The following is a 56,767-nucleotide window of genomic DNA, read 5'->3' as shown; positions in this document are numbered from 1 at the left end:
GCGGGTAGGTGGCGGTGACGATCTCGGCGGTGTCGACGGCGCCGGACGAGATCAGGGACATCGCGGTGCGGTAGTCGTCGCCGGTGTACATCAGCGTGCCCTCGATGCGGATCTCCCGGTCCTGGACCAGGTCGAGGCGGACCGGGGTGGTGCCGGCGGCGCCGACGCCGACGACGATGATCGTGCCGCCCTTGGTGACCAGGTCGGTGGCCTGGGCGATGGACTGTTCGCGCGCCACGCAGTCGAAGACCACGTCGGCCGGTCCGCCGAGCGCCGCATGGGCCTGGTCGGCGAGGTCGGCGGCGTCGGCGGGCAGGGCCGTGTCGGCTCCCAGACGCAGGGCGCGGTCCCTCTTGCCCGGCAGCAGGTCGGTGACGGCGATCCTCGCGGCACCGGCGTGCCGGGCGGCGGCGAGGACGAGCAGACCAATCGGCCCGGCTCCGAGCACGACGACCGTGCGTCCGGTGAGGTCACCTGCCTTCGCCACGGCGTGTACCGGGGTGGCCAGGGGTTCGACGAGGGCGGCCTCGATGTCGGTCATGCCGTCGGGAACGCGGTGGACGCGGTCGGCCGCGATGGTGAACAGGTCGGCCATGGCGCCGGGCGTCTGGCAGCCGAACACCTTCAACTCCTGGCAGATGTTGTAGCGGCCGGAGCGGCACTGGGGGCATCGGCCGCAGTACAGGTTGGGCTCGATGATCACCCGGTCTCCGGGCGTGAAGTCCTCGGCTCCTTTCCCTGCCGCGGCGACTACACCGACCGCCTCGTGGCCGGGGCGGTAGGGCAGGTCGATGAAGGGGTGGTGGCCGGCCGCCGCATGGGTGTCGGAGCCGCACACGCCGACGACGGTGGTACGCACCAGGAGTTCGTCGTCCCCGGGGACGGGGGCGGGCACCTCCTCGAGGGTGATGTCGTCGAGGGAGCGGACGAGAACGCGGCGGATCTGCTCGGTCATGTGGGGGTTCCGTTCGGTTCGGGCGTTCACGCGGTGGCGAGGCCGGGCTGGATCTGGATCTTGCGGCCGATGCCTGCCTGGAAGCGGGCGACTGCGTCCTGGAACGCCGCCAGCGGGAGGCGGTCACTGATGAAGACGCGCGGGTCGATGACACCGGTGGCGAAGAGGTCCGCGGCGCGTTCGAAGCTGTGCAGGACCGCCATAGAGCCGGTGATCGTGATCTCCTGGTTGTAGATCCTGTACGGCTCGATGGTGGCCCGGGCGGCGTAGTCGGCGACCCCGAACTGCAGGTACGTGCCGCCTTTTCCCACCCGGCCGAGGGCGTCCTGGATGGCTTTCGCGTTGCCGGTGGCGTCGACGACCAGATCCCATCCGTAGGGCGGCCGGTCGAGCTCGTCGGCGGACGCGGCACCGGCGGTGCAGCCCAGTTGCCATGCCGTGGCCAGGCGTTCGGCGTTGAGGTCGACGACGTCGACGCTCGCGGCACCGGTGGCTTTGGCGAGCTGGAGCATCATCAGGCCCATGGTTCCGGCGCCGTAGACGAGCACGCGGGAGGCGAGGCGGCTGCGCAGGACGTCGTAGCCGCGCACCGCGCAGGACAGCGGCTCGATCAGGGCCGCGTCCTGGGCGTCCACGTGGTCGGGCAGTCGTACGCAGTTGGCGGCGGGCGCCACGGCGTACTCGGCGGCGGCGCCCGGGTGGGTGACGCCGATGGCGGCCCAGCGTTCGCAGAGGTTGTTGTGGCCGAGGCGGCAGTAGTGGCACTCCAAGCAGTACAGCGACGGGTCCACGGCGACCTGGTCGCCGAGCGCGAGTTCGGTGACCTCGCTACCGAGGGCCACGACCTCCCCGGCGAACTCGTGGCCGGGGATGATGGGCAGTTTCGGGGCGAACTCCCCCTGGAGGATGTGCAGATCTGTGCCGCACAGCCCGGTGGCCGCGACCTCGACGACGACCTCGCGCGGGCCGGGAGCGGGGTCATCGACCGTGGCGATCTCGACGCTGCCGGGCTGGGTGATGACGGCTGCCTTCACTTGACGGCTCCCAGGGAGAGGCCGCGGACGAGCTTGTCCTGGGCGGCGAAACCGGCGATGAGGACGGGCAGCGAGACCAGGGTGGCCGCCGCGCACAGCCGGGCGAGGAACAGGCCCTCGTTGGTGATGAAGCCGACCAGGAACACCGGCGCGGTGGACGCCTGCGTTGCGGTGAGGTTCACGGCGAACATGAACTCGTTCCAGCTGAAGATGAAGCAGATCAGCGAGGTGGCGGCGAGTCCGGGCATGGCGACGGGTGCGACGACCCGCCACAGGACGGTGAGCAGGCCCGCGCCGTCGACCTCGGCCGCTTCCAGGATCTCCTTGGGGACCTCGGCGAGGAAGGAGCGCATCATCCACACCGCGATCGGCAGGTTCATGGCGGTGTAGAGGATGACCAGCGTCCACACGTTGTCCAGCATCCCGGCGTCCTTGACGATCAGGTACACCGGCAGCAGGGCGGCGATGGCCGGGAGGAACTTGGTGGACAGGAAGAAGAACATCACGTCGGTCCACTTCTCGACCGGCTTGATGGACAGGGCGTAGGCCGCCGGTACCGCCAGGGCGAGGACCAGGACCGTGGAAAGGATGCTGGCCATGGCCGAGTTGAGGAGGAAGGGGGTGATGTCCCGGCTGAAGAGGAGTTTGTACTGGTCGAAGGTGACGGCGGCGAAGGGGGTAGGCGGATTGGTGGCCGCGTCGGCCTCCTGGTGGAAGGAGGTGAGGACCATCCAGGCCACCGGCGCGAAGAACGCCAGGGTGGCGAGCCAGGCGACAAAGGTCCACAGGGGAGAGAGCCGGGGCTCACCGCCCCGGTCCTCCCTGCGGCGGAAGAGCTTTGTGAACTTCGCCCCGGGCGCGGCGACTGCTGCATGGGTCATCGGGATACCTCCTCGCGGAACAGCGACGCGATGGTGCGCAGCGCGAAGGTCGCGATCACGAACGCGCCGAGGACGACGACGACACCGGCGGCGGCTGCCTCGCCGTACTCGTACTTGCGGAACATGGTCAGGTAGATCTCGTAGGGCAGGTTGGTGGTCTGGGAACCGGGGCCGCCCTGGGTGATGGTGAAGACCGCGTCGAAGGTCTGCACGACGTAGATCGTGCCGAGCAGAACGCCCAGCTCGATGTACTGGCGCAGGTGCGGCAGCGTGATGTGGCGGAAGGTCTGCAGCGCGGAGGCGCCGTCCATGCGGGCCGCCTCCAGGACGTCACCGGGCTGCGCCTGCAGGCCGGCCAGGAGGATCAGCATCATGAACGGGGTCCACTGCCAGACCAGCGACACCACGACGGCGGGCATCGGGTAGGAGGAGATCCAGTCGACCGTGGGGCCGTTGTCCGCGCCGAACAACCGGTAGACGGCGTTGAGGGTGCCGTTGAGCAGTCCGTAGTCGGGGTTGTAGATGGCGTGCTTCCACAGCAGCGCCGCCGCGACCGGCATGACCAGGAACGGGGCGATGAGCAGCGTGCGCGCCAGCCCACGGCCGGCGAAGCGGCGGTCGAGGAGCATCGCCAGACCGAGTCCGAGGATCACACTGATGATCACCACCGACGCGGTGAGCACGACGGTGTTGAGCACGGCCGTGCGCAGCCGCTCGTCGGTGAAGACGAACGAGAAGTTGGACAGACCGACGAAGTGCCGGTCGCCCGGCTTGAGGATGTTCCACTGGAACGTGGAGATGATCAACGTGGCCACGAAAGGCAGCTGCGTGACGACAATGGTGAAAATCAGCGCGGGCAGCAGCGGGATGCGGCGCTTCCACTTGGCCGCCGCGCCCGAGGACTTCCGGGGACGGACGGGCGGGGGTGCTGTCTTGGGGGGTGCGGTGAGCGTGGTCATGAATGGTTCCTCTGCCGGTGAAGGCCGGGGGCGGGGAAGCTGCGCCCGGCCGACGCCGAGGCCGGCCGGGCACTGAAGGTCACTTCTGGTAGTTCTTGGCGACTTCCTCGGCCAGCTTCTGGCCGTCGTCGAGCGCCTTGTCCACGCTGGTCTTGCCGGCGATGGCGGCGGAGATCTCCTGGGTGACCTTGGTGCCCAGGTCCTGGAACTCGGGGATGGCCACGTACTGGATGCCCACGGTCGGCCTCGGCTGGACACCGGGGTTGGCCGGGTCGGCCTGCTCGATGGACTTCAGGGTGATGTCACCGAACGAACCGGCGGCCTTCTTGTACTGCGGGATGTCGTAGGTGCTGGCCCGCTTGCCGGCCGGGACGCGCGCCCAGCCGAGCTTCTCGCCGACGAGGTTCTCGTACTTCTTGCTGGAGGCCCACAGCATGAACTTCGAGGCGGCGTCGGCGTTCTTCGTGGTCTTGGGCATGGCCCACGACCAGGCCCACAGCCAGCCGCTGCTGTCCGTCTTGACGGTCGGTGCGTAGGCGTAGCCGACGTTGCCGGCAATCTTGCTGGAGGCGGGGTCCTCCAGCGACCCGGCCGCGCTGGTCGCGTCGTACCACATCGCGACCTTCTTCTGGCTCAGCGCGTTCAGGCACTCGGTGAACCCGGCCTGCGGGGCGCCGGCCTCACCGTGCTTGCGGACCAGGTCGACGTAGAACTTCGTGGCCTCCTTGAAGCCGCCGGTGTTGACCTGCGCCTTCCAGTCCTTGGTGAACCAGGTGCCGCCGAAGGTGTTGACCATGGACGTCAGCGGCGCACCCAGCTCGCCCCAGCCGGCCAGGCCGCGCAGGCAGATGCCCTTCATGCCGGGCTCGGCGCCGTCGACCTTGGCCGCGATGTCGGCGATCTGCTGCCAGGTCGGCCGTTCGGGCACCGTGATGCCCTTCGCCTTCATGACGTCCTTGTTGTACATGAGCATGGAGGACTCGCCGTAGAACGGCAGGGCGTAGAGCTTGCCGTCCGAGCCGGTGAGCGACTGGACCATCGGCTTGAGCAGGTCGGCCTTGTCGAAGCCCTTGTCCTTGTCGGCGTACGAGCCCAGGTCGTGCAGCCAGCCGTTCTTCTCCCAGATGGGCACCTCGTAGGCGCCGATGGTGGCGACGTCGTACTGGCCGGCCTGGGTGGCGATGTCCTGGGTGACCTTGTCGCGCAGTTCGTTCTCGGGGAGGACCGTGAAGTTGACCTTGATCCCGGTGTCCTTGGTGAAGTTGTCCTTGGTCAGCTTCGCGATGTCCTCCATCTGCGGGTTGCCGACCATCAGGACGTTGATGCTCTTCCCTCCACCCGAGGCCCCGCCGGCGCCGGCTCCGGAACAGGCTGTGGCGAGCAGGGCGGTGGCGGCGGCGCCGGCTATGAGGGCGTATCTGGTCGATGCCATGTGACGGGGGGAACCTCTCGTGCGGGTTCGCCGGGACCTCGACTGAGGCGCGGCGGGTCGAGCAGGGGGTGTGGATGCGTCCTTGGGGAGTCGGGCGCGTTTCGATGGCCGAATTATTAGCAGGAGACTGCGCCGTTGTTAACACATCTTGCGAGAAATTCTCTTCAGACTTATCGTCAAGCGGTCTCTGAGGGCTACGAGACTCCACCGAACAGCCCAGCCCCCAGCCCTCGACCTCGCCGCCGCCGTCCCCGAGGAACCCACACGAGCACCAGACCGGAACCCGCAGACCAGCCTGCCGTCGTCGTTGCCGGAGACGCGCTGGTGGACCTCACCACCGCCCGCACGGCCGACGGTGCCGCGGCGTTCCAGCCACGCCCGGGCGGCTCGTGCCTCAACGTCGCCGCCGGTCTCGGCCGACTCCGAGTCCCCACGGCACTGCTCGCGCGCATCTCCGACGACCACTTCGGCGATCTCCTGCGCGCGCACCTCGCGGCCTCCGGCACACGGCTCACCCATGCGCTGCCTGCCTCCGACCCCACCACTCTCGCCGCCGTGCATCTGCGCGAGGACGGGTCGGCCGCCTACTCCTTCCACGCGAACGGCAGCGCCGACCGCGGCCTGCGCCCTGAACACCTCGCCGCTCTCCCCGACGGCGGCACGCTGCCCGCGGGGACGGCCCTGCACCTCGGGTCGCTGGGTCTGCTGCTCGAACCCCTGGCCTCCACGCTCGACGGACTGATTCGCCGGGAGGCGGGCCGGCGGCTGGTGTCCCTCGACCCGAACGTGCGGCCGGGCCTGGTCACCGACCGCGCCGCCTATCTCCGGCGGTTCGCCGAGTGGGTGGCGCTCGCCGACATGGTGAAGGCGAGCGACGAGGACCTGGCCTGGCTCCACCTCGGTGAGTCGTACGAGGGGGTGGCCGAACGCTGGCTCGCGTCCGGGGCAGGACTCGTCCTGATCACGTTCGGCTCCCGGGGCGCCTGGGCCGCCGGCCGCTACGCCCGTGTCTATGCGCCGGCCCGGCGGTCCGGGCAGTCGACACTGTCGGAACGGGCGATGCCTTCACCGCCGGAGTGCTCGCCCATCCGCACCGCACCGGCCGACTCAGCCGCGAAGGCGTCGACCACCTTGGCGCCGGCGAGCTTGCCCGGCTGCTGTCGTACGCCGTGGAGATCGCTGCCGACACCTGCACCCGCGCCGGTGCCCAGCCGCCGTACCGCTACGACGGCGTGACGACCCCCGTGTAGCGGCAGTGGCCATGCCTGGATGCCCGTCGCTCCCTCATGTCGCCGGCTCGCCCGGCGCTCACTCCGGAGCCTCGCGCGCGTCCAGGCGAGCCCAGACCGGTCCGAGAGCCTCCAACGCCTCTCGGTACACCGCATACGCCTCGTCGAGTACGGCGACCCGGTCAGGGCGGGGTTCGTGGCGCCTGAGTACGTGGGGGGTGGCGCGCGGGTCCGTCACGTCGTCGAGCAGTCCGACGGCTGTGGCGGCGAGCAGCGCCGCTCCCCGGGCAGCACTCTCCTGGACGTCGGTCACCACGACCGGCCGCCGTAGGGCGTCGGCGAACATCTGGCTCCATACCGCACTGTGTGCGGCCCCGCCGGTCAGCCGGGCCGCAGCCCCGGTGATCGGCAGCTTCGAGCGGAGCGCGTCGACATGCCAGCGGTGGTTGAGGACCACGCCTTCCATCAGGGCCCGCAGCAGGTGGCCGCGGCCGTGCCAGCCGCGCAGTCCGAGGAACGTCCCGGACGCGGGATGCGGGTGCGGGGAGCCGTAGACGAACGGGTGGAACAGCACCTCCGACGGACCGTCCAGGCATGCCTCGACCTCGCGGCCGATCGCCTCATGGACGCCGTACCGCTGGTCGGTCGGTGCACCGGTGACCCGCAGGAACCATTCCAGGTTCGCCACCGACGCGGGTGAGGTGGACATGGTCATCCACTGGCCCGGGCGGACGAAGTGACGGACCTGCCAGCGCGGATCGACGACCGGGCGCTCGCTGACCACCTGGTTGATGCTGAACGACCCGGCGATCAGGCACAGTTCGCCCGGCGTCGTGCCGCCGATCCCGAGCGCGGCGGCATCGACGTCATGGGCACCCGTGACAACGGGCGTGCCGGCGGTGAGCCCGGTGAGCGCCGCGGCCTCACGGGTGACGGTTCCGCTCACCGCGTCGCAGGGCAGCACGGGCGGCAGCAGGCGGGCGAGCGCGCCGAGGCCGTACAGGTCGAGCAGCTCTGGCGAGTATCCGCCGCGGCGCATGTCGGTGAACGAGGCACTGGCGTCCGTGGGATCGGTGGCCACCGCGCCTGTCAGTCTCAGGCGCAGCCAGTCCTTGCAGGACAGAAGCCACCGGGCCTGCCGAAGCACTCCCGCCTCGTGGCGGGCGAGCCAGGCCAGCAGGGCGGCCGGGGAACCAGCGAACGGCACCGTGCCCGACATCTCCAGGGCGCGCGACCAGACCGGAGTGCCCCGCCACTCCACCAGCATTGGTTCGGCGCGCGTGTCCATCGCCACGATCCCGGCGCGCACCGGCCGGGCGAACTCGTCGACGGCGTACAGGCCGTCGCCGTGCCCGGCCAGTCCCACCGCGGCGACGGCTCGCCCCGCGTCCGGTCCCACCTCGGCGAGACAGGCGGCGATGGCCTGGAACGCGGTCCGCCACACCTCGCCCATATCCCTCTCCACCCAATGAGGTCTAGGGGTCTTCAGGGGCACTGTGCCGCTGCCGCGCGCCACCGCTCGGCCGGTGGCGTCGAACAACACGGCCTTGGTCACGGTATGGCCCGCGTCGACACCGAGCACCAGTTCACGTGCCACAGCTCACACCCGCCCCAGGCCGCAGGCAGTGTCCATCGCGGCGCACCGGCCGGTCGCCACGAGTCCGGCGACGAGCCGCGCCGAAGGCAGCATCCCGGTCGCGCCGGAGCCCTTTGGCTGCCACTCAGTCAACGCCGCGCCCCGGTCCGAAACGGGCCGCACACTCTGCCACGGCGTCGACGTACCCGGCGGGGACCATCGACCACCGATGACCGGAACGCACACCGGGGTCTCCTCCCGTGCCGAAGCCACCATCCACCGGGCCGATCGTCCCACGTAGCCGGTCGACGCGCCCTGACCGTCATCTGAGCGATCTCCGGCCGCTCTGCTTCGCCGTGGTCGACGGCGAGGGCCCACAGAAGGTAGATGATCGGTCGTCCTGAGGGGCAGTGTCAGTCACCAGTCGGTCCGGTCAGCGCCTCGCGGACGACAGCGACGCCTCCCGCGGGGAGACTGACCAAGCCCACGACCGGTTTGCCGGTGAGGAGTTCGACCCCGTCGGCGGGGATTTCAGCGCCTTGGCCGGCGTGGTCGATGAAGAAGAGGTAGTCGGCGTCGGTGCCCCGCCGCCGGACCACCTCGACGCCCGCCGGCACCTCACGCTCCGGACGCACGCCCGCCTCCTGGCGGATACGCTCCAGGACGGCGGCCAGGCTGGTGGGGTCCGGGTGGGTGGCGACGTACCAGGCGGTTCCGCTGCCGTACGCGTGGCGGGTGACGGCCGGGACGCCGGCCAACGGTCCGTCCGTGTACGCGGCGACGGCCTCGGCCCCGGTGAGCCGGATGCGTTCGGTCCAGAGGTCGGCGGTCGCGTCCTGCGGGACCTGCCCGGCCAGACCGACCGACTGTCCCGGCAGCAGGGGGAACGGCTCGTCGCCGTGCACCCCGAGGAGCTCCCGGAAGGCGCCCGGGTAACCGCCCAGGCGTACGTGACAGTTCTCGTCCACCGCGCCGCTGTGGAAGCCCACGGCCAGGGTGCCGCCGCCCTCGACGAACGCCGCCAGGCCGGCCGCGCCCGCGTCGTCGACCAGGTACAGACTGGGGGCGAGTACGAGCTGGTAGCGGTCGAGGTCCGGGGCGTCGGGGCGGACGAAGTCGACCGCCACTCCGGCCTTCCACAGCGGTGCGTACCAGTCCCTCACCAGGTCCTGGAAGCGGAGTTCGGCGCTGGGCTGGGAGGGTTGTTCCATGGCCCAGCGGGCGTTCCAGTCCCAGACCATGGCGACGCGGGCGGGGCTGGTGCTGCCGCAGACCTCCGCCAACGCTCCCAGGTCCGCGCCGAGTTGGACGACGTCCTGCCAGATCCGGCTGTCGGTGCCCGCGTGCGGGAGCATCGCCGAGTGCCATTGCTCGGCGCCCGCCTTAGCGGCCCGCCACTGGAAGTAGGCGATGCCGTCGGCGCCGTGCGCGACGTGGGCGAGTGCGTTGCGGCGCATCTCGCCGGGGCCCTTGGCCCGGTTGACGGGCTGCCAGTTGATGGCTCCGGTGGAGTGTTCCATCAGCAGCCAGGGCCGCCCGCCGGTCAGGGAGCGGACCAGGTCGCCGCAGAGCGCGATGTCGATCTCCGACTCCGGGTCGGTGGAGAGCAGGTAGTGGTCGTTGGAGACGATGTCCAGCTCGGGGGCCCAGCGCCAGTAGTCGAGCGCGTCGAAGTTGTGCATCACCATGAAGTTGGTGGTGGCGGGGAGGTCCGGGGCGGCGCGGCGGAGCACGTCACGTTCGGCGGTGAACAGCGACAGCAGTTCGTCCGAGCAGAAGCGGCGCCAGTCCAGCTGGTGGGTGGGGTTGGGGTCGGCACCGGTGGCGCGGGGCGGGATGATCTCCTCCCAGTCGTAGTACCACTGGCTCCAGAAGGTGGTGCCCCAGGCGTGGTTGAGCGCGTCCAGGTCGTTGCCGTACTTCTCCTTCAGCCAGGTACGGAAGGCGGCGGCGCTGGTGTCGCAATAACAGGCGGCGTTGTGGCAGCCGTACTCGTTGTGGACGTGCCACATCGCCACGGCAGGGTGGTCGGCGTACCGTTCGGCCAGTGCGCCCGCGATGCGCAGCGCCGCGGTGCGGTAGGCGGGGCTGGACGGGCAGAACGTCTGGCGGCTGCCGTACGACAGCGTGCGGCCGTCGCGGGCGACCGGCAGTGCCTCGGGGTGGGCCTTGAAGAACCAGGCGGGCGGGGCGGCGGTGGGGGTGGCGAGGTCGGCGGCGATGCCGTTCTCGTGGAGGAGGTCGAGGATCTTGTCCATGCGGGCGAAGTCGTAGACGCCCTCGGACGGCTCCAGCAGGGCCCAGGAGAAGATGCCGACGCTGACCATGGTCACCCCGGCCTCGCGCATCAGGGCCATGTCCTCGGCCCACACCTCCTCGGGCCACTGTTCGGGGTTGTAGTCGCCGCCGTAGGCGATGCCGGGCAGGCGGAGACGGCGTTCGGTGGTCACTGGTGGTGCTCCGGGGGCTGTGGGGAACGGGTGGGAGGCGTGCTTCAGCCCTTGTTGGCGCCCAGGGTCAGGCCGCTGACGAACTGGCGCTGGAGCACGAAGTAGACGATCAGGGTGGGGATCGCGGTGAGCAGGGCTCCGGCCGCGACCAGGTTGGGGTCGGTGAAGTACTGGCCGGAGAGGTTGTTCAGCGCCGAGGTGATCGGCATGTTCTCGCCGGTGGAGATCAGGACGATGGCCCAGAAGAAGTCGTTGTAGATCCAGATGGACAGCAGCGTCGCCAGGGCGGCCATCGCGGGCTTGCACAGCGGCAGCACGACCTGCCAGTACAGACGCCACACGGAGGCGCCGTCGACCAGGGCGGCCTCGGTCAGTTCGTGCGGCAGCGAGCGCATGTAGTTGCTCAGCACGAACGCGCAGAAGCCGGACTGGAACGCCACGTGGATGAGCACCAGGCCGAGCGCGGAGTCGTAGAGCTTGCCGGACATGGTGATGCCGGGCAGGTCGATCAGCAGATACAGGCGGTACAGGGGGGTGATGATGACCTGCTGGGGCAGCAGGTTGCCGGCCGTGAAGACCAGCAGCAGGAACAGGTTGAGGCGGAAGTCGAAGCGGCTGACGTAGAAGGCGACCATCGACGACAGCAGCAGTGTCAGCAGCACGGCCGGCACAGCGACGATCAGGGTGTTGCCGAAGTAGTGCAGCATGTCCGACTGCTGGAAGGCGTTCGTGAAGTTGTCGAAGCTCAGCTTGTCGGGCCAGGAGACATAGCCCTTGGTGCTGGTCTCCGAGTAGGGCCGCATCGCCGCGAGCAGCGCCCACAGCAGGGGCGCCAGCCAGGCCAGCGCCGTGACGGCGAGGAAGGTGTGCAGCAGGATCCGGGCGGGGCGGATGGGGGTGCGCTGCTTGTGAGCGCCGGCGACGGTGCTCATGCGCGCCGCTCCTTCCGGAAGGTGGCGATCAGGTACGGGATGATCACCGCGAGCGAGATCACCAGGAGGACGACGGCGATGGCGGAGCCGTATCCGATCCGGCTGGACTCGCCGATGATGTTGTTGGTCACCAGGATCGACAGCAGTTCGGTGCCCTGGGCGCCCTTGTTGAAGACGAAGACCAGGTCGAAGGCGCGCAGGGCCTCGATGATCGTGACGACCAGGACGACGGTGTTGGTGGGCCGCAGGGTCGGGAAGACGACGTTCTTGAACGTCTGCCACTCGTTGGCGCCGTCCAGCGAGGACGCTTCCCGCAGGGCGGGGTCGACGCCCTTCAGGCCGGCCAGGTAGAGGATCATCATGTAGCCGGCGTGCCGCCAGGACGCGGCGACCAGGACGGCCCAGAGGTTGAGGTCCGGGTCACCGATCCAGTCGATGTAGTGGCCGGGCTTGTTGGCTCCGATGAGACTGTTGATCAGGCCGGTGTCGGGGTTGTAGACGAGCTGCCAGACGAACCCGGTGACCGCCAGCGACACCACCACCGGCAGGAAGAACGCGGTCTGGTAGACGCGGCTGAAGCGGATCCTCTTGTCCAGCTGCACGGCCAGGAACAGGCCGAAGGGCGTGGGCAGCAGGATGAGCACGACGAACCAGATGACGTTGTGCTCGACGGCGGGCCAGAACTGCGGGTTGCTGGTGAACAGTTCACGGAAATTCTGAAGTCCGACCCACTTGATGGAGTCGAAGCCGATGCCGTCCCAGGTGGTGAAGGCCAGCGCGATCGAGGCCAGCGCCGTCAGCCAGACGAGCAGGACGTGCAGGATCGTCGGCACCCCGGCCATCACGCCGAGCGTGATGCGGTCCCGCCGGGTGAGCAGCCGCCGGTGGCCCAAGGGCGCCCGTAGCCGCTCGGCCTGATCCGTGGTCACATTCTTCGGGTTGCCCGGGGGCGGCACTGCGGCCGTCCCCGGGGTGCTGGTGGTGCCGGTCCCGGTACCGGTGTTCGTTGTGGCGGTCATGCGGACGCGAAGATCGTCTTCTTCTGGCGCTCGATCGACGCCAGCAGGCTGTCGACCCCCTTGGGGTCGCGGACGAACTTCTGCAGGGCCGGCTGCATCACCGTGGAGGTGAAGTCCGGCCGGCTGTCGCGGTCCATGAACTGGGTGAGGTGCTTGGCCCCGGAGATCGTCGCGTACGCCTTCTTCTGCAGCGCCGTGTACGAGGAGGTGTCGGCCTTGTCGGAGGCTGCGACCAGGCTCGGGTCGGACTTCAGGTAGATCTGCTCGGCCTCCGGCGTGCCCAGGAACTCCAGGAGCTTGCGCGCGCCGGCCTTGTTCTTCGGGGCCTTGGAGAGCATGAAGCCGTCGGTGGGGGCCTCGACGGTGTCCTGCCCGTATGCGGAGTTGATCTCCGGGAAGGGGAAGAAGTCGAGGTCGTCGAGGTCGGCCTGGTTGGTGAACTGCTGGGCCACGAAGCTGCCGAACAGGTACATGCCCGCCTTCTTCGATATCAGCGTCTGGGCCGCGTCCTGCCAGGTGCGGCCGACGGCGCCCTCCTGGTGGTAGGGGAGGATCTCCGCCCAGTGGTCGAAGGCGGTGCGGACCTTGGCATCCGTCCAGGACGCCTTGCCGGCCATCAGTTCGACGTGGAAGTCGTAGCCGTTGGTGCGGAAGTTGATCTGGTCGAAGGTGCCGAGCGCGGGCCAGGCGTCCTTGTCGCCGAAGGCGAAGGGGACCAGGCCGTTCTTCCTCATCTGCTTGCACAGGGCGACGAGTTGGTCCCACGTGGTGGGGACCTCGTAGCCGTGCTGCCGGAAGACGCTCTTGCGGTAGAAGACACCCCACAGGGACGTGGAGATCGGCACGAAGTAGTACTTGCCGTCCGCGCCCTTGCTGAGCGCCTTCATCGCCTCGGGGAAGTTGCCGCCGATCTTCTGCCACACGTCGTCGATCGGCGTGGCCAGCTTCTTCGAGGCGAAGAACTGCATGCGGTAGCCGGCGAACCAGTTGAACACGTCGTCCGGGGTGCCCTGCAGGTAGGAGTTGATCTGCTCCTGGAACGTGTTGTGGTCCTTGGTGTTCACGTCGACCGTGATCCCCGACTGCTTCGTGAACGCCGCGAAGATCTCGGCGAACGCCTTCTTCGGCACCGCGTCCGACGCGTTCGACCCGAGGCTGACGGTCTTCGGGTCGGCGGCCGTACCGCTGCCGCCGCAGGCGCTGAGCAGAGGTATGGCGGCACCGAGGGCGGCTGCCCCACCAATACCACGCAGGACGGTGCGGCGACTGGCAGCAGGCATGGGCCGGCCGAGGGAGGAAGAGTGCATTTCGGCTCCTGACAGGGCGGCCGTGCTCAGGCGGCACGTCGGCCCGCGGGGTGTGACGGGGAAAGCGGTCGTTCAGGCGACCAATACTCAACACGATCGAACAAATCCGACCGGCGGTTGCGAGGAAGACTGAACGTTCCGGGGAGTCGCTGTCAAGCCCCTTCGACCTGAGCGCAGGACCGGCGGTGCATGTCGAGAAGTCTGACGGTTCACCCCCGGACGGGAACGGCGACCTCTTTCCGTGAGCGGACGAGCGAGTGGGCTTATGCTGTCTGACCAGCAGATATGTGCGGCCCTGGTGACCCCACGCAATGGCTGCGCAGCCCGTCGCCGACCGGCCGCCCTCCATCCGATCCGCTGCCGTCCATCGAAAATCGATACTGCGGGGACCCTTGACGTACACCTGTCGGCTACGTAGACATGACCACGCGGTCAGACCGCGTGGTCATACACTTGACCTCATTCGATGCGGACGCACGGCCGTCGGGAGACTTCATGGGAGCAGTGGTGGGGCAGAGCGAGGGCTCCCCCGTGCCGCGCAGCGCGGACGTGGCCCGCCTGGCCGGGGTGTCGCGCAAGACGGTGTCCCGGGTCCTCAACAACGAGCCGTATGTCTCCGAAGACGCCCGCACACGGGTCCTCGCAGCCGCTGAGGAACTCGGCTACCGGCTGAACCAGGCGGCCAGGACACTGGTCTCCGGGCGCACCGGCTCCCTCGGCGTGGTCGCCCTGGGCACCGCCGGGTACGGGACCGCTTCACTGCTCGTGCACATCGAGCGGGCCGTGCGCGACGAGGGCTACGCGCTCCGTGTGGTCAACACACCGGACGGCGACCCGGCGGGTATCGCCGGCGCCGTGGAGTCGCTGCTCGAACAGGGGGTGGACGGCGTCATCGTCTCCGAACCCATCGTGGAGGGAGACGTCAGCGTCCGCGTCGACGTGCCGGTGCTCTTCCTGGGGGCACCGCCCGCATTCAACGCCACCCGCACCGTGACCATGGGTGTGGGCGCCCACGAACTGGCCCGGGCTGCCACCGAACATCTGCTGGACCTGGGGCACGCGACCGTTCATCATCTGGCCGGTCCGCGGCGCTGGTACGCCACCAAAGACCGCATCGAAGGATGGCGGGCAGCGCTGGCGGCGCGGGGCGCACACGAGCCGCCGCTGCTCAACGGTGACTGGTCGGCCGCCTCCGGCCATGCCGTGGGCGAGGCGCTGGCCTCGGACCGTTCCGTGACCGCTGTCTTCGCGGCGGGCGACGAGATGGCCATCGGCCTCATCCACGCCCTGCGGGAGGCCGGGCGTCGCGTGCCACAGGACATCAGTGTCGTCGGCTTCGACGGCAACCCGGTCTTCGCCTACGTCTCTCCTCCCCTGACCACCGTGCGCCAGCCCTTCGAGGCCGCGGCACGGGAGGGCATCCGCCTTCTCGTGCACGCGATCGAGAAGCCCCACACCGACCTGCCGCAGGCGAGCGACCCACCGGTCGAACTCATCGTCCGCGGCTCGACCGCGCCCCCGCCGCCCCACCCCGTCACAGCGGGCCGGCGCACCACCTGACAGCATCCCGGCGGCCCGCAGGGAGCACACCCGCACGCCGGCCACCGCTGAGCCACTCGCACCGGTTGTCCCACGCAGAGGCCGACCGGCCCGACCGCCGCGCCGTCGCGACGCCGTCGTTCCCGTACGCCGGGCGCGGTGCACGCGCCTTCCGGGCTTGCCGCTTGCCACCCTGGTTCCGTCCCGACGCGGCAGACACCGGTCCATCCCACCCATTCCCTGTCCTGAGAGCCGCACATGTCCCCTGCACGGTTGGGCGCCAGACCCGGCGCCGCTCAGCGTTCCCGCCCCAAGACCCTGCTGTTCCTGTTCCTCGCACTGGCCGTCGCCGCGGCGACGATCCTTCTGCCGGCCGCGGGGCGGGCGCAGGCCCTCTCCCGTCCCTCGCAGACGATGTACACCCCGCCTTCGGGTGCGCCTTCGCCCGGTTCGCTGTATCCGCGGGTGCTGCGCCTGCAGCACAACGGATCAGCCAACGGCACCCTGCTCTCCACCTTCGAGCAGTACACCTCCGGTCAGCCCGTCTTCCCGATCTACCGCAGCACCGACAACGGCAACTCCTGGAGCAAGCTCTCCGACGTCGCCGACACCCAGAACGGCTGGGGCATGCGCTGGCAGCCCGAACTGTTCGAACTGCCCACAGCCATCGGCGACTTCCCGGCCGGGACGATCCTGGCCGCGGGTGACTCCGTGCCCTCCGACCGGTCGGCCACCAAGATCGACCTGTACGCCAGCACCGACCGCGGGCAGACCTGGAGCTTCGTCACCAACATCGCCACCGGCGGCGCCGCCTTCGACACCAACGGGAACACCCCGGTCTGGGAGCCGTTCTTCCTGGTCTCCGGCGGCAAGCTCATCGTCTACTACTCCGATCAGCGCGACCCCGACCACGGCCAGAAGATCGTGCACCAGGTCTCCACGGACGCCCGCACCTGGGGCCCCGTCGTGGACGACGTGGCCATGCCCACCGCCAGTAACCGTCCGGGCATGCCGACCGTCGCGAAGCTGCCGAACGGCAAGTACGTCATGTCGTACGAGTACGGCGGTGCTCCCGAGGGCAACTTCTCCGTCTACTACAAGATCTCCTCCGACCCGGAGGCGTTCGGCTCGGTCACCGGCATCCCGCTGCGGACGACGGACGGCGTGGTGCCGCAGAGCGCTCCCTACATGACCTGGCTGCCGACCGGGGGCGCCAACGGCACCCTCGTCGTCAGCGCGAACAGCGCCGAGGACCTGTTCATCAACACGCAGAACGGCGCCGCGAACACCTGGACGCGCATCAGCGCCAACGTGGCCGGCGGCTACAGCCGCGGCATGACGTCCCTCCCCGACGGGCACAGCCTGCTGATACTCAGCGCGGGACGCGGAGGCAGCAACCTCTCCAACCCGGTCACCTACAGCACGATCGACCTGGGCGGCGGCATCTCCGACGGTGCCACCTACACCGTCTCCAACGCGAACAGCAGCCAGCTGCTGACCATCGCGGGCGGCTCCACCACCAACGGCACCTACGCCACCCAGCAGAGCGCCGACAACGCCGGCGACCAGAAGTGGCGGTTCGTGCAGCAGTCCTCCGGCTACTTCAAGATCTTCAACGTGGCCAGCGGCAAGGTCCTGGGCGTGGAGAACCAGTCCACCGCCAATGGCGCCAAGGTCCTGCAGTGGGACGACAACGGCACCGTGGATCACGAGTGGGCGGTTTCCCCGCACCCCGCGGGTGGCTACTCCCTGGTGAACCGGCTGACCGGCAAGTACCTGGAGATCCCCGGCGGTTCCACCACCGTCGGCACCACCGCCGGGCAGTGGGCCGCCACCAGCTGCGACTGCCAGCGCTGGAACCTCACCCAGACCGCCCTGCCGCCCCTGGGCACCGGCCAGTACGTGCTCGTCAACAAGAACAGCGGCAAGTACCTCGACATCCCGAACGGCTCCACCACTGCCGGCACCGCCGTCGGCCAGTGGCAGAACACGGCCTGCACCTGCCAGCTCTTCACCTTCCAGTCCGCGGGCAGCGGCGCCTGGACCATCAAGAACGCCAAGAGCAACCTCAACCTCGACATCCAAGGATCCTCCAGCGCCACGGGCGCGGCCGTCGTCCAGAACACCGCCTCCAGCGCCGCCTCCCAGAAGTGGACTCTCACCGAGGCGGGCGGCGGGTACTACAAGCTCCGGAACGTGAACAGCACCCTCGTCGCCGGCGTCGCCCAGTCCTCCACCGCCGACGGGGCAGCCGTCGTCCAGTGGGGCAACGCCGACCTCGACGACCAGCTCTGGAAGATCGTCCGGATCAACTGACAGCTCCCACGGTCCATGACCAGGGGCGGGAACCGCCGACGAAGCGGTTCCCGCCCCTGCCGTCAGCCCAGGCCGAGCGGCCGAGGCGCAGCTGACCGTCCTTCCTGCAGTGACCGATGTGAACCTCCTGCCTGCGACAGACGACCCCACCACGACGCGGACCCGCCGACAGGGCTGCCTGCGCGCGGTGGGTGTCACCACGCTGGTCCTGCTGGCCGCCGCGGACGTGCTCATCGGCGTCGCCAACGGCAAGACCCTCTGGCCGGTGCTCCTGCTCCTGTCGCTCGGCCTCGCGGCTGTTCTCCGGCCCGGTGCCCATCGGCCCGCGTGGCACCCCCCTAACTGCGGGCCGCGTACCAGCCGGTGCTTCCCTGCCGCTGACCGCCGTGACCGCGACGACGGAGCGGATACGCCATGTTCGGCCCCGGTGAGGTGGCGGTCCTGCTCTGCCTGCTGATGAGCGCCGTCCGTACCTGCCCACCACGGTGGGCGGCCTGTGCGCCGTGCTCACCGGCGGGGCAGCCATCGCGGCGCCGCTGTGCTTCTACCCGACCGGCACCCAGGACGACGCCTCACGCTCCGTCAGAAACAGCGCCGACCGAGCGTCAAGACATCTCCCGAACCCGTCTCTTACGGAGTTGAGGCAGAACGTTCCAGACCCACGCCCCCGCTGCGAAATCGCAGGTGAGCCACGTGGCTGGAACCTACAACATGCTCCACGCAGTGGACTTCGGGAAACAGGTCGAGCACCACCGACCACATCTGGAAAACCCAAGAAAGTCGCAGGTCAGAGCCCCTTTGCAGCAGGCTCCAAAATCGCCACGCACTCCACGTGAGACGTCATCGGAAACAGATCGAACGCCCGCAACGTCCGCACCCGATACCCCCCATCCTGGAAGTACCCCAGATCCCGGGCCAACGCAGCCGGATCGCAAGCCACATACGCGATCCGCCGCGCCCCCAGCGACGCCAGATGCTCCACCGTCTTCCGCCCCGCCCCGGCCCGCGGCGGATCCAGGACGATCAGGTCGACTTCCGTGATCCCCGTGCGCGGCAGCACGCTCTCGACCTTGCCCTGTTCGATGCGGACGCGGTCGAAGTCGGCGAGGTTGTGCCGCGCGTCCTCCACCGCCCGCTTGCCGGACTCGATGCCGAGGACCGCGCCCTGCTCGCCGACCCGGTCGGCGAGGGCGCCCGCGAAGAGGCCGACGCCGCAGTACAGGTCGAGGGCCATGTCGCCCTTGCGGGGCAGGAGGCCCTGCATGACGGCCGTCACCAGGGTGTCCGCCGCCTGCGGGTGGACCTGCCAGAAGCCGCCGTTGCCGACGCGGTAGGTCCGGCCGTCCGCGCGCTCGCGGACGAAGGGACGGCCGTGGACCCGGTGGACACCGCCGGAGCGCTCGTCCACGCGCAGCACCGACACCGGGCGGTCGAGCTCGACCAGCGGGAGGCGCGCACCCGGCTTCGGCGTGAGGATCACCTGGCGGTCCTGCGAACCCGTCGCCGCGATCGCCTCGACGGAGTCCATGCCGGTCCACACCCGCTTCTCGATGCCCAGCTCGCTGACCCCCTCCGCGGCGATCATGCAGTGGTCGATCGGCTCCACCTCGTGGGAGCGGTGCCGGCGCAGGCCCGCGCGGCCGTCGGCCGTGACCGCGTACTGGACGCGGGTACGCCAGGACGGGACCTGGCCCGCGGGCACCTTGTCGCCCTCGGCGGGCATCACCGTGCCGTCCCAGCCGGCCTCCTCCGGGGTGAGACCGGCGAGGTGCTGGAGCTGCTCGGCGATGACGTCGGCCTTCAGGCGCCGCTGCGCGCCCGGCTTGGCGTGCTGCCAGTCGCAGCCGCCGCAGCGGCCGGGGCCGGCGAACGGGCAGGGCACGTCGATCCGGTCCTTGGAGGCCTCGAGCACCTCCACCGCGTCCGCGCGCAGGAACCGGGCGCCCTGCTCGCCCTCCGTCACCCGCGCCACGACCCGCTCACCGGGCAGGGTGTGCCGGACGAACAGCACCTGGCCCTCGGACGTACGGGCGATGCAGTGGCCGCCGTGGGCGACGGGGCCAATCTCGACCTCGTACTCCTCCCCCACCAGCGACTTCCTCGGTTCTGCCTGCATGGTGGGGTGACTCCAAAACACGTGAGGGGCAAGGGCCGAACGGAAACGGCCGGACAACAGCCCACCAGTCTACGTGGCTGCCACCCGACCGCTTCACACGAGCCGTCGCGTCACACGGGCCGTCGCCTCACGACTTGTCCTCGCTGGACTCCTTCGACCGCACCTGTGCCGGCCCCCGCCGCACCGAACCCGGCGCGTTCCACTCCGCCTGCCTGCGGGCCCGCTTCTTGGCCGCCTCGGAGGACTGGAGCTGGTAGGGCACCGAGGTCACCATGATTCCCGGCGTGAACAGCAGCCGGCCCTTCAGCCGCAGGGCGCTCTGGTTGTGCAGCAGGTGCTCGTACCAGTGACCGACGACGTACTCGGGGATGATCACGGACACCGCGTCCCGCGGCGACTCCTTGCGCAGTCCCTTGACGTACTCGATGATCGGCCGCGTGATCTCGCGGTAGGGCGAGTCCAGGACCTTCAGCGGTACGTCGATGCCGCGCCGCTCCCACTCCTCGCGCAACGCCTTGGTCTCCGCCGGGTCGACGTTGACGCTCAGGGCCTCCAGGCTGTCCGAGCGCATCAGCTTGGCGTAGGCCAGGGCGCGCAGCGTCGGGCGGTGGATCTTGGAGATCAGGACGACGGAGTGGATGCGGGACGGCCGTACGCTGTCGTCGCTCGGGCCCTCGGGGGCGGCGATCTCCTCGGCGACGCGGTCGTAATGCTTACGGATCGCCGTCATCGTCGCGTAGAAGATCACCATGCCGAGCAGGGCGACCCACGCGCCGTGCGTGAACTTGGTGACGAGGACGACCACCAGCACGAGGCCGGTGAAGAAGGCGCCGAAGGCGTTGATGGCCCGGGAGCGGATCATGTGGCGGCGCTTGGCCTGGTCCTGCTCGGTGGCCAGGAGGCGGTTCCAGTGCCGGACCATGCCGGTCTGGCTGAGCGTGAAGGACACGAACACGCCGACGATGTACAGCTGGATCAGGCGCGTGGAGTCGGCGCCGTAGACGCCCACGAGCAGTCCGGCGGCGCCCGCGAGGAGCACGATGCCGTTGGAGAAGGCGAGGCGGTCGCCGCGGGTGTGCAGCTGGCGCGGCAGGTAGCGGTCCTGGGCGAGGATCGAGCCGAGCAGCGGGAAGCCGTTGTAGGCGGTGTTCGCGGCGAGGAACAGCACCAGCGCGGTGGCCGCGGCCAGCACGATGAACAGGAAGCTGCCCTTGCCGAAGACGGCCTCGGCGACCTGGGAGATCACCGGGTTCTGCACGTAGTCCCCGCCGAGCGGGACGCCGTTGTGGAAGAGGTCGCGGGCCGGGTTCTCGGCCATGCGGACGTCGGTCGCGGCGGCCAGCGCGATGATGCCGCAGAACATGGTGACGGCGAGCAGGCCCATCATGGCGAGGGTGGTCGCGGCGTTCTTGGACTTGGGCTTGCGGAAGGCCGGGACGCCGTTGGAGATCGCCTCGACGCCGGTGAGGGCGGCGCAGCCGGAGGAGAAGGCGCGCAGCAGCAGGAAGACCAGGGCGAAGCCTGCCAGGCCCTGGTGCTCGGGTTTGATGACGTAGTCCGCCGTCGGTGCGCGCATGGTGTCGTCCAGGACCAGTCCGCGGAAGGCGCCCCAGGCGATCATGGTGAAGACGCCCGCGACGAAGACGTACGTCGGGATGGCGAACAGCGAGCCCGACTCCTTCACGCCGCGCAGGTTCATCAGGGTCAGCAGCACGATCACGCCGATCGCGCAGAGCACCTTGTGCTCGACCACGAACGGGATCGCGGAGCCCAGGTTCTCGATGCCGGAGGAGATCGACACGGCGACGGTGAGGACGTAGTCGACGAGCAGCGCGCTCGCGACCGTCAGGCCGGCGCGGGGGCCGAGGTTGGTGTTCGCCACCTCGTAGTCGCCGCCACCGCTGGGGTAGGCGTGCACGTTCTGCCGGTACGACGCCACCACGGTGAACATCAGCACCACGACCGCGACCGCGATCCACGGACTGAAGTGGTACGCCGTCACACCCGCGATCGACAGGACCAGCAGCACCTCCCCCGGCGCGTACGCGACGGAGGACAGCGGGTCGGAGGCGAAGACGGGTAGTGCGATGCGCTTCGGCAGGAGCGTTTCCCCCAGCCGGTCACTGCGCAGTGCGCGCCCGATCAGGATCCGTTTGGGCACGTCGGTCAGTTTGGACACAACAGTGGATCGTAAGCGTTCGATTGCGGGCTCGCCCACCCGCCACCCCTCATCGGCGTTCCGTCTGCTCTCCGAGTGAATTCAGAGGCTGCTGCGGCTGCGGATTCAGCAGGTCCCGCGGATCCCATGCCTATATGACTAAGCCCCGTCCGTCTCCCGGCCGTTGCCGCCCCCGGAGGTCCCATGCACCCCACCGCAGAACTGATCGGCGCCGCGGCCACACTCTTCGTCCTCGGAATCCTCACCGCGGCGAGCGTGCGGAGCATCAGCCGCCGCAAGAACGTGTCGCCGGACACTCCCTAGAGACCGGACACTCCCTAGAGATACGAGCCTGGTGCCCGCTCCAGTTCCGCCACCCCGGCCAGCAGTTCCTCCCGCCCGATGCTGTCCGTCCGGGTCGACGGGACCGTGCAGGCGTATGCCCCGGCCACCGTGCCGTGCAGGGCGCAGTGGTGGGGCGGTGCGCCCTGCAGCCAGGCGTGGAGGAACGCGGCGGCGAAGGCGTCGCCCGCGCCGTTGGAGTCGACGACCGGTGCCGGGGGCGGGGCAGCGGGTACGTGGGTCAGCTCGCCGTCGGCCAGCAGGTACGCGCCCTCCGCGCCGGCGGTGACGACGACGGTCCGGGCCCGGCCCCGCTCGGTGATCCGCCGCATGGTCCGCTCCGGGTCGGCCAGTGCCGTGCAGGAGAGGAAGACCAGGTCGGCCTGGTGGGCGAAGGTCTCGTGGTAGGGGTCGGAGCCGTCCCAGTCGTGCAGGTCGGTCGAGATCGTGATGCCCGCCTCGCGCAGGACCGGCAGCGCGTGGGCGCACGGCTGGGTGATGACGACATGGGCGTGCCGGCTGGCCGCGGCCAGCTCCCGCAGCACGGCCTCGGGCAGCCGGTCCGTCTCCGCCGAGCGCGTGGCGTCGTACAGCGACAGCCTTCTGCCGTCGGGGCCGACGAGGTTGACGGCGCGCTTGGTGCCGAGCGGCTGGGGGACGGCGGTGAGCGCGATGCCGCGGTCCCGGTGCAGGGCTCGGACCAGCTCGCCCTCGGGGTCGTCGCCCAGCATGTCGACGTGGTGCGTACGCAGCCCCAGCGCGCTCGCGGCCAGCGCGACGAAGTCCCCGCTCTGGCCCGCGCGCGTCACGATCCCGGGCCGGATCATGTGACTGTCGGCGAACGGCACGGGCAGCTCGGGCACGTGCACGATCGTGTCCACGCCCGCGCCACCCAGGACGAGGACGTCGATCTCGGTACTCATGTCGGTTCCCTCCCCGCCGGGGCCCGGCAGGGCCCTCGGCAACCCCCTCGACTTTGCCGATACGTTGGACTCGGGCAGTCGAACGCGGCACCGCCCCCGGAAGGCATCATGACGCGATTCCACCGGCATGATGTTGCCTGGCGGCCCGCACTCAGGCCGCGACTGGTGCCTGGCGAGCCGAAAGAGAGACATGAGCAGGACATTGTTGACGGTCAGAGGGCCCGTAGGAAGCACGGTGTGACGCGATGCATATTGTGATCATGGGTTGCGGAAGGGTGGGCTCCGCCTTGGCCCAGAACCTGGAGCAACAGGGCCACACGGTCGCCGTGGTCGACCAGGACCCCACCGCCTTCCGCCGCCTGGGGTCCTCCTTCGGCGGCCGCCGGGTCACCGGGGTCGGCTTCGACCAGGACACCCTGCGCGAGGCGGGCATCGAGGAGGCCGGCGCCTTCGCCGCCGTCTCCAGCGGCGACAACTCCAACATCATCGCCGCGCGCGTGGCCCGTGAGATGTTCGGCATCGAGAACGTCGCCGCCCGCATCTACGACCCCCGCCGCGCCGAGGTCTACCAGCGCCTGGGCATCCCCACCGTCGCGACCGTCCGCTGGACGGCCGACCAGATGCTGCGCCGCCTGCTCCCCTCGGGCGCCGAGCCGCTGTGGCGCGACCCCACCGGGGGCGTCCAGCTCGCCGAGGTCCACACCTCCCCCGCCTGGGTCGGCCACAAGATCAGCCGGATCCAGGAGGAGACGGGCGTACGCGTGGCGTTCCTGACCCGGCTCGGCGAGGCGGTCCTGCCCACCTCGCAGACGGTGTTGCAGGAGGGCGACCTGGTGCATGTGATGATGCGCACCGACGAGGTCGACAAGGTCGAGGCCGTGTTCGCCAAGGGTCCCGAAGAGGAGGGCGGTCACTGATGAGGGTCGCCATTGCCGGTGCCGGCGCGGTCGGCCGCTCGATCGCGGGCGAGCTGCTGGAGAACGGCCACGAGGTCCTGCTGATCGACAAGGCGCCGACCGCCATCTCGGTCGAACGCGTCCCGCAGGCCGAGTGGCTGCTGGCCGACGCCTGCGAGATCACGTCCCTGGACGAGGCGGCGCTCCAGCGCTGCAACGTCGTCATCGCCGCGACCGGCGACGACAAGGTGAACCTGGTCGTCTCGCTCCTCGCCAAGACGGAGTACGGCGTTCCGCGGGTGGTCGCCCGGGTGAACAACCCGAAGAACGAGTGGCTGTTCAACGAGTCCTGGGGCGTGGACGTCGCCGTCTCCACACCGCGTCTGATGTCGGCCCTGGTCGAGGAGGCGGTGAGCGTGGGCGACCTGGTCCGTCTGCTCCGGTTCAGCCACGGCGACGCCAACCTGGTCGAGCTGACCCTGCCGGAGGAGTCGGCCCTGGCCGGCACGCAGGTCGGGGACGTCGAGTGGCCCGAGGACACGTCCCTGGTCACGATCATCCGCGGCACGCGGGTCCTGACGCCCTCCCGGGAGGACTCCCTGGAGGCGGGCGACGAACTCCTCTTCGTGGCCGCGCAGGCCCGTGAGGAGCAGCTGGAGGACCTGCTGTCGGTACGCCGGGACAGCGCGGCTAGCTGAGCGGGCCCCTGGTGGGGGCACGCAGAAGGGGCGTCCTGGATTCTCAGGACGCCCCTGTCTCTTGCTTCACTTCTCGACCGACCGCGTCGGGCGGCCGCTGGGCACAGGTCCCGGCGGTCTGGGGGCGGAGCCCCCAGCAGGTCCGGCACGAACGCCGGGCACTATCCGGCAGGTCCGGCACTGACGCCGGGCACTACTCGGCCGACCGGGCGGCAGCCCCCCGCTCCCTCTCCTCCGCGGCCTTCTCCTCCGCCTCCATCTCCGCGAACACGTCGATCGGCGCGGGCGCCTTCGCCAGGAAGACCCACGTCAGCCACACGGCGAGCAGGAACGGCGGGATCTTCAGGGCGACCAGGACCCAGCCCAGCTGTGTGGTGTCGGCCCACCAGTACAGCGGGAAGAGGATCGCGCACTTGGCGAGCAGGATCGCGCCCCACGCGTAACTGGCCTTCGCGTACGCCTTCTTGCGGCCGGGGTTCCGCGTGCGCCAGGAGAGGTTCTCCTTGAAGACCGGGCCGAGGATCAGCCCGATCAGCGGGACACCGCACAGCGTGGTGATGATGTAGGCGAGTCCCAGGCCCAGCGTGTAGAGCATGCCGGGCAGGTAGAAGTCCTTGGCGTTGCCGGTCATCATCGCGAAGACGACACCGAAGGCCACGCCGAAGACACCGCTGAAGGCGTGCTTGACGGTGTCCTTCATCACCAGCCGGACCACGACCAGCACCAGCGACACGGCCAGCGCCGCGATCGCCGACAGGTGCAGGTCCTTGTTGATCGTGTAGATGGTGACGAACAGCAGGCCGGGCACCACCGTCTCGACCATGCCCCGCACGCCGCCGAACGCTTCGAACAGGGCGGCCTCGGTCACCGCCCGGGCGTCGTCCGCAGATGTCTCTTCGGTCGGCTTGTCGAGCGACGTCACCGGCTACTCCCGTCCGAGGGGTCTCAATTCGTACTTGGGATTGAACAGCACCCGGCGGCCCCGGCTCATCGAGATCCGACCCGATGCGATCAGCTTGCGCCCCGGTTCTATGCCCACGATGGAGCGCCTGCCGAGCCACACCACGTCCAGCGCGGCGGAGCCGTCGAACAGCTCGGCCTCCAGGGCCGGGACGCCGGCGCGCGGCCGCAGGGTGACCGTGCGCAAGGTACCAGTAACCGTCACTATCTGCCGGTCCTGGCAGTCTCCGATCCTGATACAGCCCGTGGTCTCGGTGTCCTCGCGCAGCTCCTCGGACTCCAGGTCCTCCTGTGACGAGGAGAGCCGGTCGAGCATGCGCCGGAACCGGCCCGCAGGCTTCTGCGAACGAGGAACAGCACTCATGTATAGAGCGTACCGGGGGCTGCTGACAGCCACGTAGTCCCGGGGCTCTGCGGACCCCCGGGACCTCACTTCTCGAACCGGTACCCCATCCCGGGCTCGGTGATGAAGTGCTTCGGACGGGAGGGGTCCGCCTCCAGCTTCCGCCGCAACTGCGCCATGTACACGCGCAGATAGTTGGTCTCGGTCCCGTACGACGGCCCCCACACCTCCTGGAGCAGCTGCTTCTGCCCGACCAGGCGGCCTCTGTTGCGGACGAGAACCTCCAGCAGGTGCCACTCCGTGGGGGTCAGCCGTACGTCCTTCCCGGCGCGGCCGACCTTCTTCGCGGCCAGGTCGACGGTGAACTCGCCGGTCTCCACGATCACGTCGTCCGCACCGTCCCCGGCCGGTTCGGCCCGGCGCACGGCGGCCCGCAGCCGGGCCAGCAGTTCGTCCATGCCGAAGGGCTTGGTGACGTAGTCGTCGGCGCCCGCGTCCAGCGCCTGGACCTTCTCGTCGGAGGAGTGCCGGGCGGACAGCACCAGGATCGGCACGCGGGTCCAGCCGCGCAGGCCCCTGATCACTTCGACGCCGTCCATGTCGGGCAGACCGAGGTCGAGGACGACCACGTCGGGGTGGCGGGCGGCGGCGAGCCGGAGGGCGGTGGCGCCGTCGTGGGCGGCGTCGACCTCGTACGTGCGTGCCCTGAGGTTGATCACGAGGGCGCGCACCATCTGCGGCTCGTCGTCGACCACCAGCACACGGGTCATGAGGAGGCCTGCCTTTCCGGTTCTGCCGGGTGTTCCGCCACGTTGTCATCTTCCGGGCGCGGGGCGTCGCCGTAGCGCTGGAAGGGCTCGAAGATGCGCTCCTTGGCCTCGTCGGGGACGAGGTCGGCCATGGCCCGCTCCAGCAGCCCTGGATCCACGCCGCCGATAGGGAGGGTCTCCGGGACGTCCGGGCCGCCGCTGCCGTCGGGCACGCCGCCGAGCGCCACCGGCACCACCTCCTCGACGTCCGCCGAGCGCAGGGAGGTCACCTGGTCCTCCGCGTCCCGCCAGCGCTTGGCGTTGCGGGAGCCGGGGACGTCGGTGTGGGCGGCCACACAGTCGGTGCCCCGCTTGATACGGCGGTGCGCCCCGGAGGGCATCGGGTACGTCTTGCCGACGCCCGGTGCCGCACCGAGGTGGATCCGAAGCTTGCCCCGTGCCATGGCCCCATTGTCTTCCGGTCCGCTGCCTGCGCGGCCTCGACCTTACGGCCGGGAAGGGCGGCACATCGGTGCCGGGCGCGTCGGCGGGGCCGTCTTTGACGAAACCCTGACGCGCCCGGCCGCTCAGCGGGTCACGCGGGGTTGTCGCCGTGGGTGAGGGTCTCCCAGGCGACGAAGAGGTTGTTGCTGCCGGCGGGGCGGCCGCGCAGGGTCAGCGTCTCGGTGTTGGTCATGGCGTGTCCGAGACGGTTGGCCAGGGCGTTGTGGCCCACCTCGGGGACCGGCCCGAGCCCGAGCTTCAGGGAGCCGCCGCACAGCCAGTCCGGGGCGGCTGCGCCGAGCTGGTACTTGGCGTGGAAGCCCAGCCCGTGCCGCAGCCGCTCGCCGACGTCGGTGCCGTAGAGGTCCTGCCCCTGGATGCGGCTGGTCTCGGCGACGTGCGAGACGGCCGAGAGGCCGTACCCGGTGTGCGTGAAGTCCCGGCAGGTCTCCTGGCTGAGACCGTCGACGAAGGTCGACTGGCCCTGCCAGTACTTGACGATCTTCTCCCGGGTGTTCAGGTTCTGGCTCGGCACGGTCTTCGGCAGGTCGCCGTCGGAGGCCAGGTAGACGTAGGCGGCCGTGCGCGTGCGGAACTTCGCCATGGCCTTGTCGTACGACGCCCTGTCCTCCAGGAAGACGGAGATGCCGACGGCGGCCTCCATCATCGACAGCTCCCAGTTGCCGTTGGAGTTCGAGCCGTTGATCACCTCGGGGAGGTAGACGTTCCGGAGCATGGTGGCGAAGCGGCCGGAGTGGGCCCAGGTGCCGGTGTACGTGTACTTGATGATCTCGGCGGCCCTGGGCCAGGAGGAGCCGGCCCAGCCCGTCTGGAGGGGCGCGTTGCTGTTGGTGTGGTCCCGGATCACGCCGGACCAGGCGTCCATCAGCTCGATGGCCTTGCGCGCGTGCCGTTCGTCGCGGGTGACGTACCAGGCGAGGGCCTGGGTGTAAGCGGCGATCGCGTCCTCGCGTTCGTCGGTGCAGCCGTTGTCGGGCTTGGAGTACGAACCGCACTCGACGACCGCCCGGGGCTTGGGCGTGCGGTTCAGGTCGGCGTACGTGCTCGCCATCATCCGGTCGAAGGCGCCCTTCCAGGGCTGGGCGCCCGCGTTGACCTTGGCGCGGGTGAAGTCCAACTGGCCCTTGGAGACGGTGACTCCGGGGTGGACGAAGGCGGCGGGGGCGCTGGGAGCGGCGCCGGCGGGCCGGGCGAGGGCACCGGCGACGAGGGCGCCCGCAGCCGCCAGGAGTGCGGTTCTGCGCATACGTGGGGGCCTTCCGTTCTCGTACATGAACGTGAAGCGCCTTTATGAACAGACGCGTTGGACGGAGAACGGTAGGTACAGACCAATACCCCGTCAAGGCTCCTCGCAAGAAGCATGAGAAAGGGCCGCACCCCCGGGGGTGCGGCCCTGTTGACTCCGTGGTGCTCAGCGAACCTCGGTGATCTCCGGTCCGCGCTGGAGCTGGCCCATTCCGCCGGCGAAACGGGAGCCCTCCTCCTGCTGGATGCCCTCGGGGACCATCTGGGCGTCGTTGGGCAGCTTCAGGACGATCGGGTCGCGGGGCGCCATCGGGCCCTCGCCACGGACCACGACGGTGTCCCGGAAGATCTGCTCCAGGAGCCCGGCGGCCTGCGGCTGCACCGCGCCCTGACCCGAGATGACCCCGCGCAGGAACCAGCGGGGGCCGTCCACACCGACGAACCTCACGACCTGGAAGCCGCCGGTGCCGTCCGGCAGCTGCACCGGCACCTGGGCCCGCAGCTCCCAGCCCAGCGGACCCTCGACCTCGTCGACGATGCCGCCCTGCTGGGTGATGCCCGAGCCGATCTCCTCGCGCACCTCGCCCCAGATGCCCTCGCGCTTGGGCGCGGCGAAGGCCTGCAACTGGATGGCGCTGTCCCGCAGCACGACCGTCGCCGCGACGATCGCGTCACCCGCGACCTCGACCCGCAGCTCCATGCCGTCGACGCCCGGCACGAACAGACCGCCCAGGTCGACCCGGCCCTCGCCCGGGTCGCGCACCTCGGAGCTGTCCCAGGGCCCGTCGGGCCGCGGCGCCGGCTCGAGCCTCAGGCGCTCGCCCTCGCCGCCCGCCTCACTGTCGACACCGTCGACGACCTGCTCGGCCTCGCCGGCCGCGCCCTCGGCGGCATCCCTCTTCTTGCGACGTCCGAACACGTCACTGTCCTTCCCGGTCGGATACGACCGAAGCGTATCGATTCCCACCCGCCTGACCGCCCAGGGCGGCCTGACCGCTTGTGCCGCTCGTCCCGTCCACCGCGGCGTGTCCTCCGGTGGACCCGAAGCCCCCCTCGGCCCGCGCGGAGCCGGGAAGCTCCGCCACCTCCTGGAAGCGGACCCTCTCGACCTGCTGGACGACCAGTTGGGCAATCCGGTCGAAGCGCTCGAACCGCACGTCCTCGCGCGGGTCGAGATTCACCACGATCAGCTTGATCTCCCCACGGTACCCGGCATCAACCGTCCCCGGGGCATTCACCAGGGCGACGCCGCAGCGGGCGGCCAGGCCGGACCGGGGGTGCACGAAGGCCGCGTACCCCTCCGGCAGCGCCACAGACACTCCCGTGGGCAGCACGGCCCGCTCGCCCGGCGCCAGCCGGCACGCCTCGGTGGTGCGCAGATCGGCTCCCGCGTCCCCGGGACGCGCATACGACGGAAGCGGTACGTCCGGATCGACGCGCCGGATCAGCACGTCGAGCTCTTGACGGGTCTCACGGCTCACGGGTTCACCTCGAAGGCACGGGCACGCCGGATCTGGTCCGGGTCGTTCATGGCCGCCTGGATCTCCTCCTGGCGGCCGTGGTCGACGAAGTGGTCGACCTTGACCTCGATGAAGAGCGCGTCGGCACGCACGGCGACGGGCCCGTCGGGGCCGCCGACGCGTCCGGTGGCGGTCGAGTAGATCTTCCGCCCGGCCACCGCCGTCACCTCCGCCTCCAGGTACAGCGTGGTGCCGACGGGCACGGGCAGCAGGAAGTCGGTCTCCAGCCGTCCGGTCACGGCGATGGTGCGCAACAGCCAGTTCAGCGAGCCGAGCGTCTCGTCCAGGGCGGAGGTGAGCACACCGCCGTGGGCGAGACCCGGGGCGCCCTGGTGGGCGGGCTGCACCGTGAACTCGGCGGTGAGCGACACGCCCTCGCCGGCCCGGGCCTCGAGGTGCAGCCCGTGCGGCTGGTCGCCGCCACAGCCGAAACACAGGTTGTAGTGCGCGCCGAGGGGCTCACCGGGCGCCGGGGCGTCCGGATGCCGCACCGGCCGTACGGCGTCGGCCGGAGGCTGCAGAGCAGTGGAAGTACGACTCACAGCCGGAGACCTTACCCGCGCGTCGGCCCCGTCCCGACACCGTGTCAAGCTTGGCTCCATGCAGCTCTCCGCCGCCCCGTACGAAGAACGCCTGACCGCTCCCCGGTCCTGGTGGCTGATCTCGTTCCTGGTCGGGGTCTCCATGGCCCTGGTCCTGTTCCCGTTCGGCACGCTGCCGATGCTCGGCGGCCTGGCCGGCGGCACGGCGGTCGCGGCTGTCGCGGCGAGTTCGTACGGCTCGGTCCGCATCCGGGTGGTGGGCGATTCCCTGATCGCGGGCGAGGCGAAGATCCCCGTGGCGGCGCTGGGCGAGGCGGAGGTCCTGGACGCGGAGGAGACCCGCGCCTGGCGCACCCACAAGGCCGACCCGCGCGCCTTCATGCTGCTGCGCGCCTACATCCCCACGGCCCTGCGCGTGGAGGTCACGGACCCGGAGGACCCGACTCCGTATCTGTACCTGTCCACGCGCGAGCCGGAGCGCCTGGCGGAGGCGCTCACGGCGGCGAAGTCGGCGTAGCACACGTGCGCGGGTCTTCATCCGGAGGCTGAGGACGGACGGCCCGCGCGTCCCACCTCGGCGTCGCCCGCCTCAGCGTCCGTCGTCGCGCTTGTCGTCTCTCTCGTCGAAGCGGCCCAAGGGGTCTTCGGTGATCTCGCCCATCTCGAGGGCGTCCGCCGGACGCTCCAGGGCGGGGAGGGTCTCCAGGTCCTCCCAGGGCACCTGGATCTTGCGCAGGTCCTCGCGGATCCGGGCGGCGAGCTTTCTCGTCTCGCTGCGGTTCATGGCCGCCCCGACGGCGGCGCCGACCAGGAACGGCACCAGGTTCGGCATGCTGCGGACCATCCGCTTCATGATCCGCTGCCGCAGCTCGCGCTTCTTGCGGCTGTTCAGCGCCGTGCTCAGCGTCGACGGCTTGGTCGCGTCGATGCCGCGCTCCCCCGACCAGGCGTCGAGATACGCCGTGCTGCGCTGCTTGAGGCTGCCGGGCGGCCGTACGCCGTAGACCTCGTGGAGTTCGGCGATCAGCTTCAGCTCGATCGCCGCGACGCCGGTGACCTCGGCGGCCAGTTCCGTGGGCATCGCGGGCGGCACGGGAAGCATCGCCGCGGCGCCGATGCCCGCTCCGACCGTCGCCGTCGCCTTAGCCGCGCCCGCGACGAGTTTGTCCGCGAGCTCTTCCGGCCCGAGGCCCGGGAACTGCCGGCGCAGGGTCGCCAGGTCCCGTACGGGGACGCGCGGAGCCAGTTCGATGATCCGGTCGGCGAGGTGAGCGAGCCCCGCACGGGCCCGTTCGCCGCCCTTGCGAGCACCTTCCCAGGCCCTCTCCCGGATCGCCCCCGCCCGTCGCCGGGCGACGGGTGCGGGGACGTCGACGGACGCCGGGAGGTCACCCCGGTCCGCTGCCGGTTCGAGCGAGGCCGCCCCCGTACCGGTTGGGCCTCGCTCGTCGTCACGCGCGCCGTGCGGGCCGTCGATCGGCCCTTCGTCCGCTTTCCGCTTGGAAAAGCGGCGCTTCCAGGGAGGGGTCGAGCCAGTCACGGCCGACCCGTCCTCAGTCGCAGTCGCGGCAGATCGGCTGACCGTTCTTCTCCCGGGCCAGCTGGCTGCGGTGGTGCACCAGGAAGCAGCTCATGCAGGTGAACTCGTCCTGCTGCTTCGGGAGCACTCGGACTGCCAGCTCCTCGTTCGAGAGATCGGCGCCGGGCAGCTCGAGGCCTTCCGCGGCCTCGAACTCGTCGACGTCCACTGCGGAGGCCGACTTGTCGTTCCTCCGAGCCTTCAGCTCTTCGAGGCTGTCCGAGTCAACGTCGTCGTCGGTCTTGCGTGGAGTGTCGTAATCGGTTGCCATGTCGCTCTCCCCCTCTGGGTGTCTGCGGTGTCTCCAGCGCACGTAACGCGTGAGAGGCCGGACTTGTGCCCGACCTGAGGCGGAGATTTTGCCTCACATCAAGGTCTGTTACTCAATCGACACCCAACCGGACTCCTCATGAGTGATCGGCTTGGATGGCGATGGGGACCGTACACGGTCCGAATGCCGCACTACAAAGGCGTCTCACCGTGTACTTCCCGTGATCAAGACCCCCGAAAACCGGGATTTTCCCGGCCTTCCGACAGGGTGCATGATCACGGAGAGTGGATGGCCGGAAAGGCGCCGCTGTGATCGATCACACACAGGGCACTTGCGGTGCGATCTCGAAAATTCAGCGCAAAGCGAACATCCCCGTGTGTCGCCGAGTTGATCGGCGACATGATCTCAGACGGGCAGCGTGACTCGCATCACGAGCCCACCCCCTTCGCGCGGCTGTGCGTAGATGTGCCCGCCATGTGCCCGGGCCACCGACCGGACGATCGACAGACCGAGTCCTACGCCCTTGTCGCTGCCCGTGCGTTCGGTGCGCAGCCGTCGGAACGGCTCGAAGAGGTTGTCGATCTCGTACGCCGGTACGACCGGGCCCGTGTTGGAGACGACCAGGACGGCCTGGCCGTGCTGGACGTCGGTGGTGACCTCGACCCAGCCGCCCTCGGCCACGTTGTACCGCACGGCGTTCTGCACCAGGTTGAGGGCGATCCGCTCCAGCAGCACGCCGTTGCCCTGGACGACGGCGGGCTTCTGCTCGCCGCGGATGCGCACGCCCTTGGCCTCCGCCTCGCCGTGCACCTGGTCGATGGCCTGCTCGGCGACCTCGGCGAGGTCCACCGGGCCCCGCTCGACGATCTGGTTGTCGCTGCGGGCGAGCAGCAGCAGGCCCTCGACGAGCTGCTCGCTGCGCTCGTTGGTGGCCAGCAGCGTCTTGCCGAGCTGCTGGAGTTCCACCGGTGCGCCCGGGTCGGACAGGTGGACCTCGAGGAGCGTGCGGTTGATCGCCAGCGGGGTTCTCAGCTCGTGGGAGGCGTTGCCCACGAAACGCTGCTGGGCGGTGAAGGCGCGCTGCAGCCGCTCCAGCATGTCGTCGAAGGTGTCCGCCAGCTCCTTCAGCTCGTCGTCCGGGCCGTCCAGCTCGATCCGGCGGGACAGGTCGGAGCCCGCCACCGCCCGCGCGGTGCGGGTGATCCGGCCCAGCGGCGACAGGACCCGGCCGGCCATCGCGTAGCCGAAGGCGAAGGCGATGACCGCCAGGCCCAGCAGGGCCAGGAGCGAGCGGCTGAGCAGGTTGTCCAGTGCGGCCTGCCGCTGGTCGTTGACACACTGGTTCATGGCGTGGTTGAACTCGCTGGGCGAGGCCTGTCCCGGCAGGTTGCAGATGTCGCTGGTGACCTTGCCCTCGACGATCTTGAACGGCAGCTCGCTGCCCACGTTCAGCGCCTGCGCGGCCAGCAGGTAGATGATCGACAGCAGCAGGATGCCGGCGATCAGGAACATGCCGCCGTAGAGCAGCGTGAGCCTTATGCGGATGGTCGGACGCAGCCAGGGGAGCGGCGGCGCGGGCCGCCGGGGGTCCCAGGTGGGCTTCGGAGGCGCCTGGGGAGGCGCGGGAGTCGCTGCCACGGGCTAGATCCGGTAGCCGGAGCCGGGGACGGTGACGATGACGGGCGGCTCGCCGAGCTTGCGGCGCAGGGTCATGACCGTCACACGGACGACGTTGGTGAACGGGTCGGTGTTCTCGTCCCAGGCCTTCTCCAGCAGCTGCTCCGCCGAGACGACGGCGCCCTCGCTGCGCATCAGCACCTCGAGGACGGCGAACTCCTTGGGCGCGAGCTGGACCTCCTTGCCGTCGCGGAAGACCTCGCGGCGGTTGGGGTCGAGCTTGATGCCGGAGCGCTCCAGGACCGGCGGCAGGGGCACGCTGGTGCGCCGGCCGAGGGCCCGCACACGCGCGATGAGCTCACTGAACGCGAACGGCTTGGGCAGATAGTCGTCCGCGCCGATCTCCAGGCCCTCCACCCGGTCGCTGACGTCACCGGAGGCCGTGAGCATCAGCACGCGCGTGGGCATGCCGAGCTCGACGATCTTGCGGCAGACGTCGTCGCCGTGCACGAGCGGGAGGTCACGGTCGAGGACGACCACGTCGTAGTCGTTGACGCCGATGCGCTCGAGGGCGGCCGCGCCGTCGTACACGACGTCGACGGCCATGGCCTCCCGGCGCAGCCCGGTGGCCACCGCATCGGCGAGCAGTTGCTCGTCCTCGACGACGAGTACGCGCACGTCCCTGGTCCTTCCTCATGTCCACCCGCGTAGCGCCGCACAGGCGCAGCCGGGCAGGGGTCTTCGACGGTCTGTTGGTGTTGCCCTCCATCCTGCCCTTTTCGGCCATAAGTCGGAGGTAAGGCGGGTGAGGGCGCTGGGCCCGATGCGGAATACGAGATTTTCTCCCGCGGTTAGGTTTCCACGGAAGGGAGCTTGGGGAGGACGGCTTTACATCCCACGATCACGCTCTGCTGGCACCGCACCACCGTGCGGTGCGCTTCAGCCCGCTTCCGCAGGGCGGGCGTGGGTGTCCGGCACCGTCGCCGCCCAGCTGAGCGGCGCTGGGCATCCACCGGAGACGTGATCGTCCCTTCCGAACGGCACACCCCCGTGCCAACCCACGACCCAGGACGAGGGGGCGCAGCATGGACGCATTCACCGCAGGACTTCTGCAGCGCATAAGGGCGACCGAGTCCGATCTGTCCCGGGCTCGCGATGAGGGCGACGACTTCCTCGTCGAGGTGGAACAGGGCGAGCTCGACGACCTGCGCCGCCTCGCCGCCGAGCACGGTGTGGAGGTCGGCGCGACGAGCGTCTGATCAGGCCGTACGGAGCGGGCCCCGGCGAATCCAGCGCCGGGGCCCGTTTTCGTTCGCGGGGGTCAGTCGTGCCAGGCGCCGAAGTCCTCCAGGAGGCGCTGGAGGGGCTCGAAGACGCCCGGGGTACCCGCGACCGTCAGATCCCCTGACGGGCGCTCTCCGGGGCGTCCACCGGTCAGCGCGCCCGCCTCCCGGGCGATCAGGTCGCCCGCCGCGAGGTCCCAGGCGTGCAGGCCGCGCTCGTAGTAGCCGTCGAGACGTCCGGCGGCCAGGTCGCACAGATCGACCGCGGCCGAACCGCCGCGCCGGATGTCGCGCAACAGCGGGATCAGCCGCTGGGCGACCTCGGCCTGGTGGGCGCGGACCTCGGCCACGTAGTTGAAGCCCGTCGAGACCAGGGCCTGGTCGAGGGGCGGCGCGGTGCGGCAGGCCAGCCTGCGCTCGCCGTCCCAGGCGCCGGTGGCCCAGGCTCCGCCACCGAGCACCGCGTGGAAGGTCTCGCCGCGCATCGGGGCCGTGACGACTCCGACGACGGTCTCGCCGTCCTGCTCGGCGGCGATGGAGACGGACCAGGTGGGCAGCCCGTAGAGGTAGTTGACGGTGCCGTCGAGCGGGTCGATCACCCAGCGGACGCCGCTGGTGCCCTCCGTGGCGGCGCCCTCCTCGCCGAGGATGCCGTCGTCCGGGCGGCGCTCGGCGATCAGGCCGGTGATCAGCTTCTCGGCCGCGATGTCCATCTCCGTGACGACGTCGATGGGGCTGGACTTGGTCGCGGCCACGGCGAGGTCGGCCGGGCGCCCGTCCCGCAGCAGCGCGCCCGCGCGGCTGGCGGCCTCATGGGCGAGAGCGAGCAGGTCCTTGTGCAGGGGGTCGGTCACGGGGCTCCTCACGCGTAGGTGCTGTCGGCGCCCGCGGCGGCGGGGCGGGGGGCGCGGGCCGGGCAGCAGCCGACCGGGCAGAGGTGGTGGCTCGCCCCGAGGACGCCCCGCGCGCAGGGCGTGACCTCCTGCCCGCGCTCGACGGCGGCGCGCTCCACGACGAGTTCGCGGACCGCGGCGGCGAACCTCGGGTCGGCGCCCACGGTGGCCGAGCGGCGCATCGGCAGCCCCAGCTCCTCCGCCTTTGCCCTGGCCTCCGTGTCGAGGTCGTACAGGACCTCCATGTGGTCGGAGACGAAGCCGATGGGGGCGATCACCATGGCCGGGACACCGGCCGCGTGCCGCTCCTCGAGGTGGTCGCAGATGTCGGGCTCCAGCCAGGGGATGTGCGGGGCGCCGGAGCGGGACTGGTAGACGAGCTGCCAGGGGTGGTCGACGCCGGTGCGCTCCCGGACGGCGTCCGCGATCAGCTGCGCCACGTCCAGGTGCTGCCTGACGTACGCGCCGCCGTCTCCGTGGTCCTCTACGGGCCCGGAGGTGTCGGCGGAGGCCGTCGGGATCGAGTGCGTCGAGAAGGCGATGTGCGCCCCGTCCCTGACGTCCTCGGGCAGCTCGGCGAGGGAGCGGATCACTCCGTCGATCATCGGCTCGAGGAACCCCGGGTGGTTGAAGTAGTGCCGCAGCTTGTCGACCTTCGGCGGCTCCAGCCCCTCGGCCTGCAGAGCCGCGAGCGCGTCGGCGAGGTTCTCGCGGTACTGGCGGCAGCCCGAGTACGAGGCGTAGGCGCTGGTGGCGAGGACCAGAATGCGGCGGCGGCCGTCGCGGACCATCTCGCGCAGCGTGTCCGTCAGATACGGCGCCCAGTTGCGGTTGCCCCAGTAGACCGGCAGGTCCAGGCCGTGGTCGGCGAAGTCCTTGCGCAGGGCGTCCAGCAGGGCGCGGTTCTGGTCGTTGATGGGGCTCACCCCGCCGAAGAGGAAGTAGTGCTGCCCGACTTCCTTGAGGCGTTCCTTGGGGATGCCGCGCCCCCGCGTCACGTTCTCCAGGAACGGGACCACGTCGTCCGGGCCCTCCGGGCCGCCGAAGGAGAGCAGGAGCAGGGCGTCGTAGGGGCTGACATCGCGCGCGTCTGGCATGAGTCGATCCTGCCACCCGGCACTGACAGCCGGGAAACGGCGGGGTGACACCTGCGCGGCGGACGGCCCGAAGCGAGCCTTGACGGGTGCGCCGGGCGCACCCTGCGGCGTAATCTGTGTCGACTGCCTTCGCAGCTTACTGAGCCTTCCGGAGACCCCGTGCCCAGCCCCTACCGCGCCCTGTTCGCCGCCCCCGGCTCCAAGGGTTTCTCCGCCGCGGGCTTCCTCGGCCGTATTCCGGTGTCGATGATGGGCATCGGCGTCGTCACGATGGTCTCCCAGCTCACCGGGCGGTACGGCCTGGCCGGTGCTCTGTCTGCCACCGTCGCGCTGGCGGCGGCGGTGGCCGGACCGCAGGTCTCGCGGCTGGTGGACCAGTACGGCCAGCGGCGGGTGCTGCGGCCGGCGACGCTGATCTCTCTGACCGCGGCGGCCCTCCTGCTGTTCGCGGCGCACTACGGATGGCCGGACTGGGTGCTGTTCGTGGCGTGCGCCGGCGTCGGCTGCGTGCCGAGTGTCGGCGCGATGATCCGGGCCCGCTGGGCGGCGCTGTACCGGGGCACGCCGCAGTTGCACACCGCGTACTCCTTCGAGTCCGTGGTGGACGAGGTGTGCTTCATCTTCGGGCCGATCATCTCCATCGGCCTGTCCACGGCCTGGTTCCCGGAGGCCGGTCCGCTGCTCGCCGCCTGTTTCCTGGCCGTGGGCGTCTTCTGGCTGACCGCGCAGCGCGCCACCGAGCCGGAGCCGCACCCGCGCGAGCAGCGCGGCGGGGGCACGGCCCTGCGCTCGCGGGGCCTTCAGGTCCTGGTGGCCACCTTCGCGGCGACCGGGGCGATCTTCGGGGCGGTCGACGTGGTCACCGTGGCCTTCGCCGAGGAGGAGGGGAACAAGGCCGCCGCGAGCATCGTCCTCGCGCTGTACGCGGCCGGTTCCTGCGTGGCGGGCATGGTCTTCGGACTGCTGCACTTCGCCGGGGCGCCGGAACACCGGTGGTTGCTGGGCGTGTGTGCCATGGCCGTGAGTATGATCCCCCTCCTACTGGTCGGAAACTTGCCGTTTCTGGCCGTGGCGCTGTTCGTTGCGGGACTGTCCATCGCTCCGACGATGATCACGACGATGTCCCTCATCGAAGAGCACGTACCACGTGCGCAGCTCACCGAGGGCATGACCTGGGTGAGCACCGGGCTCGCGGTGGGGGTCGCACTCGGCTCCTCCGCGGCCGGCTGGGTGATCGACGCGGCCGGGGCACGTGCCGGGTACGGGGTTCCGGCGGTGGCCGGGGCCGTCGCGGTCGCGGTGGGTTTCCTCGGATTCCGTCGGCTCAAGCGGCCGGCTACGGGTCGGGGAGGCTCCGTTGAGCAGCACGGCAAACGGAAAAAACGGCACGTGGCGTAACTGGGGCGGCAACGTCTCCGCGCGGCCCGCGCGGGAGGTCACCCCGGCCTCCGTCGACGAGTTGGCCGCCGCCGTGCGGCGGGCCGCCGAGGACGGTCTGAAGGTGAAGGCCGTCGGCAGCGGGCATTCCTTCACGTCCATAGCCGCGACGGACGGTGTGTTGATCCGCCCTCAACTGTTGACCGGCATACGCGACATCGATCGCGAGGCCATGACCGTCACGGTGGAGTCCGGCACCCCGCTCAAGAGGCTCAACGTGGCTCTGGCGCGCGAGGGACTGTCTCTGACGAACATGGGCGACATCATGGAGCAGACGGTCTCCGGGGCCACCAGTACCGGCACGCACGGCACGGGCCGCGACTCCGGCTCCATCGCCGCCCAGATCAAGGGCCTGGAACTGGTCACCGCCGACGGCTCGGTCCTCACCTGCTCCGAGAAGGAGAACCCGGAGGTCTTCGCGGCCGCCCGCATCGGCCTCGGCGCCCTGGGCATCGTCACCGCGATCACCTTCGCCGTGGAGCCGGTCTTCCTGCTCACGGCCCGCGAGGAACCGATGCCGTTCGGCCGGGTCCTCGCCGACTTCGAGGAACTCTGGGCGGAGAACGAGCACTTCGAGTTCTACTGGTTCCCGCACACCGGAAACACCAACACCAAACGCAACAACCGCAGCGCGGGCCCGGAGAAGCCGGTGCCGCAGCTCCAGAGCTGGTTCGAGGACGAGTTCCTCTCCAACGGGGTCTTCCAGGTGGCCAACTGGGTCGGCCGCGCGGTGCCCGCCACGATCCCCGCGATCGCCCAGATCTCCAGCAAGGCCCTGTCCGCGCGGACTTACACCGACATCCCTTACAAGGTCTTCACGTCTCCGCGCAGAGTGCGCTTCGTGGAGATGGAGTACGCCGTTCCGCGCGCGGCGGTCGTCGAGACGCTGCGCGAGCTGAAGACGATGGTCGACCGCTCCGGCCTGAGGGTCAGCTTCCCCGTGGAGGTGCGCACCGCCCCGGCGGACGACATCACCCTGTCCACCGCCTCGGGCCGGGACACCGCCTACATCGCCGTCCACATGTTCCAGGGCACGCCCTACCAGCGGTACTTCACCGCGGCGGAGCGGATCTTCACCGCCCATGAGGGGCGTCCGCACTGGGGCAAGGTGCACACCAGGGACGCCGAGTACTTCTCCCGGGTGTATCCGCGCTTCGCGGAGTTCGCGGCGTTGCGGGACCGGCTCGATCCTGATCGGCGGTTCCAGAACGACTACTTGCGGAGGGTTCTGGGGGCGTAGGGGGCGCTCCGGGGGGTGGTCTTCACCACGTTCAAGATCACGGAAAGCGGGCAGCGGGCGGCCGAGTCCGCCCCCTTGCCAGAAGTTGGACGGCGCGCCAATCCACGCACGTGGTCCGAATGGAGTACTGTTGCGAGCCCTGGGTCCGGTCTCCCGCCAGGGGGTACGGGGCCTTTAAGGACCGCCGGGAGGGGGCTAGTTGCACAGGGTGACAGAGTTCGTCACTTAGCGTTGCGAACAGGTAACCGTGCCATAACGGCGATCCAGGGCCCGCGCCCGACACGCCGGGCAACTCGGCAAGGTTGTGGCAGGCTGCACCCGGGCAGGCCACACTCGACTAGCGGAAGCAGCGACGCACGTGACGTCGGCAGGCACCACCCGGGAGGTCCCCATGCCCGAACTGCGTGTCGTGGCCGTCTCGAATGACGGCACACGGCTGGTGCTGAAGGCTGCGGACAGCACGGAGTACACGCTTCCCATCGACGAACGGCTCCGCGCCGCCGTGCGCGGCGACCGTCCTCGCCTCGGCCAGATCGAGATCGAGGTGGAGAGCCACCTCCGCCCCCGCGACATCCAGGCGCGTATACGTGCCGGCGCGACCGCGGAAGAGGTCGCGCAGATGGCGGGCATCCCCGTCGACCGGGTCCGCCGCTTCGAGGGTCCGGTGCTCGCCGAGCGTGCGTTCATGGCCGAGCGGGCCCGCAAGACTCCGGTCCGCCGCCCCGGCGAGAACTCCGGTCCGCCGCTGGGCGAGGCCGTGGCCGAGCGGCTGTTGCTGCGCGGTGCCGAGAAGGACACCGTGCAGTGGGACTCGTGGCGTCGCGACGACGGCACGTGGGAAGTCCTGCTGGTCTACCGCGTCGCGGGCGAACCGCACTCGGCGAGCTGGACGTACGACCCGCCCCGGCGGCTCGTCCAGGCCGTCGACGACGAGGCGCGCATGCTCATCGGCGAGACGGACGACCTGGCCGCGCCCGAGCCCAGCTTCCCGTTCGTGCCGCGGATCGCCCGGCTGCCGCGCGACCGGCCGCTGGACCGTTCCGCCGACCGGGAGCGGCCCAGCCTTCCGGCGGCGGCGTCCGAGCCGGTGGAGGAGAGCACGGGTGAACGGGACTCGCTGACCAGCCTGCTGGAGGCGGTGCCGAGCTTCCGCGGCGACCTGGTGGTGCCCGAGCGCACCGCGCCGGAGCCCGAGGAGGAGCCCGTCGCCGAAGCCGAGGAGGAGGAGCCTCCGGCTCCCGCGGCCTCGGCCGGTTCCGCCTACGCGGACGTCCTCATGCCGCGCTCCGTCGGCAGCCACCGCGACCGGCTCATCGGGGCCACCGACCGCCAGGCCGAGGCCGACGGCGTCCGGCCGGGCCGCAGAGCCGCCGTCCCGAGCTGGGACGAGATCGTGTTCGGGACACGGCGCAAGAAGCAGGAGTAGCCGGATCGGCTGCACGAGGACGAGGGCCGCGCCTTCCGGGCGCGGCCCTCGCTCTCGTTCCGGGTCACCGAGGAGAGCGCCCGCGGGTTACCGAGGAGAGCGCCCGCCGGGTTACCGAGGAGAGCGCCTGCCGGGTCACCGAGGAGAGCGCCCGCCGGGTCACCGAGGAGGGCTCTCGCCGGATTACTGGGGATCCGGTCCCACGGCCACCGGCCGGTCCGGGTCCGAGGACCACTCCGACCACGAACCCACGTACAGCTCCGCCGGAATGCCCGCGACCGCCAGCGCCAGCACCTCGTGCGCCGCGGACACCCCCGACCCGCAGTACACGCCGACCCGCGCGTCCTCGGTCACGCCGAGCCCCTCGAAACGCGCGCGCAGTTCCTCGGCCGGGAGGAAGCAGCCGTCCGCCCCCACGTTCTCCGTGGTGGGCGCCGACACCGCCGCCGGGATGTGCCCGGCCACCGGATCGATCGGCTCCACCTCGCCCCGGTACCGCTCCCCCGCCCGCGCGTCCAGCAGCACCCCCGACCGTGCCAACGCCGCGGCGGCGTCGGCGTCGAGCAGGCCGGCCGCTCCCGGCTCGGGCACGAAGTCGCCCTCCGCCGGAGCCGGCACGGTCTTCTCCAGCGGCCCCTCCCAGGCCGGCAACCCGCCGTCGAGGACTCGCACGTCCGGGTGACCCGTCCAGCGCAGCAGCCACCACGCCCGGGCCGCCGCCCAGCCCTGGCCGCCGTCGTAGACGACCACCGGCGTCCCGGACGACACGCCCGCCCGGCGCATCGCGGCACCGAAGCGCGCGAGGTCGGGCAGCGGATGCCTGCCGCCCTCGCCCGGTGCCGAGGCCAACTCCCGGTCCAGGTCGACGAAGACGGCCCCCGGAAGGTGCCCTTCCTCGTATGCGGCCCGGCCGTCGTACGGCGGCTCACCGGTCGCCTTGGCCATGGTGAGCTGCCAGCGGACATCGAGCAGGACGGGCGGGTTGGCACCCGTCAGCTCGCTCGCGAGATCGGATGCGGAGATGATGGCGTTCATGGCTCCATCCTCGCGCACAGGGGTGGCCGAGCCGTCCGGCTCCGGCTACTGTGCTCGGCCGGAGCGGGATGCTCACGCGCTGTACGGGAACAAGCACATGCCGTACGGGAACAAGCGCATGCTGTACAGCTGAACGACGGGTGCCGACAAGCGCGCCGCACGGGGCAGCGCACCGCACATCAGGCATTCTCCCGGACAGGGGCCGCCCCGCAGGGCGTTCCCCCGTGGGCTGCGGACAGCGCGCCCACCGCGAGGCCGAGAAGAGAGTGACGATGACCGACGCACGGGAGTCCGCCGGCCCGAACGGCGCAAGACCCGCTCGGCACGCGCCCGGCACGCCCTGCTGGGTGAGCCTGATGGTGCACGGGCCGGCCGCGACCCAGGAGTTCTACGGAGCGCTGTTCGGCTGGGAGTTCCAGCCGGGCCCCCGGCAACTCGGCCCGTACGTACGAGCGCTGCTCGACGGAGACGAGGTGGCAGGCATCGGCGAACTTCCGCCGGACCGTCATCTGCCCCTCGCGTGGACCCCCTACTTCGCCTCGCAGAACGTGGATCTGACCGCGGAGGCGGTGCGCAGCTGCGGCGGCACGATCGGCGTGGGCCCGCTGGACGCCGCCGACGCGGGCCGCCTGGCGATCTGTTCCGATCCTTCGGGAGCGGTCTTCGGCATCTGGCAGGCCGCCGCGCACCTCGGTACGGCCGTCTCGGGCGCCCCCGGCACGCCCGCCTGGAACGAGCTGCTGACCTTCGAGTCGGCGAGCGTCGCCAAGTTCTACCGGTCGGTGTTCGGCTACCAGGAGGAGCCGGTGGTGTCCGCCGACTTCGACTACGTGACCCTGCACCTCGGGGGCCGGCCCGTCGCCGGCATCCACGGGCTGGGGCAGGCCCTGCCCCGTGACCGGGGCGCGCACTGGGTGACGTACTTCCAGGTCGACGACGTCGACGACGCCCTGGACCACCTGGTGCATCTGGGCGGGCACGTCCTCAAGCCGGCCCACGACACGACGCACGGCCGGGTGGCGATGGTGGCGGACCCGGAGGGGACGCGGTTCGCGCTGGTGCGACGGCAGCGCTGACGCTCCGCCGGCCTGCCGGGGGTGAAAGGACACCGCCCGGTGGTCAGGAGGACGACACCGGCAGCACGTCCGGGGACAGGGCCGCCGCGCGGGCCGTCGCCGAGGTCATGCGGCGCCTGTGGTGGCGGCGGCACAGCACCTCGTAGCCGACCTCGTCGGCGGAGTGGGTGACGTCTCCGACGACCACTTGGGCGCCCTCGACGACCATGACGCCGCCTATCGTGCGGGCGTTGTGCGTGGCCCGGGCGCCGCACCAGCACAGGGCCTCGACCTGGAGCACCTCGACCCGGTCGGCCAGTTCCACCAGCCGCTGGGAGCCGGGGAACAGCTTGGAGCGGAAGTCGGTCGTGATGCCGAAGGCGTAGACGTCCAGGCCCAGGTCGTCGACCACCCGCGCGAGTTGGTCGATCTGCTCCGGCGCCAGGAACTGCGCCTCGTCGGCGATCACGTAGTCCGCGCGACCGCCCTGCGAGAGGTGGTCGACGAGGTAGGCGTAGAGGTCCTGGCCGTCCGCGACCTCCACCGCGTCCGTGACCAGGCCGAGGCGCGAGGACAACTTGCCCTCGCCGGCGCGGTCGTCACGCGAGAAGATCATGCCCTGGAGGCCGCGCGCCGAGCGGTTGTGCTCGATCTGGAGAGCCAGCGTCGACTTCCCGCAGTCCATCGTTCCGGAGAAGAACACCAGCTCGGGCATGTCGAGTTGAGCACCTTTCGGCGAGAGAGGTCAGGCGTGGAGAGCGGGGTGGGGCTTCAGGAGCGTACTTCGAGCAGCGGGACCAGCTGCTCGGCGGGGGTCATCGAACCGTGGTTGCCGACCATCGCCGACTCCTTCGGCTCCCGCTCGGAGGCGATGAGCAGGACGTCGTCGCGCGCGGCGGCGACCACGTCGCCGATCCGGCTGTACACCCGTTCGTCGATCTTCGGGCCGAACCAGCCCGCCGCGATGGCCTCGTCGCGTGAGGCCACCCAGAACTGCTCGCCGAGCACCTCGCGCCAGCAGGTCAGGACGTCGCCGGCGGCGCCGGGCACCGCGTAGACGTGCCGGGCGCGGCCTTCGCCGCCGAGCAGGGCGACTCCGGCGCTCAGCTCCCAGTCCTCGTCGAAGTCGATGCGGTGCTCTTCGTCGAAGGGCACGTCGATCATGCCGTGGTCGGCGGTGACGTAGAGGGCGCTGCGCGGCGGCAGTTGCTCGGCCAGGCGCTGGACCAGGCGGTCGGCGTACATGAGCTGGCCGCGCCAGGTGTCGGAGTCGACTCCGAAGCGGTGGCCGGCGCCGTCGACCTCGGCGAAGTACGTGTAGACCAGGGAGCGGTCGCCCGCGGCCAGTTGCTCGGCCGCCAGGTCCATACGGTCCTCGCCGGTCAGCCGCCCGACGAACGTTCCGCCACTGAGCGCGACCCTGGTCAGCGGAGTGTTCTCGAACGTCGGGGACGACACCTGCGCGGCGTGCACTCCCGCCCTGTGGGCCAGCTGGAAGACCGTCGGGTACGGCTGCCAGGGGCCGGGCGGGGTCCACGGCTGCCAGCGCAGCTGGTTCATCAGCTCGCCGGTGTCCGGGTTGCGCACGGTGTAGCCGGGCAGACCGTGCACGCCGGGCGGCAGGCCGGTGCCGACCGAGGCCAGGGAGGTGGCCGTGGTCGCCGGGTAGCCGGCGGTGAGCGGACGTCCGGTGCCGCCGCGCGAGGTGGCGAGCAGGGACGTCATGAAGGGGGCGTCCTCGGGGTGCGCCCTGAGCTGCTCCCAGCCGAGACCGTCGATCAGGAACACGCAGTTCCGGTCGGCGGGAGTCAGCTCGGAGATCGCGGCGCTCATGCCCGGCACGCCGAGGCCTGCGGCCAGCGTGGGCAGCAGGTCGGCGAGGGAGCCGCTGCCGTACTCGGGGGTCGGGGCGGAGGTGACGGTGAGCGGTTCGGGGTGCTGGTCCCAGGCCGTCTGGTGTGCCATCAGCGAGCGGTGTCCGCGGTCGCCTCGGAGAGCGCCTGCGCGAAGGCGAGCGCCTGGCGCACGGTCTCCGGTCCGTCCCCCGCCTCGCTGACGCGCAGGCTGAGGTCGTCCGCCGTCGAGTTGCCCGTGTAGCCGTGGTCCGCCTCGCAGTTGGGGTCGCCGCAGGCGGCCGGCTCCAGGTCGATGCGGGAGACGGCGCCCCAGCCGATGGTGAGGACGACCTCGCGGGGCAGGGTGCCCGGCTTGTACGACTCCGGGTTGGCGACCACGCGGCTGACCACGATCGACGAGATCCGGCTCATCTTCACGGACTCCGTCGACGTCGTGGCGTACGGCGTCGGGGAGGTGCTGTCGGCGGACTGTTCGTCGGTGTGGCTGACGATGAAACGGTGGTCCGTGAGGACGAGCACCGTCACATGCCGCCGTACCTCGTTCTGGTCGAACGTCGTCTCCTGGTGGACCAGGTACGACCGGACGGGCTCGCCGCCCACGGCGGCTTCCACCGCCTCGGCCACGAGGGCCGGGTAGTAGCCGCTGCGCTCGATCGCCGCCCGCAGCCCCTGGGTCGTCGTACTGGTCTTGGCCATGACGCCCATCCTACGGGGGCCCACTGACTGCGAGGCACCGCTCGCCCCCTGTCAGTACGCGGGCAGGGTCCGCGGGCCGAGGTCGTCTCGGGCGGGCGGTGGTCCGAGCCGGACGGATGCGCCCAGGACGCTCAGGCCGTGCGAGGCGACGATGACCGGCTCCAGGGTGACCGCGACGACCTCGGGGTGGTCGTCGACCAGCCGGGACACCCGCAGCAGCAGCTCTTCCAGGGCGCGGGTGTCGGCCGGTGCGGAGCCGCGCCAGCCGAACAGCAGGGGCGCGGTGCGGATCGAGCGCACCAGTGAGGCCGCCTCCTTGTCGGTGACCGGGATCAGCCGGTGGGCCGTGTCCCCGAGCAGCTGCGAGACGGCCCCGGCCAGCCCGAAGGAGAGCACGGCTCCGGCCGCGGGGTCGATGACGGCCCGAACGACGACGTCCACGCCCCGGGGCGCCATCCGCTGCACGACGGGGCGCAGCTCCGCCGGTGCTCCGAACAGCTCGGTCAACTCGGTGTACGACCTGAGCAGTTGGTCCTCGTCCGCGAGGTCGAGGCGTACGCCGCCCAGGTCGGCGCGGTGCCGCAGGTGCGGGGCGGTGGCCTTGAGGGCGACGGGGTAGCCGAGGGTGCGGGCGGCCTCGGCGGCGGCGTCGGGGGTGGGGGCGGGCAGGGCCCGGTGGACGTGGATGCCGTAGTGGCCGAGCAGGTCGCAGGTCTCGTCCGTGCCGAGCGTGAGTCCCTGCCCGCGCGCGAGGAGCCCGTCGATCAGCGCGGCGGCGCCCTTCTCGTCGATGTCCTCGTAGTCGGGCACCTTTCCGGGGTCGGCGGCGCCGCGCCGCCACTGCGCGTAGCCGACGGCCTGCGCCAGGGCGCGGACGGCGCGCTCGGCGGCGGGGTAGGCGGGGATGAGGTGCTCGCCCTCGGGAGGAGCCTCGGCGGTGGGGAGTCGTTCTTCGGTGGATGTCGGGCGAGGGGCGATGTGCGGAGGTTGGTCCGTCTCGGCCTGCGGTGCCGTGCTCGCCGCCGCCGACAGGGCCTCGGCCAGGCCGCCGAGCTCCACGTGCACCACCAGGACCGGCTTGGCCGGAGCGGCGGCCGCCGCCGAGCGCAGCGCCTGCGCGAGGGCCGCGTCCCCGACCGAGCCCTCCCCCACCGCCGGTATGGCGGTGACGACGACCGCGTCGCACTCGTCGTCGGCCAGCGCGCGCGACAGGGCCGCGTGGAAGTCCCCGGCGGAGGCGGCCGTGGTCAGGTCCTGCGGGGCGTGCGGACGCAGCCCCTCGGCGAGGCACGCGTCGTACGTGAGCAGGCCGAGCGACTCGGAGTTGCCGAGGATCGCCACCCGGGGCCCGGCCGGCAGCGGCTGGCGGGCGAGGAGCAGCCCGGCGTCCACCAGCTCGGTGATGGTGTCGACCCGGATGACGCCGGCCTGCCGCAGCAGCGCGGAGACCGTCGTGTGCGGCAGCCGGGTCGCCCGTACGGCGTGCCCCTGGGGCGCGGCCGCGTGCCGTGCGCCCTGGACCACGACCAGGGGCTTCGCCGCGGCCGTGCGGCGGGCGAGGCGGGTGAACTTGCGGGGGTTGCCGATGGACTCCAGGTACATGAGGACGACGTCGGTGTCCGGGTCCTCGTACCAGTACTGCAGGACGTCGTTGCCGGAGACGTCGGCCCGGTTGCCCGAGGAGACGAAGGTGGAAACGCCGGTCACGCCCGTGACGCCGCCGCCGCGCCGGTGCAGCCGGGACAGCAGGGCGATGCCGATGGCGCCGGACTGGGCGAACAGGCCGATCCGGCCCGGGCGCGGCGTCTCGGGCGCGAGGGAGGCGTTGAGCCGTACCCGCGGGGAGGTGTTGATGATGCCGAAGGCGTTCGGCCCGATGATCCGCATGCCGTAGGTGCGGGCCTGCCGCACGAGGGCGCGCTGGCGTTCGCGCCCCTCGGTGCCGCTCTCGGCGTATCCGGCGGAGACGACGACCAGCCCCTGCACGCCGTGTTCGCCGCATTCGGTGACGACCTCGGGCACGTGGTCGGCCGGCACGGCGACGACCGCGAGGTCGACCGGGCCGTCGATGTCCCGCACCGAGCGGTGGGCGGGCACGCCGTCGAGTTCCTTCCGTCCCTCGGGCAGTGCCTTGTTCACGGCGTAGAGGCGGCCGGTGTACCCGGCGTCGCGGATGTTGCCGAGGACGCTGCGGCCCACGCCGCCCGGGGTGCGCCCCGCTCCGATGACGGCGACCGAGCCGGGCGCGAGCAGCCGCTGCACGGACCGGGCCTCGGCGCGGTGCTCGCGCGCGTACTGCACGGCGAGGGAGCGGTCGGTGGGTTCGAGGTCGAACTCCAGACGGACGACGCCGTCCTCGAAGCTGCGCTTCTGGGTGTACCCGGCGTCCGTGAACACCTTGATCATCTTGTTGTTGGCGGGCAGCACCTCGGCGGCGAAGCGGCGGATGCCGCGCTCGCGGGCGACGGCGGCGATGTGCTCGAGGAGAGCGGAGGCGACGCCCCGCCCCTGGTGGGCGTCCTGCACCAGGAAGGCGACCTCGGCCTCGTCGGCGGGTGCGGACGCGGGCGTTCCGTCCGCGCCGATCCGGTCGTAGCGTACGGTGGCGATGAACTCGCCGCCGACTGTGGCCGCGAGTCCCACCCGGTCCACAAAGTCGTGGTGCGTGAAGCGGTGGACGTCCTTGGCGGACAGGCGAGGGTACGGCGCGAAGAAGCGGTAGTACTTCGACTCGTCGGAGACCTGCTCGTAGAAGCTGACCAGGCGCTCGGCGTCATCAACGGTGATGGGCCGGATGCGCGCGGTGCCACCGTCGCGCAGCACCACGTCGGCTTCCCAGTGGGCGGGATACTCGTGCCGGTCCGGCGAGGTCTGCATGGGCCCCAGAGTACGTCTGGCGTATGACAGCGGCGCGAGGCAGTCTGTGGAGGGCGTCAGTCGGGTCGAGGCCGCGATCCGACGGCACCCCGGGGCGGTACATCAGGACCGCTCCGGCGCAGCTTCACGTGTGGGAAACTGGTCTAGACAACCCTGAAAACCGAAGGGCAGCAACACATGGCTGAGCGCCGCGTCAACGTCGGCTGGGCCGAGGGCCTCCACGCCCGCCCCGCCTCCATCTTCGTCCGAGCCGCCACGGCCGCAGGCGTCCCGGTGACGATCGCCAAGGCAGACGGCAACCCCGTCAACGCGGCCTCCATGCTGGCCGTCCTCGGCCTCGGTGCCCAGGGCGGTGAGGAGATCGTCCTCGCCTCCGACGCCGAGGGTGCGGACGCCGCCCTGGACCGGCTGGCGAAGCTGGTCTCCGAGGGTCTCGAGGAACTGCCCGAGACCGTCTGAGCATTCTTCCGCGCCTGATCCGGTACCCCTGGTCCGGTGCAACCAGAAGGGCTCGTCCGAATTCATCGGGCGAGCCCTTCGCCATTCCCGGTCACGGGTCGCCATTTCCCATCACGATCGGCCGCGCATTCCCGTTCCCGGGCAGCAGAAATAATCCCCCGCGAATTACCTGCTCTTTGTATACGGCTCTCGTGTTAATGCCGCAGGCTCGCCGTGTTTACGGGATGTTGCGAGTTCCTCACACGCTCGGCCCGCTCCCCGGCGGAGCCGAAACGCAGCCGGTGCGCGGCCGTCGCGCGCTCGGTGTGCAGCGCCGTGACCGCCCGCGCGCGCTCGCTGTCCCCGCGCGCCACCGCGTCCACGATCGCGCCGTGCTCGGTCCAGGACTCCACGGGCCCGGCCGGAGCCTCGACGGTGTACATCCAGGCGATCTTGTGGCGGAGCTGGGTCAGCATCGAGGTCAGCGCGGGGCTGCCGGAGGCCTGTGCGAGCGTCTCGTGGAACCAGCCGCCCAGGGAGCGCAGGTCGTCGCTGTTGCCCCGGCGGGCGCGCTCCTGGCCGAGCCTGACCAGGCCGCGCAGGACCTTCAGGTGGGCCTCGGTGCGGCGCTGGGCGGCACGGGCCGCGCCGAGCGGCTCCAGCAGCAGCCGCATCTCCAGCAGGTCGGCGGCCTCCTGCTCGGTGGGTTCGGCGACGCACGCGCCCGCGTGCCGCCGGGTCACCACGAAGCCCTCGGCCTCCAGGGTGCGCAGGGCCTCCCGGACGGGGACGCGCGAGACACCGTAGCGGCGGGCGAGGAGTTCCTCGGTCAGCCGGCCGCCGCGTTCGTAGACACCCGCGACGATGTCGTCCCGGATGGCCGTGCACACCGAGTGCGCCGGAATGCGCATGACCGACCTCCGTTTAATCCCCGTGAAACGTCGACGAGTGACACGTGTTCCGTGACTCTATTGCAATGAGCCGGAATTTCCGACGGCAGACCGGAATCCAGGGATATTTTTTGGACAGCCGGGCGTCACAAACGCCGAAAGCCCCGGCTCGGGGAGCCGGGGCCTCGGGAAGCGGAGTGGTGCGCCGTCAGACGCTCACGCCGTGCGAGCGGAGGTAGGCGACCGGGTCGATGTCGGAGCCGTACTCGGGGCTCGTACGGGCCTCGAAGTGCAGGTGCGGACCGGTGACGTTGCCGGTCGCGCCGGACAGGCCGATCTGCTGGCCGGGGGTGACCTTCTGGCCCACCGAGACGCTGATGGACGACAGGTGGCCGTACTGGGTGTACGTGCCGTCGTTCATCTTGATCACGATCTGGTTGCCGTAGGAGCCGCCCCAGCCGGCCTCGACGACCTCGCCCATGCCGACCGCGTGGACGGAGGTGCCGCTGGCGGCGTGGAAGTCGACACCGGTGTGGCTGCCGGAGGACCACAGGCCGCTGCTGGCCTGGTAACCGGTGGAGACGTACGAGCCGGAGATCGGGGGCACGAAGGTGTTGAGGCGCTTGCGCTCGGCCTCGCGGGCGGCGCGTTCCTTGGCCTCGCGGGCCTTCTCGGCGGCTTCCTTGGCCTCCTTGGCCGCCTCGGCGGCCCGCTCGCGGGCGGCCTCCTCGGCCTTCTGTTTGGCGGCGGCCATCTCGGCGGCCTGCTTCTGGGCGGCGGCCTGGGCGTCGATCTGCTGGGCCACGGTGTCGCCCATGGTGACGACGGGAGTGAGGCCGGTCTGCTCGACGGCGGGCTCGGCCGCGAAGGCCGGGGCGGCCACGCTGCCGATGACACCGGTGGTGGCGAGGGCCGCGACGCCCGCCGCGCGGGCCGTGCCGCGCTGCATCCGGCTGGGACGACGGTGCTTCCCGGTGGCGCGGGTGAACGCCATGGAGTGCCTGGTCCTTTCCTTCCTTCTCGCCTACCGGGTTAGCTGACGGGTTCGGAGCAGGAAGGTCTCCTACGGACCCCCTCGCGGCTCGCGCGGGCGTCCGATTCACCCCAGGGACTGCGGTGGGTCCCCGGCTCCCCTGGCTCGCGCCGTACGGGGACTCGGCGATGACTGTCCGGTGCCGCGGGTGCGGCGCACTGCCTGACGAACAGCCCGGACGAACCTAAGCGGGGCCACTTTCAATTCCCAAACGGATCCCGGTTTTTGTAGCGCATCCCACAGGGCAGACAGGCAACCTCCGCACCAATTCGGGCATAAAGGAGCCCTGGTGCCTTAGAAGACAACCAGGGCCCCTGCGCGCGCGTGCTCCTACTCGGCGGCGACGACCGAGACTTCGCCGATGCCCAGGGCCTCGACCGGGGCCTTGATCTGCGCCGCGTCACCGACGAGCACGGTCACCAGCCGGTCCACCGGGAAGGCGCTGACGGCCGCCGCGGTGGCCTCCACGGTGCCGGTCGCGGCGAGCTGCCGGTACAGCGTGGCCTGGAAGTCGTCGGGCAGGTGCTGCTCGACCTGGTCGGCCAGCGTGCTCGCGACGGCCGCCGCCGTCTCGTACTTCAGCGGCGCCACGCCGACCAGGTTCTGCACGGCGACGTCCCGCTCGGCGTCGGTCAGCCCCTCGGCGGCGAGCGTGCGCAGCACCGTCCAGAGGTCCTGGAGGGCGGGGCCGGTGTTGGGCGTGTCCACGGAGCCGCTGATGGCGAGCATCGCGGCACCGGTCCCGTCCGGGGCGGACCTGAGGACCTGGCCGAACGCCCGCACCCCGTAGGTGTAGCCCTTCTCCTCGCGCAGCACGCGGTCCAGGCGGGAGGTGAGGGTGCCGCCGAGGCAGTACGTGCCGAGCACCTGCGCGGGCCACACGCGGTCGTGCCGGTCCGGGCCGATCCGGCCGATCAGGAGCTGCGTCTGGACGGCGCCGGGGCGGTCCACGATGACGACCCGGCCCGTGTCGTCGGCGGTCACCGGCGGCACCGGGCGCGGCTCGGCCGCGGAGCCGGTCCAGGCGCCCAGCGTGTCGCCGAGCAGGGCGTCGAGGTCGATGCCGGTGAGGTCGCCGACGACCACGACCGTGGCCGTGGCGGGCCTGACGTGCCTCTCGTAGAAGGCGCGTACGGCCGCGGAGTCGATCGCGGCGACCGTCTCCTCGGTGCCCTGGCGGGGCCGGGACATGCGCGAGTCCGCCGGGAACAGCTCCTTGGAGAGCTCCTTGGCGGCACGGCGGGCGGGGTTGGCCAGCTCGTGCGGGATCTCGTCGAGGCGGTTGCGGACCAGCCGCTCGACCTCGCTGTCCGCGAACGCGGGGGCCCTCAGGGCGTCGGCGACCAGGCCGAGCCCCTTGGCGAGCCGGGAGGCCGGCACCTCCAGGCTGAGCCGGACGCCGGGGTGGTCGGCGTGCGCGTCGAGGGTGGCGCCGGCGCGCTCCAGTTCGGCGGCGAAGTCCTCGGCGGAGTGCTTGTCGGTGCCCTCGGAGAAGGCCCGGGCCATGATCGTGGCCACACCGTCGAGGCCGGCCGGCTCGGCGTCCAGGGGTGCGTCCAGCAGCACCTCCACGGCGACGACCTGCTGGCCGGGGCGGTGGCAGCGCAGGACCGTCAGGCCGTTGCCGAGCGTGCCGCGCTCGGGGGCCGGGAAGGCCCACGGCTTGGCCTCGCCCGCCTGCGGCTGGGGGTGGAAGTCCATCGTGGCGAGCTCGGTCACTTGGCCGCCTCCTCGTTCTCGTTCAGGGCCGCGGCTGCGGTGTCGTCGGTGGTGTCGGCGTCCTCGGCGGTCTCCGCGTCGCCCGTCTCGCCGGCGACGGGCTCGTAGACGAGCACCGCGCGGTTGTCGGGCCGCAGGCGGGCCTTGGCGACCTCCTGGACCTCCTCGGCCGTCACCTCCAGCACGCGCTGCACGGCGGTCAGGGCGAGCTGCGGGTCGCCGAACAGGACGGCGTACCGGCACAGTTCGTCGGCGCGGCCCGCGACCGTGCCCAGCCGGTCCAGCCACTCGCGCTCCAGCTGGGCCTGGGCACGCTCCATCTCCTCGGCCGTGGGGCCCTCCTCGGCGAACCGGGCGAGCTCCTCGTCGATGGCGGACTCGATGACCGGGACCTCCACGTCACCGGACGTCTTCACGTCCAGCCACCCCAGGGAGGGCGCCCCGGCGAGTCGCAGCAGGCCGAAGCCGGCCGCCACGGCCGTACGGTCGCGCCGCACGAGGCGGTTGTACAGGCGGGAGGACTCGCCGCCGCCGAGGACCGTCAGGGCCAGATCGGCCGCGTCGCACGCGCGCGTGCCGTCGTGCGGCAGCCGGTAGGCGGCCATCAGGGCGCGCGCCGGGACCTCCTCCTCGACGACCTCGCGCAGCTGCTCGCCGATGATCTCCGGCAGCGCGCCGTCCCGGGGCGCGGGCTTGCCGTCGTGCCCGGGGATGGAGCCGAAGTACTTCTCGATCCAGGCCAGGGTCTGCTCCGGGTCGATGTCGCCGACCACGGAGAGCACGGCGTTGTTCGGCGCGTAGTAGGTGCGGAAGAACGCGCGGGCGTCCTCCAGTGTGGCCGCGTCCAGGTCGGCCATGGAGCCGATCGGCGTGTGGTGGTAGGGGTGGCCCTCCGGGTAGGCGAGGGCGGTCAGCTTCTCGAAGGCGGTGCCGTAGGGGACGTTGTCGTAGCGCTGGCGGCGCTCGTTCTTGACGACGTCCCGCTGGTTCTCCATGGACTCGTCGTCGAGCGCGGCCAGCAGGGAGCCCATGCGGTCGGCCTCCAGCCAGAGGGCGAGCTCCAGCTGGTGGGCGGGCATGGTCTCGAAGTAGTTGGTCCGCTCGAAGCTGGTGGTGCCGTTCAGCGAGCCGCCCGCGCCCTGGACGAGCTCGAAGTGGCCGTTGCCCTTGACCTGGGCGGAACCCTGGAACATCAGGTGCTCGAAGAGGTGAGCCAGGCCGGTACGCCCCTTGACTTCGTGGCGCGAGCCGACGTCGTACCAGAGGCATACCGCCGCGACCGGGGTCAGGTGGTCCTCGGAGAGCACCACGCGCAGGCCGTTGGCCAGGCGGTGCTCGGTCGCTGTCAGGCCCCCGGAGCCTGCCTGGGCTGTGGCCGTGTGACCCATGGGCATGTACGTCCCTTCGATCGCGGCGCGGTCGCTCGAACCGCGGTTTTCCTGGCGAGTCCTGCCACTGTATGCAAGCGTGCGGGGCCCTGGTGAAGTTCCCGGGGGGCGTACGCGGAGAGCGTGAGAGGGAAGCGGCCGGGGCGGTGCGCGGTGGTGACGGCGGGCCGGTCCCGGGGCCGGGAAAAGACCGGCGGAAGACCCCGGAGCCGCCGGCCCGACCGGGCGGCCCGCGGCAGTCCTCCGGCAGCGTCCGATCCGCCGCCCGGGCCGGGCGGGCGGCACCCTCGGCCCGGGTATGAACCCCTGCCGGGGAGGCCGCAGACCGGGTCCTGGTTCCGTGCCGGGGAGGCCGTAGACCGGGTCCTGGTCCCGGTTGTCAGTGCGGCGGTCCACAATGGTCGGCGTCAGATCTCGTTCAACGCTTCAGCAAGGAGCCGGCAGCGATGGCCCGCCGCAGCACGAAGACCCCGCCGCCCGACGACTCGTACGAGGAGAGAATCCTCGACATCGACGTCGTCGACGAGATGCAGGGCTCCTTCCTCGAGTACGCGTACTCGGTCATCTACTCCCGCGCCCTGCCCGACGCGCGCGACGGTCTCAAGCCGGTCCACCGCCGCATCGTCTACCAGATGAACGAGATGGGCCTGCGCCCCGAGCGCGGGTACGTGAAGTGCGCCCGCGTCGTCGGCGAGGTGATGGGCAAGCTGCATCCGCACGGCGACGCGTCGATCTACGACGCCCTCGTGCGCATGGCCCAGCCCTTCTCGATGCGCGTCCCCCTGGTCGACGGCCACGGCAACTTCGGCTCGCTGGGCAACGACGACCCGCCGGCCGCCATGCGGTACACCGAGTGCCGGATGGCCGAGGCGACGAGCCTGATGACGGAGTCCATCGATGAGGACACCGTCGACTTCAACCCGAACTACGACGGCCAGGAGCGGGAACCGGTGGCGCTGCCCGCCGCCTTCCCGAACCTCCTGGTCAACGGTGCCTCGGGCATCGCGGTCGGTATGGCCACGAACATGCCGCCGCACAACCTGCGCGAGGTGATCGCCGCCGCCCGCCACCTGATCAGGTACCCGAACGCCGATCTCGACGCCCTGATGAAGCACGTGCCGGGCCCCGACCTGCCCACCGGCGGCCGGATCGTCGGACTGTCCGGCATCCGGGACGCGTACGAGACGGGCCGCGGCTCGTTCAAGATGCGCGCCACGGTGTCCGTGGAGCCCGTGACGGCCCGCCGCAAGGGCCTCGTGGTCACCGAGCTGCCCTTCACGGTCGGCCCGGAGAAGGTGATCGCCAAGATCAAGGACCTGGTGGGCTCGAAGAAGCTCCAGGGCATCGCCGACGTCAAGGACCTCACCGACCGTGAGCACGGGCTGCGCCTGGTCATCGAGATCAAGAACGGCTTCGTGCCGGAGGCGGTCCTGGAGCAGCTGTACAAGCTGACGCCGATGGAGGAGTCCTTCGGCATCAACAACGTCGCCCTGGTCGACGGCCAGCCGCTCACGCTGGGTCTGAAGGAGCTGCTGGAGGTCTATCTCGACCACCGCTTCACGGTCGTGCGGCGGCGTTCGGAGTTCCGCCGCACCAAGAAGCGGGACCGGCTGCACCTGGTCGAGGGTCTGCTGACGGCCCTGCTGGACATCGACGAGGTCATCCGCCTCATCCGCTCCAGCGAGAACTCCGCGCAGGCGAAGCAGCGCCTGATGGAGCAGTTCTCGCTGAGCGAGGTGCAGACGCAGTACATCCTCGACACGCCGCTGCGCCGCCTGACCAAGTACGACCGCATCGAGCTGGAGACCGAGAAGGACCGGCTCAACGCGGAGATCGAGGAACTGACCCGGATTCTCGACTCGGACACGGAGCTGCGCAAGCTGGTCTCCTCCGAACTGGCCACGGTCGCCAAGAAGTTCGGCACCGACCGGCGGACGGTCCTGCTGGAGTCGGGTGGCGCCCCGGTCGCCACGGTGCCGCTCCAGGTGGCCGACGACCCGTGCCGGGTGCTGCTGTCCTCGACGGGGCTGCTGGCCCGTACGGCGAACGGCGAACCGTTCCCGGAGGACGCCGGCACCAAGCGGGTCAAGCACGACGTGATCGTCTCGGCGGTGCCCGCCACCGCCCGCGGCGAGGTGGGCGCTGTCACCTCGGCGGGCCGGCTGCTGCGGCTGAACGTGATCGACCTGCCCCAGCTCCCGGAAGCGATGCCGACGCCGAACCTCGCGGGAGGCGCCCCGCTCGCCGAGTTCGTCTCCCTGGAGGACGACGAGACGGTGGTGTGCCTGACG

General features: G+C 70.7%; 48 protein-coding genes, 3 pseudogenes and 1 riboswitch (2 of these 52 cut by a window edge). Of the genes and pseudogenes, 14 read left to right on the top strand and 37 right to left on the bottom strand.

Going from position 1 to position 56,767, the window contains the following annotated elements; translation table 11 throughout:
- The 5 genes from ACIBL4_RS36160 to ACIBL4_RS36140 all read right to left on the bottom strand — a co-directional run.
- Positions 1-955: the 5' portion of a zinc-binding dehydrogenase gene (locus tag ACIBL4_RS36160; RefSeq protein ID WP_399416038.1), read on the bottom strand. Its footprint begins 80 nt before the window's first position; 955 of the gene's 1,035 nt are visible here — the first part of the coding sequence; its start codon is at positions 953-955; its stop codon lies off the left edge, out of view.
- A 26-nt stretch (positions 956-981) separates the two neighbouring features.
- Positions 982-1,989, bottom strand: coding sequence for a zinc-dependent alcohol dehydrogenase family protein (locus ACIBL4_RS36155; RefSeq protein ID WP_399416037.1), 1,008 nt, complete (start codon positions 1,987-1,989; stop codon positions 982-984).
- Positions 1,986-2,870, bottom strand: a complete 885-nt coding sequence (locus ACIBL4_RS36150; RefSeq protein ID WP_399416036.1) for a carbohydrate ABC transporter permease — start codon at positions 2,868-2,870, stop codon at positions 1,986-1,988. The genes ACIBL4_RS36155 and ACIBL4_RS36150 overlap by 4 nt, the downstream gene beginning before the upstream one ends.
- Positions 2,867-3,829 (bottom strand): carbohydrate ABC transporter permease, encoded by a 963-nt coding sequence (locus ACIBL4_RS36145; RefSeq protein ID WP_399416035.1) that lies wholly within the window; start codon positions 3,827-3,829, stop codon positions 2,867-2,869. Before ACIBL4_RS36145 ends, ACIBL4_RS36150 begins: the two co-directional genes overlap by 4 nt.
- A 79-nt stretch (positions 3,830-3,908) precedes the next feature.
- Complete coding sequence (locus tag ACIBL4_RS36140) at positions 3,909-5,261, bottom strand: ABC transporter substrate-binding protein (RefSeq protein WP_399416034.1); 1,353 nt, start codon at positions 5,259-5,261, stop codon at positions 3,909-3,911.
- A gap of 324 nt (positions 5,262-5,585) precedes the next feature.
- On the opposite strand from ACIBL4_RS36140, the pseudogene ACIBL4_RS36135 reads away from it, so the two are divergent.
- Positions 5,586-6,511, top strand: a pseudogene (locus tag ACIBL4_RS36135) (carbohydrate kinase).
- A 58-nt stretch (positions 6,512-6,569) separates the two neighbouring features.
- Here ACIBL4_RS36135 and ACIBL4_RS36130 read toward each other — a convergent pair.
- The 5 genes from ACIBL4_RS36130 to ACIBL4_RS36110 form a co-directional block, all read right to left on the bottom strand.
- Positions 6,570-8,087: an FGGY-family carbohydrate kinase gene (locus ACIBL4_RS36130; protein ID WP_399416033.1), complete on the bottom strand. Its 1,518-nt coding sequence runs from the start codon at positions 8,085-8,087 to the stop codon at positions 6,570-6,572.
- A gap of 392 nt (positions 8,088-8,479) precedes the next feature.
- Positions 8,480-10,516 (bottom strand): beta-galactosidase, encoded by a 2,037-nt coding sequence (locus tag ACIBL4_RS36125; protein ID WP_399416032.1) that lies wholly within the window; start codon positions 10,514-10,516, stop codon positions 8,480-8,482.
- Between the two features lie 44 nt (positions 10,517-10,560).
- Positions 10,561-11,448, bottom strand: coding sequence for a carbohydrate ABC transporter permease (locus ACIBL4_RS36120; protein WP_399416031.1), 888 nt, complete (start codon positions 11,446-11,448; stop codon positions 10,561-10,563).
- A complete protein-coding gene (locus ACIBL4_RS36115) occupies positions 11,445-12,467 on the bottom strand; it encodes a carbohydrate ABC transporter permease (RefSeq protein ID WP_399416030.1) in 1,023 nt (340 codons plus the stop codon). Before ACIBL4_RS36115 ends, ACIBL4_RS36120 begins: the two co-directional genes overlap by 4 nt.
- On the bottom strand, positions 12,464-13,774 hold the full coding sequence (locus ACIBL4_RS36110) for an ABC transporter substrate-binding protein (protein ID WP_399416029.1): 1,311 nt from the start codon (positions 13,772-13,774) through the stop codon (positions 12,464-12,466). The genes ACIBL4_RS36115 and ACIBL4_RS36110 overlap by 4 nt, the downstream gene beginning before the upstream one ends.
- 495 nt (positions 13,775-14,269) lie before the next feature.
- Between ACIBL4_RS36110 and ACIBL4_RS36105 the strand changes: the two genes are divergently transcribed.
- Both ACIBL4_RS36105 and ACIBL4_RS36100 read left to right on the top strand, forming a co-directional pair.
- Positions 14,270-15,334, top strand: a complete 1,065-nt coding sequence (locus ACIBL4_RS36105) for a LacI family DNA-binding transcriptional regulator (protein ID WP_399416028.1) — start codon at positions 14,270-14,272, stop codon at positions 15,332-15,334.
- 237 nt (positions 15,335-15,571) lie between these two features.
- A complete protein-coding gene (locus ACIBL4_RS36100; RefSeq protein WP_399416027.1) occupies positions 15,572-17,629 on the top strand; it encodes an RICIN domain-containing protein in 2,058 nt (685 codons plus the stop codon).
- A 787-nt stretch (positions 17,630-18,416) separates the two neighbouring features.
- Here the strand turns inward: ACIBL4_RS36100 and ACIBL4_RS36095 are convergent.
- The 3 genes from ACIBL4_RS36095 to ACIBL4_RS36085 form a co-directional block, all read right to left on the bottom strand.
- Entirely contained in the window at positions 18,417-19,745 is a 1,329-nt protein-coding gene (locus ACIBL4_RS36095; protein WP_399416026.1) for a class I SAM-dependent RNA methyltransferase, read from the bottom strand.
- Between the two features lie 127 nt (positions 19,746-19,872).
- The gene (locus ACIBL4_RS36090; protein ID WP_399416025.1) at positions 19,873-21,924 is read right to left on the bottom strand and encodes an APC family permease; all 2,052 of its coding nucleotides are present in this window, start codon (positions 21,922-21,924) and stop codon (positions 19,873-19,875) included.
- 317 nt (positions 21,925-22,241) lie between these two features.
- The gene (locus tag ACIBL4_RS36085) at positions 22,242-23,168 is read right to left on the bottom strand and encodes a PfkB family carbohydrate kinase (RefSeq protein WP_399416024.1); all 927 of its coding nucleotides are present in this window, start codon (positions 23,166-23,168) and stop codon (positions 22,242-22,244) included.
- A 245-nt stretch (positions 23,169-23,413) separates the two neighbouring features.
- Here ACIBL4_RS36085 and ACIBL4_RS36080 point away from each other — a divergent pair, with 245 nt between their 5' ends.
- Together ACIBL4_RS36080 and ACIBL4_RS36075 are read left to right on the top strand one after the other, a co-directional pair.
- Positions 23,414-24,085: a potassium channel family protein gene (locus ACIBL4_RS36080; protein ID WP_399416023.1), complete on the top strand. Its 672-nt coding sequence runs from the start codon at positions 23,414-23,416 to the stop codon at positions 24,083-24,085.
- Positions 24,085-24,762, top strand: a complete 678-nt coding sequence (locus tag ACIBL4_RS36075) for a TrkA family potassium uptake protein (protein WP_010035052.1) — start codon at positions 24,085-24,087, stop codon at positions 24,760-24,762. The genes ACIBL4_RS36080 and ACIBL4_RS36075 overlap by 1 nt, the downstream gene beginning before the upstream one ends.
- A 193-nt stretch (positions 24,763-24,955) precedes the next feature.
- On the opposite strand, the gene ACIBL4_RS36070 is transcribed toward ACIBL4_RS36075, so the two are convergent.
- The 9 genes and pseudogenes from ACIBL4_RS36070 to ACIBL4_RS36030 all read right to left on the bottom strand — a co-directional run bounded on the left by ACIBL4_RS36070 (position 24,956) and on the right by ACIBL4_RS36030 (position 30,646).
- Positions 24,956-25,684 (bottom strand): DUF3159 domain-containing protein, encoded by a 729-nt coding sequence (locus tag ACIBL4_RS36070; RefSeq protein WP_399416022.1) that lies wholly within the window; start codon positions 25,682-25,684, stop codon positions 24,956-24,958.
- A gap of 3 nt (positions 25,685-25,687) precedes the next feature.
- Positions 25,688-26,086, bottom strand: coding sequence for an OB-fold nucleic acid binding domain-containing protein (locus tag ACIBL4_RS36065; protein WP_078602751.1), 399 nt, complete (start codon positions 26,084-26,086; stop codon positions 25,688-25,690).
- Between the two features lie 65 nt (positions 26,087-26,151).
- The gene (locus tag ACIBL4_RS36060) at positions 26,152-26,835 is read right to left on the bottom strand and encodes a response regulator (RefSeq protein WP_399416021.1); all 684 of its coding nucleotides are present in this window, start codon (positions 26,833-26,835) and stop codon (positions 26,152-26,154) included.
- Positions 26,832-27,095: pseudogene (locus tag ACIBL4_RS36055) on the bottom strand (histidine kinase); the annotation flags it as partial. The pseudogene ACIBL4_RS36055 and the gene ACIBL4_RS36060, both read right to left, overlap by 4 nt.
- Before the next feature lie 81 nt (positions 27,096-27,176).
- Positions 27,177-27,278: pseudogene (locus ACIBL4_RS36050) on the bottom strand (hypothetical protein); the annotation flags it as partial.
- Positions 27,279-27,409: 131 nt separating this feature from the next.
- A complete protein-coding gene (locus tag ACIBL4_RS36045; RefSeq protein ID WP_399416019.1) occupies positions 27,410-28,585 on the bottom strand; it encodes an alginate lyase family protein in 1,176 nt (391 codons plus the stop codon).
- Positions 28,586-28,750: 165 nt separating this feature from the next.
- On the bottom strand, positions 28,751-29,503 hold the full coding sequence (locus tag ACIBL4_RS36040; RefSeq protein WP_150483441.1) for a DUF3710 domain-containing protein: 753 nt from the start codon (positions 29,501-29,503) through the stop codon (positions 28,751-28,753).
- Position 29,504: 1 nt separating this feature from the next.
- Positions 29,505-30,065, bottom strand: a complete 561-nt coding sequence (gene dut / locus ACIBL4_RS36035) for a dUTP diphosphatase (RefSeq protein WP_399416018.1) — start codon at positions 30,063-30,065, stop codon at positions 29,505-29,507.
- Positions 30,062-30,646 (bottom strand): PaaI family thioesterase, encoded by a 585-nt coding sequence (locus tag ACIBL4_RS36030; RefSeq protein ID WP_399416017.1) that lies wholly within the window; start codon positions 30,644-30,646, stop codon positions 30,062-30,064. Before ACIBL4_RS36030 ends, dut begins: the two co-directional genes overlap by 4 nt.
- A gap of 58 nt (positions 30,647-30,704) precedes the next feature.
- Between ACIBL4_RS36030 and ACIBL4_RS36025 the strand changes: the two genes are divergently transcribed.
- Positions 30,705-31,163: a DUF3093 domain-containing protein gene (locus ACIBL4_RS36025; protein WP_399416016.1), complete on the top strand. Its 459-nt coding sequence runs from the start codon at positions 30,705-30,707 to the stop codon at positions 31,161-31,163.
- A gap of 72 nt (positions 31,164-31,235) precedes the next feature.
- Here the strand turns inward: ACIBL4_RS36025 and ACIBL4_RS36020 are convergent, their stop codons facing one another.
- The 4 genes from ACIBL4_RS36020 to ACIBL4_RS36005 form a co-directional block, all read right to left on the bottom strand.
- Positions 31,236-32,186, bottom strand: coding sequence for a hypothetical protein (locus ACIBL4_RS36020; protein ID WP_399416015.1), 951 nt, complete (start codon positions 32,184-32,186; stop codon positions 31,236-31,238).
- A gap of 13 nt (positions 32,187-32,199) precedes the next feature.
- Complete coding sequence (locus tag ACIBL4_RS36015) at positions 32,200-32,496, bottom strand: DUF4193 domain-containing protein (protein WP_003993510.1); 297 nt, start codon at positions 32,494-32,496, stop codon at positions 32,200-32,202.
- Positions 32,497-32,901: 405 nt separating this feature from the next.
- On the bottom strand, positions 32,902-34,134 hold the full coding sequence (locus ACIBL4_RS36010; RefSeq protein ID WP_399416013.1) for a sensor histidine kinase: 1,233 nt from the start codon (positions 34,132-34,134) through the stop codon (positions 32,902-32,904).
- Positions 34,135-34,137: 3 nt separating this feature from the next.
- Complete coding sequence (locus tag ACIBL4_RS36005; protein ID WP_016432179.1) at positions 34,138-34,791, bottom strand: response regulator transcription factor; 654 nt, start codon at positions 34,789-34,791, stop codon at positions 34,138-34,140.
- 407 nt (positions 34,792-35,198) lie between these two features.
- On the opposite strand from ACIBL4_RS36005, the gene ACIBL4_RS36000 reads away from it, so the two are divergent.
- Positions 35,199-35,372: a hypothetical protein gene (locus ACIBL4_RS36000; RefSeq protein ID WP_010035018.1), complete on the top strand. Its 174-nt coding sequence runs from the start codon at positions 35,199-35,201 to the stop codon at positions 35,370-35,372.
- 62 nt (positions 35,373-35,434) lie between these two features.
- Here the strand turns inward: ACIBL4_RS36000 and ACIBL4_RS35995 are convergent, their stop codons facing one another.
- Positions 35,435-36,250, bottom strand: coding sequence for an inositol monophosphatase family protein (locus ACIBL4_RS35995; protein WP_399416012.1), 816 nt, complete (start codon positions 36,248-36,250; stop codon positions 35,435-35,437).
- A gap of 8 nt (positions 36,251-36,258) precedes the next feature.
- A complete protein-coding gene (locus ACIBL4_RS35990; protein WP_399416011.1) occupies positions 36,259-37,386 on the bottom strand; it encodes a ferrochelatase in 1,128 nt (375 codons plus the stop codon).
- Between the two features lie 159 nt (positions 37,387-37,545).
- Here ACIBL4_RS35990 and ACIBL4_RS35985 point away from each other — a divergent pair, with 159 nt between their 5' ends.
- From ACIBL4_RS35985 to sepH, 3 genes are all read left to right on the top strand, one after another.
- Positions 37,546-38,784, top strand: coding sequence for an MFS transporter (locus ACIBL4_RS35985; RefSeq protein WP_399416010.1), 1,239 nt, complete (start codon positions 37,546-37,548; stop codon positions 38,782-38,784).
- Positions 38,744-40,063, top strand: coding sequence for a D-arabinono-1,4-lactone oxidase (locus tag ACIBL4_RS35980; RefSeq protein ID WP_399416009.1), 1,320 nt, complete (start codon positions 38,744-38,746; stop codon positions 40,061-40,063). Before ACIBL4_RS35985 ends, ACIBL4_RS35980 begins: the two co-directional genes overlap by 41 nt.
- Positions 40,064-40,454: 391 nt before the next feature.
- Complete coding sequence (gene sepH / locus ACIBL4_RS35975) at positions 40,455-41,489, top strand: septation protein SepH (protein WP_399416008.1); 1,035 nt, start codon at positions 40,455-40,457, stop codon at positions 41,487-41,489.
- A 183-nt stretch (positions 41,490-41,672) separates the two neighbouring features.
- On the opposite strand, the gene ACIBL4_RS35970 is transcribed toward sepH, so the two are convergent.
- A complete protein-coding gene (locus tag ACIBL4_RS35970) occupies positions 41,673-42,524 on the bottom strand; it encodes a sulfurtransferase (RefSeq protein ID WP_399416007.1) in 852 nt (283 codons plus the stop codon).
- On the opposite strand from ACIBL4_RS35970, the gene ACIBL4_RS35965 reads away from it, so the two are divergent.
- Both ACIBL4_RS35965 and ACIBL4_RS35960 read left to right on the top strand, forming a co-directional pair.
- On the top strand, positions 42,523-42,657 hold the full coding sequence (locus ACIBL4_RS35965) for a hypothetical protein (protein ID WP_399416006.1): 135 nt from the start codon (positions 42,523-42,525) through the stop codon (positions 42,655-42,657). The two genes, ACIBL4_RS35970 and ACIBL4_RS35965, sit on opposite strands and share 2 nt — an antisense overlap.
- 139 nt (positions 42,658-42,796) lie before the next feature.
- A complete protein-coding gene (locus tag ACIBL4_RS35960) occupies positions 42,797-43,600 on the top strand; it encodes a VOC family protein (protein WP_399416005.1) in 804 nt (267 codons plus the stop codon).
- Positions 43,601-43,643: 43 nt separating this feature from the next.
- Here the strand turns inward: ACIBL4_RS35960 and ACIBL4_RS35955 are convergent, their stop codons facing one another.
- The 4 genes from ACIBL4_RS35955 to ACIBL4_RS35940 are packed head-to-tail and all read right to left on the bottom strand — an operon-like array spanning position 43,644 to position 49,008.
- Complete coding sequence (locus ACIBL4_RS35955) at positions 43,644-44,294, bottom strand: thymidine kinase (protein WP_399416004.1); 651 nt, start codon at positions 44,292-44,294, stop codon at positions 43,644-43,646.
- Positions 44,295-44,350: 56 nt separating this feature from the next.
- Entirely contained in the window at positions 44,351-45,544 is a 1,194-nt protein-coding gene (locus tag ACIBL4_RS35950) for an alkaline phosphatase family protein (protein ID WP_399416003.1), read from the bottom strand.
- Entirely contained in the window at positions 45,544-46,140 is a 597-nt protein-coding gene (locus tag ACIBL4_RS35945) for a DUF5998 family protein (RefSeq protein ID WP_356923604.1), read from the bottom strand. Before ACIBL4_RS35945 ends, ACIBL4_RS35950 begins: the two co-directional genes overlap by 1 nt.
- Before the next feature lie 42 nt (positions 46,141-46,182).
- A complete protein-coding gene (locus ACIBL4_RS35940) occupies positions 46,183-49,008 on the bottom strand; it encodes a GNAT family N-acetyltransferase (RefSeq protein WP_399416002.1) in 2,826 nt (941 codons plus the stop codon).
- 177 nt (positions 49,009-49,185) lie between these two features.
- Here ACIBL4_RS35940 and ACIBL4_RS35935 point away from each other — a divergent pair, with 177 nt between their 5' ends.
- Positions 49,186-49,467 (top strand): HPr family phosphocarrier protein, encoded by a 282-nt coding sequence (locus tag ACIBL4_RS35935; protein WP_003993478.1) that lies wholly within the window; start codon positions 49,186-49,188, stop codon positions 49,465-49,467.
- A 194-nt stretch (positions 49,468-49,661) separates the two neighbouring features.
- Here ACIBL4_RS35935 and ACIBL4_RS35930 read toward each other — a convergent pair whose 3' ends face one another.
- The 4 genes from ACIBL4_RS35930 to ACIBL4_RS35915 form a co-directional block, all read right to left on the bottom strand.
- Positions 49,662-50,357, bottom strand: a complete 696-nt coding sequence (locus ACIBL4_RS35930; RefSeq protein ID WP_086559469.1) for a GntR family transcriptional regulator — start codon at positions 50,355-50,357, stop codon at positions 49,662-49,664.
- A gap of 187 nt (positions 50,358-50,544) precedes the next feature.
- A complete protein-coding gene (locus ACIBL4_RS35925; RefSeq protein WP_399416001.1) occupies positions 50,545-51,330 on the bottom strand; it encodes a M23 family metallopeptidase in 786 nt (261 codons plus the stop codon).
- A gap of 13 nt (positions 51,331-51,343) precedes the next feature.
- A riboswitch (cyclic di-AMP (ydaO/yuaA leader) is annotated at positions 51,344-51,507 on the bottom strand.
- 192 nt (positions 51,508-51,699) lie between these two features.
- Complete coding sequence (locus tag ACIBL4_RS35920; RefSeq protein WP_399416000.1) at positions 51,700-53,088, bottom strand: M16 family metallopeptidase; 1,389 nt, start codon at positions 53,086-53,088, stop codon at positions 51,700-51,702.
- Positions 53,085-54,482, bottom strand: coding sequence for a pitrilysin family protein (locus tag ACIBL4_RS35915; protein WP_356923510.1), 1,398 nt, complete (start codon positions 54,480-54,482; stop codon positions 53,085-53,087). Before ACIBL4_RS35915 ends, ACIBL4_RS35920 begins: the two co-directional genes overlap by 4 nt.
- A gap of 440 nt (positions 54,483-54,922) precedes the next feature.
- Here ACIBL4_RS35915 and ACIBL4_RS35910 point away from each other — a divergent pair, with 440 nt between their 5' ends.
- Positions 54,923-56,767 carry the 5' portion of a DNA topoisomerase (ATP-hydrolyzing) subunit A gene (locus ACIBL4_RS35910; protein WP_399415999.1) on the top strand. Its footprint extends 612 nt past the window's final position, so only the first 1,845 of its 2,457 coding nucleotides appear in the window; its start codon is at positions 54,923-54,925; the stop codon falls past the right edge of the window.

Source organism: Streptomyces sp. NPDC050416, assembly GCF_044458845.1.
Taxonomy (GTDB): Bacteria; Actinomycetota; Actinomycetes; order Streptomycetales; family Streptomycetaceae; genus Streptomyces.
The sequence above is the reverse complement of the archived record's forward strand: the minus strand, read 5'-3'. Positions and strand labels throughout refer to the sequence as shown.

What these genes read in the sequence shown, in the direction of transcription:
- ACIBL4_RS36085 (WP_399416024.1), bottom strand. Translation starts at nt 23,168, where the DNA reads ATGAGTACCGAGATCGACGTCCTCGTCCTGGGTGGCGCGGGCGTGGAC.
- ACIBL4_RS36145 (WP_399416035.1), bottom strand. Translation starts at nt 3,829, where the DNA reads ATGACCACGCTCACCGCACCCCCCAAGACAGCACCCCCGCCCGTCCGT.
- ACIBL4_RS36150 (WP_399416036.1), bottom strand. Translation starts at nt 2,870, where the DNA reads ATGACCCATGCAGCAGTCGCCGCGCCCGGGGCGAAGTTCACAAAGCTC.
- ACIBL4_RS35970 (WP_399416007.1), bottom strand. Translation starts at nt 42,524, where the DNA reads ATGAACGCCATCATCTCCGCATCCGATCTCGCGAGCGAGCTGACGGGT.
- ACIBL4_RS36110 (WP_399416029.1), bottom strand. Translation starts at nt 13,774, where the DNA reads ATGCACTCTTCCTCCCTCGGCCGGCCCATGCCTGCTGCCAGTCGCCGC.
- ACIBL4_RS35915 (WP_356923510.1), bottom strand. Translation starts at nt 54,482, where the DNA reads ATGCCCATGGGTCACACGGCCACAGCCCAGGCAGGCTCCGGGGGCCTG.
- ACIBL4_RS35965 (WP_399416006.1), top strand. Translation starts at nt 42,523, where the DNA reads ATGGCTCCATCCTCGCGCACAGGGGTGGCCGAGCCGTCCGGCTCCGGC.
- ACIBL4_RS36000 (WP_010035018.1), top strand. Translation starts at nt 35,199, where the DNA reads ATGGACGCATTCACCGCAGGACTTCTGCAGCGCATAAGGGCGACCGAG.
- ACIBL4_RS36075 (WP_010035052.1), top strand. Translation starts at nt 24,085, where the DNA reads ATGAGGGTCGCCATTGCCGGTGCCGGCGCGGTCGGCCGCTCGATCGCG.
- ACIBL4_RS36080 (WP_399416023.1), top strand. Translation starts at nt 23,414, where the DNA reads ATGCATATTGTGATCATGGGTTGCGGAAGGGTGGGCTCCGCCTTGGCC.
- ACIBL4_RS35930 (WP_086559469.1), bottom strand. Translation starts at nt 50,357, where the DNA reads ATGCGCATTCCGGCGCACTCGGTGTGCACGGCCATCCGGGACGACATC.
- ACIBL4_RS35955 (WP_399416004.1), bottom strand. Translation starts at nt 44,294, where the DNA reads ATGCCCGAGCTGGTGTTCTTCTCCGGAACGATGGACTGCGGGAAGTCG.
- ACIBL4_RS35935 (WP_003993478.1), top strand. Translation starts at nt 49,186, where the DNA reads ATGGCTGAGCGCCGCGTCAACGTCGGCTGGGCCGAGGGCCTCCACGCC.
- ACIBL4_RS36100 (WP_399416027.1), top strand. Translation starts at nt 15,572, where the DNA reads ATGTCCCCTGCACGGTTGGGCGCCAGACCCGGCGCCGCTCAGCGTTCC.
- ACIBL4_RS36115 (WP_399416030.1), bottom strand. Translation starts at nt 12,467, where the DNA reads ATGACCGCCACAACGAACACCGGTACCGGGACCGGCACCACCAGCACC.
- ACIBL4_RS36015 (WP_003993510.1), bottom strand. Translation starts at nt 32,496, where the DNA reads ATGGCAACCGATTACGACACTCCACGCAAGACCGACGACGACGTTGAC.
- ACIBL4_RS35945 (WP_356923604.1), bottom strand. Translation starts at nt 46,140, where the DNA reads ATGGGCGTCATGGCCAAGACCAGTACGACGACCCAGGGGCTGCGGGCG.
- ACIBL4_RS35990 (WP_399416011.1), bottom strand. Translation starts at nt 37,386, where the DNA reads ATGCCAGACGCGCGCGATGTCAGCCCCTACGACGCCCTGCTCCTGCTC.
- ACIBL4_RS35925 (WP_399416001.1), bottom strand. Translation starts at nt 51,330, where the DNA reads ATGGCGTTCACCCGCGCCACCGGGAAGCACCGTCGTCCCAGCCGGATG.
- ACIBL4_RS36060 (WP_399416021.1), bottom strand. Translation starts at nt 26,835, where the DNA reads ATGACCCGTGTGCTGGTGGTCGACGACGAGCCGCAGATGGTGCGCGCC.
- ACIBL4_RS35950 (WP_399416003.1), bottom strand. Translation starts at nt 45,544, where the DNA reads ATGGCACACCAGACGGCCTGGGACCAGCACCCCGAACCGCTCACCGTC.
- ACIBL4_RS36065 (WP_078602751.1), bottom strand. Translation starts at nt 26,086, where the DNA reads ATGAGTGCTGTTCCTCGTTCGCAGAAGCCTGCGGGCCGGTTCCGGCGC.
- ACIBL4_RS35940 (WP_399416002.1), bottom strand. Translation starts at nt 49,008, where the DNA reads ATGCAGACCTCGCCGGACCGGCACGAGTATCCCGCCCACTGGGAAGCC.
- ACIBL4_RS36045 (WP_399416019.1), bottom strand. Translation starts at nt 28,585, where the DNA reads ATGCGCAGAACCGCACTCCTGGCGGCTGCGGGCGCCCTCGTCGCCGGT.
- sepH (WP_399416008.1), top strand. Translation starts at nt 40,455, where the DNA reads ATGCCCGAACTGCGTGTCGTGGCCGTCTCGAATGACGGCACACGGCTG.
- ACIBL4_RS36120 (WP_399416031.1), bottom strand. Translation starts at nt 11,448, where the DNA reads ATGAGCACCGTCGCCGGCGCTCACAAGCAGCGCACCCCCATCCGCCCC.
- ACIBL4_RS36095 (WP_399416026.1), bottom strand. Translation starts at nt 19,745, where the DNA reads ATGCAGGCAGAACCGAGGAAGTCGCTGGTGGGGGAGGAGTACGAGGTC.
- ACIBL4_RS36025 (WP_399416016.1), top strand. Translation starts at nt 30,705, where the DNA reads ATGCAGCTCTCCGCCGCCCCGTACGAAGAACGCCTGACCGCTCCCCGG.
- ACIBL4_RS36105 (WP_399416028.1), top strand. Translation starts at nt 14,270, where the DNA reads ATGGGAGCAGTGGTGGGGCAGAGCGAGGGCTCCCCCGTGCCGCGCAGC.
- ACIBL4_RS35960 (WP_399416005.1), top strand. Translation starts at nt 42,797, where the DNA reads ATGACCGACGCACGGGAGTCCGCCGGCCCGAACGGCGCAAGACCCGCT.
- ACIBL4_RS36140 (WP_399416034.1), bottom strand. Translation starts at nt 5,261, where the DNA reads ATGGCATCGACCAGATACGCCCTCATAGCCGGCGCCGCCGCCACCGCC.